At 66.8% G+C, this 55709-nt stretch carries 57 protein-coding genes and 1 pseudogene (1 of these 58 running past the window's edge); 10 read left to right on the top strand and 48 right to left on the bottom strand.

The genetic code is table 11. The features are described from left to right. The 7 genes in view from P2T65_RS03700 to pcaC are tightly spaced (at most 12 nt apart) and all read right to left on the bottom strand, a layout consistent with a single transcriptional unit that may run on beyond the window. A protein-coding gene (locus tag P2T65_RS03700) for a 3-carboxy-cis,cis-muconate cycloisomerase (protein WP_071924748.1) crosses the window boundary here: on the bottom strand, positions 1-107 show its start. Its footprint begins 964 nt before the window's first position; the window shows 107 of its 1071 coding nt (coding positions 1-107); it begins with the start codon at positions 105-107; its stop codon lies beyond the left edge, outside the window. 4 nt (positions 108-111) lie between these two features. Next, positions 112-1314 carry a 3-oxoadipyl-CoA thiolase gene (gene pcaF / locus P2T65_RS03695; RefSeq protein WP_071924747.1) on the bottom strand — a complete coding sequence of 401 codons (1203 nt, stop codon included), beginning with the start codon at positions 1312-1314 and terminating at the stop codon, positions 112-114. After that, positions 1314-2093: a CoA-transferase subunit beta gene (locus P2T65_RS03690; protein WP_063188635.1), complete on the bottom strand. Its 780-nt coding sequence runs from the start codon at positions 2091-2093 to the stop codon at positions 1314-1316. Before P2T65_RS03690 ends, pcaF begins: the two co-directional genes overlap by 1 nt. Then, on the bottom strand, positions 2090-2947 hold the full coding sequence (locus P2T65_RS03685) for a CoA-transferase (RefSeq protein WP_276199216.1): 858 nt from the start codon (positions 2945-2947) through the stop codon (positions 2090-2092). The genes P2T65_RS03690 and P2T65_RS03685 overlap by 4 nt, the downstream gene beginning before the upstream one ends. Before the next feature lie 12 nt (positions 2948-2959). Next, positions 2960-3568 (bottom strand): protocatechuate 3,4-dioxygenase subunit alpha, encoded by a 609-nt coding sequence (gene pcaG, locus P2T65_RS03680; protein ID WP_055458931.1) that lies wholly within the window; start codon positions 3566-3568, stop codon positions 2960-2962. Beyond that, positions 3568-4320 carry a protocatechuate 3,4-dioxygenase subunit beta gene (gene pcaH, locus P2T65_RS03675; RefSeq protein ID WP_055458932.1) on the bottom strand — a complete coding sequence of 251 codons (753 nt, stop codon included), beginning with the start codon at positions 4318-4320 and terminating at the stop codon, positions 3568-3570. Before pcaH ends, pcaG begins: the two co-directional genes overlap by 1 nt. Further along, the gene (gene pcaC / locus P2T65_RS03670; RefSeq protein WP_055458933.1) at positions 4301-4720 is read right to left on the bottom strand and encodes a 4-carboxymuconolactone decarboxylase; all 420 of its coding nucleotides are present in this window, start codon (positions 4718-4720) and stop codon (positions 4301-4303) included. The genes pcaH and pcaC overlap by 20 nt, the downstream gene beginning before the upstream one ends. Positions 4721-4875: 155 nt before the next feature. Between pcaC and pcaQ the strand changes: the two genes are divergently transcribed. Further along, positions 4876-5793: a pca operon transcription factor PcaQ gene (pcaQ, locus tag P2T65_RS03665; RefSeq protein WP_276199215.1), complete on the top strand. Its 918-nt coding sequence runs from the start codon at positions 4876-4878 to the stop codon at positions 5791-5793. On the opposite strand, the gene P2T65_RS03660 is transcribed toward pcaQ, so the two are convergent. Beyond that, positions 5783-6673 carry a helix-turn-helix domain-containing protein gene (locus P2T65_RS03660; protein WP_276199214.1) on the bottom strand — a complete coding sequence of 297 codons (891 nt, stop codon included), beginning with the start codon at positions 6671-6673 and terminating at the stop codon, positions 5783-5785. The two genes, pcaQ and P2T65_RS03660, sit on opposite strands and share 11 nt — an antisense overlap. Positions 6674-6780: 107 nt before the next feature. Between P2T65_RS03660 and pobA the strand changes: the two genes are divergently transcribed. Next, positions 6781-7950 carry a 4-hydroxybenzoate 3-monooxygenase gene (gene pobA, locus P2T65_RS03655; protein ID WP_276199213.1) on the top strand — a complete coding sequence of 390 codons (1170 nt, stop codon included), beginning with the start codon at positions 6781-6783 and terminating at the stop codon, positions 7948-7950. A 191-nt stretch (positions 7951-8141) separates the two neighbouring features. Further along, positions 8142-8912, top strand: coding sequence for a pseudouridine synthase (locus tag P2T65_RS03650; RefSeq protein WP_276199212.1), 771 nt, complete (start codon positions 8142-8144; stop codon positions 8910-8912). Positions 8913-9146: 234 nt separating this feature from the next. Here P2T65_RS03650 and P2T65_RS03645 read toward each other — a convergent pair whose 3' ends face one another. From P2T65_RS03645 to P2T65_RS03635, 3 genes are read right to left on the bottom strand one after another with little or no spacing between them, the layout of a single operon-like run. After that, positions 9147-9488 carry an antibiotic biosynthesis monooxygenase gene (locus tag P2T65_RS03645; protein WP_276199211.1) on the bottom strand — a complete coding sequence of 114 codons (342 nt, stop codon included), beginning with the start codon at positions 9486-9488 and terminating at the stop codon, positions 9147-9149. A 35-nt stretch (positions 9489-9523) separates the two neighbouring features. After that, on the bottom strand, positions 9524-9883 hold the full coding sequence (locus P2T65_RS03640; protein WP_276199210.1) for a VOC family protein: 360 nt from the start codon (positions 9881-9883) through the stop codon (positions 9524-9526). 43 nt (positions 9884-9926) lie between these two features. Continuing rightward, positions 9927-12002, bottom strand: a complete 2076-nt coding sequence (locus P2T65_RS03635) for a TonB-dependent hemoglobin/transferrin/lactoferrin family receptor (RefSeq protein WP_245282627.1) — start codon at positions 12000-12002, stop codon at positions 9927-9929. Positions 12003-12291: 289 nt separating this feature from the next. Between P2T65_RS03635 and P2T65_RS03630 the strand changes: the two genes are divergently transcribed. The 4 genes from P2T65_RS03630 to P2T65_RS03615 are packed head-to-tail and all read left to right on the top strand — an operon-like array spanning position 12292 to position 15270. Beyond that, positions 12292-12468: a hemin uptake protein HemP gene (locus P2T65_RS03630; protein ID WP_082831684.1), complete on the top strand. Its 177-nt coding sequence runs from the start codon at positions 12292-12294 to the stop codon at positions 12466-12468. 5 nt (positions 12469-12473) lie between these two features. Further along, the gene (locus P2T65_RS03625) at positions 12474-13391 is read left to right on the top strand and encodes a hemin ABC transporter substrate-binding protein (RefSeq protein ID WP_063188653.1); all 918 of its coding nucleotides are present in this window, start codon (positions 12474-12476) and stop codon (positions 13389-13391) included. 14 nt (positions 13392-13405) lie between these two features. After that, complete coding sequence (locus tag P2T65_RS03620; protein WP_276199392.1) at positions 13406-14482, top strand: iron chelate uptake ABC transporter family permease subunit; 1077 nt, start codon at positions 13406-13408, stop codon at positions 14480-14482. Beyond that, positions 14479-15270 carry a heme ABC transporter ATP-binding protein gene (locus P2T65_RS03615; protein WP_063188655.1) on the top strand — a complete coding sequence of 264 codons (792 nt, stop codon included), beginning with the start codon at positions 14479-14481 and terminating at the stop codon, positions 15268-15270. Before P2T65_RS03620 ends, P2T65_RS03615 begins: the two co-directional genes overlap by 4 nt. A gap of 53 nt (positions 15271-15323) precedes the next feature. Here P2T65_RS03615 and P2T65_RS03610 read toward each other — a convergent pair whose 3' ends face one another. The 8 genes from P2T65_RS03610 to P2T65_RS03575 all read right to left on the bottom strand — a co-directional run bounded on the left by P2T65_RS03610 (position 15324) and on the right by P2T65_RS03575 (position 23301). Further along, positions 15324-16175 carry a universal stress protein gene (locus tag P2T65_RS03610; RefSeq protein ID WP_276199209.1) on the bottom strand — a complete coding sequence of 284 codons (852 nt, stop codon included), beginning with the start codon at positions 16173-16175 and terminating at the stop codon, positions 15324-15326. Then, a complete protein-coding gene (locus P2T65_RS03605) occupies positions 16172-17869 on the bottom strand; it encodes a cation:proton antiporter family protein (RefSeq protein ID WP_071924739.1) in 1698 nt (565 codons plus the stop codon). The genes P2T65_RS03610 and P2T65_RS03605 overlap by 4 nt, the downstream gene beginning before the upstream one ends. An 83-nt stretch (positions 17870-17952) precedes the next feature. After that, positions 17953-20712, bottom strand: a complete 2760-nt coding sequence (locus P2T65_RS03600) for a cation-transporting P-type ATPase (protein ID WP_082464733.1) — start codon at positions 20710-20712, stop codon at positions 17953-17955. A gap of 261 nt (positions 20713-20973) precedes the next feature. Beyond that, positions 20974-21372, bottom strand: coding sequence for a periplasmic heavy metal sensor (locus P2T65_RS03595; RefSeq protein ID WP_276199208.1), 399 nt, complete (start codon positions 21370-21372; stop codon positions 20974-20976). Beyond that, on the bottom strand, positions 21369-21800 hold the full coding sequence (locus P2T65_RS03590; protein WP_055458520.1) for a hypothetical protein: 432 nt from the start codon (positions 21798-21800) through the stop codon (positions 21369-21371). Before P2T65_RS03590 ends, P2T65_RS03595 begins: the two co-directional genes overlap by 4 nt. Further along, the gene (locus P2T65_RS03585; protein ID WP_276199207.1) at positions 21797-22408 is read right to left on the bottom strand and encodes a sigma-70 family RNA polymerase sigma factor; all 612 of its coding nucleotides are present in this window, start codon (positions 22406-22408) and stop codon (positions 21797-21799) included. Before P2T65_RS03585 ends, P2T65_RS03590 begins: the two co-directional genes overlap by 4 nt. 15 nt (positions 22409-22423) lie before the next feature. Then, entirely contained in the window at positions 22424-22813 is a 390-nt protein-coding gene (locus P2T65_RS03580; protein WP_276199206.1) for a hypothetical protein, read from the bottom strand. A gap of 47 nt (positions 22814-22860) precedes the next feature. After that, positions 22861-23301, bottom strand: a complete 441-nt coding sequence (locus P2T65_RS03575) for an EF-hand domain-containing protein (RefSeq protein ID WP_245316385.1) — start codon at positions 23299-23301, stop codon at positions 22861-22863. A 179-nt stretch (positions 23302-23480) separates the two neighbouring features. On the opposite strand from P2T65_RS03575, the gene P2T65_RS03570 reads away from it, so the two are divergent. Together P2T65_RS03570 and P2T65_RS03565 are read left to right on the top strand one after the other, a co-directional pair. Beyond that, entirely contained in the window at positions 23481-23903 is a 423-nt protein-coding gene (locus P2T65_RS03570; protein ID WP_276199205.1) for an EF-hand domain-containing protein, read from the top strand. A gap of 40 nt (positions 23904-23943) precedes the next feature. Beyond that, positions 23944-24369, top strand: coding sequence for a BA14K family protein (locus P2T65_RS03565; protein ID WP_276199204.1), 426 nt, complete (start codon positions 23944-23946; stop codon positions 24367-24369). 55 nt (positions 24370-24424) lie between these two features. Here the strand turns inward: P2T65_RS03565 and cydX are convergent, their stop codons facing one another. The 14 genes from cydX to P2T65_RS03495 form a co-directional block, all read right to left on the bottom strand. Beyond that, positions 24425-24571, bottom strand: coding sequence for a cytochrome bd-I oxidase subunit CydX (gene cydX, locus P2T65_RS03560; protein ID WP_055458525.1), 147 nt, complete (start codon positions 24569-24571; stop codon positions 24425-24427). A 12-nt stretch (positions 24572-24583) separates the two neighbouring features. Continuing rightward, positions 24584-25741: a cytochrome d ubiquinol oxidase subunit II gene (gene cydB / locus P2T65_RS03555; RefSeq protein ID WP_063188672.1), complete on the bottom strand. Its 1158-nt coding sequence runs from the start codon at positions 25739-25741 to the stop codon at positions 24584-24586. A 5-nt stretch (positions 25742-25746) separates the two neighbouring features. Beyond that, a complete protein-coding gene (locus P2T65_RS03550) occupies positions 25747-27324 on the bottom strand; it encodes a cytochrome ubiquinol oxidase subunit I (RefSeq protein WP_055458526.1) in 1578 nt (525 codons plus the stop codon). 81 nt (positions 27325-27405) lie between these two features. Beyond that, the gene (gene cydC / locus P2T65_RS03545; protein ID WP_055458527.1) at positions 27406-29097 is read right to left on the bottom strand and encodes a thiol reductant ABC exporter subunit CydC; all 1692 of its coding nucleotides are present in this window, start codon (positions 29095-29097) and stop codon (positions 27406-27408) included. Then, positions 29094-30875, bottom strand: a complete 1782-nt coding sequence (gene cydD / locus P2T65_RS03540; protein WP_276199203.1) for a thiol reductant ABC exporter subunit CydD — start codon at positions 30873-30875, stop codon at positions 29094-29096. The genes cydC and cydD overlap by 4 nt, the downstream gene beginning before the upstream one ends. A 2-nt stretch (positions 30876-30877) precedes the next feature. Beyond that, positions 30878-31456, bottom strand: coding sequence for a GbsR/MarR family transcriptional regulator (locus P2T65_RS03535; protein WP_055458529.1), 579 nt, complete (start codon positions 31454-31456; stop codon positions 30878-30880). 240 nt (positions 31457-31696) lie between these two features. Next, complete coding sequence (sulP, locus tag P2T65_RS03530; protein WP_276199202.1) at positions 31697-33445, bottom strand: sulfate permease; 1749 nt, start codon at positions 33443-33445, stop codon at positions 31697-31699. 22 nt (positions 33446-33467) lie between these two features. Further along, the gene (locus P2T65_RS03525; RefSeq protein ID WP_055458531.1) at positions 33468-33911 is read right to left on the bottom strand and encodes a DUF6691 family protein; all 444 of its coding nucleotides are present in this window, start codon (positions 33909-33911) and stop codon (positions 33468-33470) included. Beyond that, complete coding sequence (locus P2T65_RS03520) at positions 33911-34342, bottom strand: YeeE/YedE thiosulfate transporter family protein (protein WP_055458532.1); 432 nt, start codon at positions 34340-34342, stop codon at positions 33911-33913. The genes P2T65_RS03525 and P2T65_RS03520 overlap by 1 nt, the downstream gene beginning before the upstream one ends. Beyond that, positions 34339-34665 carry a metalloregulator ArsR/SmtB family transcription factor gene (locus tag P2T65_RS03515; protein ID WP_186438088.1) on the bottom strand — a complete coding sequence of 109 codons (327 nt, stop codon included), beginning with the start codon at positions 34663-34665 and terminating at the stop codon, positions 34339-34341. The genes P2T65_RS03520 and P2T65_RS03515 overlap by 4 nt, the downstream gene beginning before the upstream one ends. A gap of 38 nt (positions 34666-34703) precedes the next feature. Continuing rightward, positions 34704-36053, bottom strand: coding sequence for a bifunctional sulfur transferase/dioxygenase Blh (gene blh, locus P2T65_RS03510; RefSeq protein ID WP_055458534.1), 1350 nt, complete (start codon positions 36051-36053; stop codon positions 34704-34706). Next, positions 36050-36256: a DUF2892 domain-containing protein gene (locus P2T65_RS03505; protein ID WP_055458944.1), complete on the bottom strand. Its 207-nt coding sequence runs from the start codon at positions 36254-36256 to the stop codon at positions 36050-36052. The genes blh and P2T65_RS03505 overlap by 4 nt, the downstream gene beginning before the upstream one ends. Before the next feature lie 179 nt (positions 36257-36435). Further along, the gene (locus P2T65_RS03500; RefSeq protein ID WP_055458535.1) at positions 36436-36768 is read right to left on the bottom strand and encodes a metalloregulator ArsR/SmtB family transcription factor; all 333 of its coding nucleotides are present in this window, start codon (positions 36766-36768) and stop codon (positions 36436-36438) included. Positions 36769-37247: 479 nt separating this feature from the next. After that, positions 37248-38207 carry a hypothetical protein gene (locus P2T65_RS03495; RefSeq protein WP_276199201.1) on the bottom strand — a complete coding sequence of 320 codons (960 nt, stop codon included), beginning with the start codon at positions 38205-38207 and terminating at the stop codon, positions 37248-37250. A gap of 269 nt (positions 38208-38476) precedes the next feature. On the opposite strand from P2T65_RS03495, the gene P2T65_RS03490 reads away from it, so the two are divergent. Next, entirely contained in the window at positions 38477-39193 is a 717-nt protein-coding gene (locus P2T65_RS03490; RefSeq protein ID WP_055458536.1) for a carbonic anhydrase, read from the top strand. A 119-nt stretch (positions 39194-39312) separates the two neighbouring features. Here P2T65_RS03490 and P2T65_RS03485 read toward each other — a convergent pair whose 3' ends face one another. The 15 genes and pseudogenes from P2T65_RS03485 to P2T65_RS03415 form a co-directional block, all read right to left on the bottom strand. Beyond that, on the bottom strand, positions 39313-40221 hold the full coding sequence (locus tag P2T65_RS03485; protein WP_276199200.1) for a glycosyltransferase family 2 protein: 909 nt from the start codon (positions 40219-40221) through the stop codon (positions 39313-39315). Between the two features lie 49 nt (positions 40222-40270). Beyond that, complete coding sequence (locus P2T65_RS03480; RefSeq protein WP_276199199.1) at positions 40271-41350, bottom strand: glycosyltransferase; 1080 nt, start codon at positions 41348-41350, stop codon at positions 40271-40273. Continuing rightward, on the bottom strand, positions 41347-42243 hold the full coding sequence (locus tag P2T65_RS03475) for an alpha-1,2-fucosyltransferase (protein ID WP_276199198.1): 897 nt from the start codon (positions 42241-42243) through the stop codon (positions 41347-41349). The genes P2T65_RS03480 and P2T65_RS03475 overlap by 4 nt, the downstream gene beginning before the upstream one ends. After that, the gene (locus tag P2T65_RS03470; RefSeq protein WP_276199197.1) at positions 42236-43213 is read right to left on the bottom strand and encodes a glycosyltransferase; all 978 of its coding nucleotides are present in this window, start codon (positions 43211-43213) and stop codon (positions 42236-42238) included. Before P2T65_RS03470 ends, P2T65_RS03475 begins: the two co-directional genes overlap by 8 nt. Beyond that, positions 43213-44892, bottom strand: coding sequence for an FkbM family methyltransferase (locus P2T65_RS03465; RefSeq protein WP_276199196.1), 1680 nt, complete (start codon positions 44890-44892; stop codon positions 43213-43215). The genes P2T65_RS03470 and P2T65_RS03465 overlap by 1 nt, the downstream gene beginning before the upstream one ends. Further along, positions 44889-46391: a hypothetical protein gene (locus P2T65_RS03460; RefSeq protein ID WP_276199195.1), complete on the bottom strand. Its 1503-nt coding sequence runs from the start codon at positions 46389-46391 to the stop codon at positions 44889-44891. Before P2T65_RS03460 ends, P2T65_RS03465 begins: the two co-directional genes overlap by 4 nt. Before the next feature lie 94 nt (positions 46392-46485). Beyond that, the gene (locus P2T65_RS03455; protein ID WP_276199194.1) at positions 46486-47778 is read right to left on the bottom strand and encodes an ABC transporter ATP-binding protein; all 1293 of its coding nucleotides are present in this window, start codon (positions 47776-47778) and stop codon (positions 46486-46488) included. A gap of 3 nt (positions 47779-47781) precedes the next feature. Next, on the bottom strand, positions 47782-48642 hold the full coding sequence (locus P2T65_RS03450; protein ID WP_276199193.1) for an ABC transporter permease: 861 nt from the start codon (positions 48640-48642) through the stop codon (positions 47782-47784). 24 nt (positions 48643-48666) lie between these two features. Further along, positions 48667-49860, bottom strand: a complete 1194-nt coding sequence (locus P2T65_RS03445) for a DegT/DnrJ/EryC1/StrS family aminotransferase (protein WP_276199192.1) — start codon at positions 49858-49860, stop codon at positions 48667-48669. After that, positions 49841-50785: a GDP-L-fucose synthase gene (locus P2T65_RS03440; RefSeq protein ID WP_276199191.1), complete on the bottom strand. Its 945-nt coding sequence runs from the start codon at positions 50783-50785 to the stop codon at positions 49841-49843. The genes P2T65_RS03445 and P2T65_RS03440 overlap by 20 nt, the downstream gene beginning before the upstream one ends. Continuing rightward, entirely contained in the window at positions 50782-51888 is a 1107-nt protein-coding gene (gmd, locus tag P2T65_RS03435; protein WP_276199190.1) for a GDP-mannose 4,6-dehydratase, read from the bottom strand. The genes P2T65_RS03440 and gmd overlap by 4 nt, the downstream gene beginning before the upstream one ends. Next, positions 51885-52592, bottom strand: coding sequence for a winged helix-turn-helix transcriptional regulator (locus P2T65_RS03430; protein WP_276199189.1), 708 nt, complete (start codon positions 52590-52592; stop codon positions 51885-51887). Before P2T65_RS03430 ends, gmd begins: the two co-directional genes overlap by 4 nt. Positions 52593-52690: 98 nt before the next feature. After that, positions 52691-54121, bottom strand: a complete 1431-nt coding sequence (locus P2T65_RS03425) for a mannose-1-phosphate guanylyltransferase/mannose-6-phosphate isomerase (RefSeq protein ID WP_055458546.1) — start codon at positions 54119-54121, stop codon at positions 52691-52693. A 349-nt stretch (positions 54122-54470) separates the two neighbouring features. Continuing rightward, complete coding sequence (locus tag P2T65_RS03420) at positions 54471-55445, bottom strand: glycosyltransferase (protein WP_276199188.1); 975 nt, start codon at positions 55443-55445, stop codon at positions 54471-54473. Between the two features lie 136 nt (positions 55446-55581). Next, positions 55582-55709: pseudogene (locus P2T65_RS03415) on the bottom strand (IS5/IS1182 family transposase); the annotation flags it as partial.

Genomic DNA, 55709 nt, shown 5'->3' with positions numbered 1-55709 from the left:
AAGCGCAGCATCGCCGCAAGTTCTGCCTCCAGCCCCACGAGCCCCCTCGTCTCCTCATCGCCGAGGAGGCCGGAGAGAAACGGATGGTCGAAAGGCGAAGCGCTCATGCCGTCACACACCCTCGAGCGCGATGGCAATGCCCTGGCCGACGCCGATGCACATGGTGGCGAGGGCGTGACGGGCTTTGCGGGCGGCAAGCTCCAGCGCCGCCGTGCCGGTGATGCGTGCCCCCGACATGCCGAGCGGATGACCAAGGGCGATGGCGCCACCGTTCGGATTGACGTGCGGCGCATCGTCGGGAATGCCGAGCCCGCGCAGTACCGCAAGCCCCTGCGAGGCGAAGGCCTCGTTGATCTCGACGACCTCGAAGTTTTCCGGCGCCATGCCGAGCCTGAGGCACAGCTTGCGCGTCGCCGGCACCGGGCCGTAGCCCATGATGCGCGGCGCGACCCCGGCCGCGGCGCCGCCAAGAATGCGCGCGATCGGCGTAAGCCCGTGCCGTTTCGCCCCCGTCTCGGAGGCGATGACGAGCGCGGCCGCGCCGTCGTTGACGCCGGAGGCGTTGCCCGCCGTTACCGTACCGCCCTGGCGGAAAGGGGTTGGCAAGCGGGCGAGCGCCTCGAGCGTCGTCTCGCGCGGATGTTCGTCGCGTTCGACAACGACATCCGGCCCCTTCCGCTGCGGGATGGCGACCGGCACGATCTCGCGGGCAAGGCGGCCGGAGGCGATGGCGGCGGCGGCGCGCTGCTGCGAACGCAGGGCGAAGGCGTCCTGGTCGGCGCGCGAGACGCCGAACTCGGCCGCCACGTTCTCACCCGTCTCGGGCATGGAATCGACGCCGTACTGCGCCTTCATCAGCGGATTGACGAAACGCCAGCCGATGGTCGTGTCGTGGATTTCCGCATGGCGCGAATAGGCGCTTTCCGCCTTCGGCATGACGAAGGGGGCGCGGCTCATGCTCTCGATGCCACCGGCGATCATGATCTCGGCCTCGCCCGCGCGGATGGCGCGCGCGGCGGCGAGCACCGCGTCCATGCCCGAGCCGCACAGGCGGTTGATGGTGGTGCCCGGTACGCTCTCCGGCAGGCCCGCCAGCAGCAGCGCCATGCGCGCGACGTTGCGGTTGTCCTCGCCCGCCTGGTTGGCGCAGCCGAAGACGACATCGTCGATCGCGGCCGCATCGAGCGCGGCGTTGCGGGCGAGGAGCGCCCGCAGTGGCACGGCGGCGAGATCGTCCGCGCGCACGCCGGCCAGCGCCCCGCCGAAGCGGCCGATGGGCGTGCGCACGTAGTCGCAGATGAAGGCTTCCGCCATCAGGCCACCTCCTGCCCGCCATGCGCGGCAGCCGTGCGGGCCCTCAGGGCGCGCAGGGTGTCGAGCTCCAGCGCCGTCGGGGCCGGCGTCTCGACAAGGCCCGGCGCAAAGCGCACCGGCCAGCCGCAGGTCTCCTGCACCGCCTCGCGCGTCACGCCCGGATGAAGCGCGGTGACGGTGAATTCCTTCGTCTCCGGATCCGGCTTCCAGATCGCAAGGTCGGTGATGAGCAGCGTCGGGCCCTTGGTCCTGAGGCCGAGCCGCTCGCGCGCATGGCCGCCCTCGCCATGGCCGAAGGAGGTGAAGAAGTCGATCTTGTCCACGAGCCCGCGCTTCGACTGCTTCATGGTGATGAAGATTTCGCCGCAGGAGGAGGCGATCTCGGGTGCGCCGCCGCCGCCGGGCAGGCGCACCTTTGGCCTGTGGTAATCGCCGATCACCGTGGTGTTGATGTTGCCGAAGCGGTCGAGCTGCGCGGCGCCGAGGAAGCCGACGCTGATGCGCCCGCCCTGCAGCCAGTAGCGGAACATCTCGGGCACGGACACGGTGGTCACCGCCGTCTCGCACAGCTCCCCGTCGCCGATGGACAAAGGCAGCACGTCCGGCGCCGTGCCGATCGTGCCGCTCTCGTAGATGAGGGTGATGTCCGGCGCATGGGTGAGCCGCGCCACGTTGCAAGCTGCGGAGGGGGCGCCGATGCCCACGAAGCACACGTCGTCGTTCTTCAGCGCCCGCGCCGCGGCGATGGTCATCATCTCGTCGGAGGTAAAGCCCGTCATCGTGCGGCCCTCAGCGCTGCGACGCGGCCAGCGAAGACGTCTGCGTCCTTGTCGAGGACGTTCTGCTTCATCCACGCCATGAAAGCCTCGCGGTCGGCGGCGATCGCATCCCATTCGAGATAGCTGCGGTTGTCGCGGGCGTAGTAGCCGTGGGCGTAAGAAGGATGGGCGCCGCCTGGCACGACGGCGATGGCCTTCACCGTCCAGTGCGGCAGCACGCAGGCGTTGGGGTGGACGCCCGCGAAATCCTCCACCACCTCCTCCACGGTCACGACGGCGCGCCTTGCCGCGAGCACCGCCTCCTTCTGGATGCCGATGATGCCCTCGACCAGCACGTCGCCGCGGCGGTTCGCCTTCTGGGCGTGGATGAAGGTCACGTCCGGGCGGATGGACGGCACCGCCGCCAGTTCCTCGCCCGTGAACGGGCAGATGATGGAACGGATGTTGGGATTGACCTTGGCGAGGCTCGCCCCCTTGTAGCCGCGGAAGACGGCGCACGGCAGGCCCGCCGCGCCCGCCTCGTAGGCATTGGCCATGGCGGCGTGGGAATGTTCCTCGATCTCGACCGGATGCGGCCAGCCGTTCTCCACCGCGTCGCGCAGTCGCCGCAGCAGGCCGACGCCCGGATTGCCGGCATAGGAGAAGATGAGCTTCTTCGCGAGGCCCATGCCGATCATCTGGTCGTAGACGATGTCGGGCGTCATGCGCACGAGCGTCAGGTCGCGCCGGCCCTGGCGGATGGCCTCGTGCGCCGCGGCGTGGGGGATGAGATGCGTGAAGCCCTCGAAGGCGGCGGTGTCGCCGTCGAAGAGATTGCCGCTGACAGCCTCGGCGAGGCTCATGAAAGTCGCCATCAGGCTTTGCCCTCACACGTCGAAGAAAACGGTCTCGCCGTCACCCTGCAGGTGAATGTCGAAGTGGACGGTGTCCCCCTCCCGCCGGCCGATCAGCGTCGGCACGCGGGCGGGCACGACGCGGCGCAGCACGGGATCGTCCCGGTTCGCCGCCTCCTCGTCGGAGAAATACATGCGCGTATGGAGGCCGATGTTGATGCCGCGCGCGACGATCCAGAAGCTGACGTGCGGCGCCATCGTCGTGCCGTTCGGCCCGGGGACGCGGCCGGGCTTGACGGTCTCGAAGACGAAAGCGCCCTCCTCGTCCGCGGCGCAGCGCCCCCAGCCGGCAAAGTTCGGGTCGGCACGGCCGCGATGCTCGGCCGGGCTGTTGTAGAGCCCGGCGGCATCGGCCTGCCAGATCTCGACGATGCAGTCGTTCACCGGCCGCCCCGCCCCGTCGAGCACGCGGCCGCGGATGGTGATGCGCTCGCCGCGGACCCCGTCGGCCACCATGCGGGCGCCGAGGTCCTCCGGCGTGACGCCGGTGATGCCGCAGACATTCGGCGTCAGGCCGATGTGCACATAGGGGCCCGCGGTCTGCGACGGCGTTTCCCTCAGGCGATCGAGATGCTGGACCATCAGTTCCCCTCCGGCCGGTTCTCGAAGAAGGTGGAGCGGCGCCCGCGCAGCACGATGTCGAACTTGTAGGCGCGGCAGTCCATCGGCACCGCATTGGCCATGTCGAGCGCCGCGACAAGCTGCGCGACGGCCGCCGGGTCGGCGATCGTGCGCACGATCGGGCACTGCGGGATCATCGGGTCGCCCTCGAAATACATCTGCGTGATGAGCCGCTGGGCGAAGCCGGAGCCGAAGACCGAGAAATGGATGTGAGCCGGGCGCCAGTCGTTGACGCCGTTCGGCCAGGGATAGGCACCGGGCCGGATGGTGCGGAACCAGTAGCGCCCTTCGCTGTCGGTCAGCGAGCGGCCGAAGCCGCCGAAATTGGGGTCGAGCGGAGCGAGATAGCCTTCCCGCTTGTGGCGATAGCGGCCGCCGGCATTGGCCTGCCAGTATTCCACCAACACGTCCGGCACCGGGCGGCCGTTCTCGTCGAGCACGCGGCCGTGCACGATGATACGCTCGCCGATGGCGGCTTCGCCCGGCTTGGCGAAATTGCGAATGAGGTCGTTGTCGAGCGCGCCGATGATGTTGTGGCCGAAGGCCGGCCCGGTCTTCTCGGACAGGGTGCTCTCAAAGGAGACGAGCGCCTCGCGCGGCGCGCGCAGGATGGTGGACTTGTAGCCTGGCGCATAGGCCGGCGGATGCCGGCCACGGTCGCGCGCCATGAAGGGCGCGGCCTCGGACGCCAGATTAGAGAGCCGCTTGTCCATCCTCCTCCTCCCCTTTCATGCCGACGAGCGCCTCGCGCGCCACCTTGATCGCCTGGTTGGCGGCCGGCACGCCGGCATAGATGGCAACATGCAGCAGGGCTTCGCGAATGTCGTCCATTGTCGCTCCGGTGCGGGCGGTGGCGCGCACGTGCATGGCCATCTCCTCGTAATGGCCGAGGGCGGCCAGAAGGGCGATAGTGACCATGGAGCGCTCGCGCTTCGTCCACGTCTCGCGCGACCACACGTGGCCCCAGGCGGCTTCGGTAATGAGGGACTGGAACGGACCGTCGAAACCGTTCGCGTTGGCGAGCGCCCGCTCGACATGCGCCTCGCCCAGAACGGTGCGCCGCGTGGCCAGGCCCTGACGATAGCGCTCGGACGGTTCGTCCCCGGTCGGCATCGAGCCCTCCTCCCTTGTCCGGCTTTTCGCACCACGCTCTCACGACAGGCGGCGCCGTCCTTCTTCGGAACCATAGTGCTGCGCGAAAATGTTTCTGTAAAATGATAATAATGCAGGTTATGATAACCCCTGTGTTATCTATCGTGGGGGCCTGCATGGCTGACGGGCGTGTGCGCTTGCGCCACCTCAGGACCTTTCTCGAAGTTTCCCGCCAGCATTCCATTGGCAAAGCGGCGGAGGTCCTCAACGTCAGCCAGCCGGCGGTGACGAAGACGATCCGGGAGCTCGAAGCAATCCTCGGCGCGCCGCTGTTCGACCGTGAGGGTCGCGGCATCCGCCTGTCGCATTACGGCGAAGTGTTCCTACGCCATGCGGGGGCGAGCATTGCCGCCGTGCAGCAGGGCATCGACAGCGTCGCCCGCGCCCGGGCGGGCGGCGGCCCGCCCATCCGTATCGGCGCCCTGCCGACGGTCTCGACGCGCATCATGCCGCGCGCGATGGCGCAGTTCCTGGCGGCACGGACCGGTAGCCAGACCAAGATCGTCACCGGCGAGAACTTCGTGCTGCTTGACCAATTGCGCCTCGGCCAGCTCGACATCGTCGTCGGTCGCCTTGCCGCGCCCGAGCAGATGGCGGGCCTCGCCTTCGAGCATCTCTATGCCGAGCAGGTCCGTTTCGTGGTGCGCACCGGCCATCCCCTCCTGTCGGGCCGGCTCGACTTCGCGCGCATCCGGGAGTTCCCCATCCTGATGCCGACCCGCGGCTCCGTCATCCGCCCCTTCGTCGAGCGCTTCCTGCTCGCGCACGGCATCGCCGAGCTGCCCGGCGAGATCGAGACGGTGTCGGACGCGTTCGGCCGCGCCTTCGTGCGCAGCTCGGACGCGGTGTGGATCATCTCCGAGGGCGTCGTCGCCGCCGACGTGGCCGACGGCCTGCTGCAGTTCCTGCCGATCGACACCTCCGAGACGCGCGGCGCGGTGGGCCTGACGACGCGGCAGGGCGAGGCGAGGCATGCCGCGATGGAGATCCTGTCGCGCGCCATCCGCGACACGGTGGAGGTGCTCAGGCTGTGAGCGCCGCCTCCTCACTCCGCGAGAGGGCACGGAAGCGGCTCGGCGTCACGCCCGCCGCCCGCGTGAAGAAGCGGGTGAAATAGGCCGGGTCCGCATAGCCGAGGATGATGCCGATCTCCTTGACGCTGAGGGCGCTGAACTTGAGGTAGCGCTTGGCCTCGACAAGGACACGGCCCTCGATGGCCGAGAGTGCCGTCGTGCCGAGTTCGCGCCGGCAGATGCGGTTGAGATGCGTCGTGCTGATGCCCAGCGCCCCGGCATAGAAGGACAATGCGCGGTTGTCCCGGTAATGCCGGTCGACCAGCGCCTGGAAGGCGCGCAGATGCCGGGCCGCAACGGCGGCCGCCCCATCAGCGGTGACCGGGCCGGCACGGCCGATGCGATGGATCGCGAGGAACAGCAGCACCAGGCGCGCCCTGACGGCGAGGGCCTGGCCGGGTGCCGCCCGGTCCGCCTCCTGCGCGAGGCGGGCGATGTCGGCCGCGAGCGGCGACAGCCCCTCCGTCTCGGGCCCGAGGATGCACGGCCGCGCGAAGCCGGCCAGGATGTCCGGCACATCGGCGAGGAGGCCGGCAAGGTCGCGCTCGAAGAGCGTCAGCACGAAGCCTTCCACGTCGGGCGAGAAGGCATAGCCGTGCACGGTGAGCGCCGGCACGGTGACGAGCGCCGGCGCCGCCAGCGCCGTTTCCAGCCCGTCGAGCGTCACCCGCGCCGCACCGCGGGCGAGGAACAGCACCTGGAAGAACTGCTCGTGCCGGTGCGGGGCGATGTGGAAGCCGTAGAGCCGGCTGCGCGAGGTGATCGTCTCCCAGTGCAGCCAGTTCTGTTCCTCGGAGTAGGTGTCCTCGCCGTAGAGGGCATAGACGGGGATGTCGGTCATGTTCGTATCGTCCAACGCTTTGTCGGCTCCGTCCATTGGCAATCATATCCGCCCTCCACAGACTTCTCGCCAATGACGAGCGGCCGCGAAGGCCGCGGGAGGACGACATGCGCACCCAGGTTGCGATCATCGGGGCGGGGCCCGCCGGGCTCATGCTCGGCCGGCTGCTGGAGCGGGCCGGCATCGAGGCCGTCATCATCGAGCGACGCAGCGCCGACTACGTCCTTGGCCGCATCCGGGCCGGCGTCCTCGAGCAGAGCACGGTCGAACTCCTCGCCCGCGCGGGCGTCGATGAGCGGCTGAAAACGGAAGGCCTCGTGCACGACGGCGTCGAGATCTCCTTCGACGGCGACATGCACCGCATCGACTTCTCGGGTCTCATCGGCCGCCACGTCACCGTCTACGGCCAGACCGAGGTGACCCGCGACCTCATGGAGGCGCGGACAAGCTCCGGCGCCTCGTCCATCTATGAGGCCGAGGACGTCTCGATTCACGATTTCGACGGCGCGCGCGCCCGCGTGCGCTACCGCAAGGACGGCGTCACGCACGAGATTGCCTGCGATTTCATCGCCGGCTGCGACGGTTTCCACGGTGTCACGCGCGCGAGCGTGCCGAAGAAGGCGCTCCAGCTCTTCGAGCGCGTCTACCACTTCGGCTGGCTCGGCGTGCTCGTCGACAAGCCGCCCGTGGCGGAGGAGCTGATCTACGCCCACCACGAGCGCGGCTTTGCGCTCTGCTCCATGCGCTCGCCGAGCCGCAGCCGCTATTACGTGCAGGTGGACGCCGACGAGAAGGTCGCGGCCTGGTCGGACGAGCGCTTCTGGGACGAGCTGCGCCGCCGCCTCAACCCGGAGGTGGCGGAGCGGCTCGAGACCGGGCCCAGCATCGAGAAGTCCATCGCGCCGCTGCGCAGCTTCGTCGCCGAGCCGGTGCGCTTCGGCCGCCTGTTCCTTGCGGGCGATGCCGCCCACATCGTGCCGCCGACCGGCGCCAAGGGTCTCAACATGGCGATGCACGACGTGCGTCTGCTAGCCGACGCCCTCATCCAGCACTATGGCGACAAGTCCGACGCCGGCATCGACAGCTATTCGGCCAAGGTCCTCGCCCGCACGTGGAAGACGGAGCGCTTCTCCTGGTGGATGACGTCGCTGCTTCACGTCTTCCCGACGACCGGCGCCTTCGGCCGCCGCATCCAGCGGGCGGAGTTCGACTATCTGAAATCATCGCGCGCCGCGGCGACGTGCCTCGCCGAGAACTACACCGGGCTGCCTGACTGAGCGGCCGGGTCGCGGCCGGCGGCGACGGCAGCGCTGCATTGCAGCAGCGATATTGCATCGCGGTATGAAAGATCCTAAAGCGCCTGCCGGCGACCCATCCGGCAGGAGCAGGATCCATTGCACGCAGGCCTGATACCCTGCCCACCCCGCGCGATCCGTCACGCAGCGGCCCGCGCCCCCGGCGGCCGGGCGTGAACCGGCCTCTTCCGAGGGGCCGGGGCGGACCCCGGCACACAGCAGGCGCCGTCGTCAGCCTGCCGCGCGCCCTGTCGAAGCTCGGCTTCTGCTCGCGCACTCAGGCCGAGGCCCTGATCGCCGAGGGACGCGTCAAGGTCGACGGACGCACGGTCCGCGATGCGACAGTCCGGGTCGATCCAGGCCGGGCGCGCATCACGGTCGACGGCAGGCCGGTCGTCGCCGAGCGCAAGGTCTACCTGATGCTCAACAAACCGCGGGGGTTCGTGACCACGCGCGACGATCCCGCGGAACGGGCAACGGTCTACGATTGCCTCGACGGCCTCACCCTGCCCTTCGTCGCTCCAGTCGGCCGCCTCGACAAGGCGAGCGAAGGTCTTCTCCTCATGACCAACGACACGCGCTGGGCCCAGCGCCTCCTTGATCCAGCCTCCGATGTCGAGAAGACCTATCACGTGCAGATCGACCGCATGCCGGACGAAGCATTGCTCGCCCGCCTCACCGCCGGTCTGACGGTCGACGGAGAGCACCTGTCCGCGAGATCCGCCGCCGTACTGCGGGCCGGACAGCGCAACGCCTGGCTCGCTATGGTGCTCAACGACGGCCGGAACCGCCACATCCGGCGGATGCTCGGCGCGCTCGGTATCGAGGTCCTGCGCCTCGTGCGCGTCGCGATTGGCGGCATCGCGCTCGGCGACCTGCCCAAGGGCGCCGTGCGGCACCTTACACCTGCTGAAAAGGCGCAGCTCGATCGGGCCCCGCGCTGAGAAGCATCCGTGACGGAAGGGCGCGCCGGTCCAGTCGGGACGGCTGACGCACAGTTTCGGCCGGCGGCGCCATCCTTGGGCGTTTTCCGGAGCGGTTCAGCCGGCCGGCCTGCCGCTCAGACCGCGTTGCCGGCCTCGAGCCGGCTGCGACCCCCTGAACAGGGCGGACAGGAAACGGGCGCGCCCGGCAGGAGCGCGCCGTTTTGCCTTCTCCAGAATGCGGAGGTCTCACCCTCAGGCGGCGGCGTTCACCCGTTCGCCATCCTTGGTGACGGTCTGGATGATCTCGAAGCCCTCGAACTGCGGATGGCCGAGGTAGAGCACCTTGTTTTGCCCGGCATCCTTGTGGGCGTTGCGGAAGGCTTCCGACTTGGTCCAGCCTTCGAAGGCCTCCTTGCTCGCCCAGACCGTGTGCGAGGAATAGAGCACGTGGTCGTCGTGCTGGGGCCCGCGCAGCAGGTGGAACTCGACGAACCCCGGCACCTCGTGCAGGTAGACGTCGCGCTCGCGCCAGACCCGCTCGAAGTCGGCGCAGGAATCGGGATGAACCTTGAAGCGGTTCATGGCGATGAACATGGTTTCTTCTCCTTGGATGGATCTGGGCAGGCGCCTCACGACGCCAGGGGCGCGCCGCACTTGACGAGGTTGTTATCCTCGTCGAGCACGGCGAATTCGCGCAATCCGTAGCTGGTGTCGGCCGCATCCGTGAGCCGCGGCCAACCTTCCCGCGGCAGGCCCGCGGCCTCGAAAGCCTCCCGCCAGGGCGCAAGATCGCTCACCCTGAGATAGCAGCCGGCGATATTCTTCGTCGGCTCCAGCTCGGGAAAGGCGAAGAAATGCAGCTCGATGCCGCCGCGGCGCAGGATCAGGTAGTCCTCGTAGCGATTGGCGAGGGCGAAGCCGCACCGCTCGCAGAAGGCGATCGTGCGCGCGAAATCGCGGCTGGGCAGAACCGGTATCGCGGTATCCATCGGAATCCTCGGCATCGGTCCCTCTCGGCTGCTGCGACCGCAACTACTTCGCCGCGAACTTGACGGTGAGCGCGAACTTCGCCGTGAGGCCCGGGCTCGGCTCGGAATTGAGGTACTGCGTGTACTGGCGATCGAACACGTTCTTGACGATGACGTCACCCCGGATCCGGTCGCTGTACTGATAGGAGGCGAACAGGTCGACGAGACCGTAGCCCTTGGTGGGGTTCGACACCGTCTCCTTCGAACCGTCGACGAAGGTGAGTCGCGTCCCGACCGTCAGCTTGTCGTCGAGGAAGCGCAGGCCGAGCGTCGTGCTGACCTGATCCGGCATGACGCTGTTGAGCGGCATGTTCGTCTGCTTGTTCTTGCCTGTGATATGCGTCGCCGCCAGCGAGATGAAGCCGCCGCCCCAGTCATAGGCGGCCTCCAGCTCGACGCCCGTGAGCCGCGCCCTGGCGACGTTCTGGTACTGCTGGTCGTGGAATTCGACGCAGGGCGTGCCGGGGAACCGGCAGAACGCCGCCGGGAAGCCCGGCGCCACCGGGATCCGGTAAGGCTCGCCGACCTCCACCATGTCGATGAAGTTGGTGACGTTGTTGAGGAAGACGTTGGCCTTGCCGCGGAACTTGTCGTTCTCGGTGAAGATGCCGTCGTACTTCACGTTGACGCCGGCTTCCCAGGTTTTGGCGACCTCCGGCTTGAGGCCGGGGTTGGGCAGGATGTTGAAGGCCGGGAACGGGTGCGTGCCGGCGATCAGCGTCTCCGTCACGGTCGGCGCGCGATAGCCCTCGGCATAGGTGCCGTAGAGCTCGATGCCCTCGATCGGCGTGACGCCGACGGTGATCTTCGGCGACAGGCGGCTGCCGCTCGATTCATTGCCCCCGCCCTCGAGCTTGTAGTCGTCGAAGCGCAGGGCGCCGATGACGCGCAGCCAGCCGCCGTAGCGCAGTTCGTCCTGGACGAAGGCACCGGCGAGGCGCCGCCGGCCTGACGGCGTCAGCGCCGAGGCGAAGCCGCCGGCCGTGTCGGTGGTGGTGACGTCGTCACGCAACGCATCGAAGCCGATGGTCAGCGCATGGTCGACGGCGGCCGTGCTGAAGCGCGCCGTGTTGTAGACGTCGAAGCCGAGGGTGCCGATATCGAAGCGCCGCGCCGCGCCGGCACGCGCGCCGAGGAAGCTGTAGGCCGAGGTCGGGTTGATGAGGCGCTGGTCGTCCGTCGTCGTGGCGTAATAGCCCTTGATCGACAGGTCGAGCCAGGGCACGTCCGGCCGCTGGAAGCGGTAGCCGAGCGTATAGGTGCCGGTCTGCACCTCGTGGCCGAAGCGCGCGCCGACGGCCTGGCCGGCATCGTTGTAGGCGCTGTTGGTGTAGCTGTATTCCTGGAACAGCGCAGTCGCCGAGATGGTGTGGCCGTCCGCCGGGCGCAGGTTGAACTTGACGTTGCCGGCCGAGATCTGGGTGCCGGTGTCGCGGATGGTCGTGCCGCTGCCGTCCTTGTAGGGCGTCTCGTTGCGCCAGACGAACTGGCCGAAGACGTCGGCCGCCGTGCCGAGCCGCGCACCGATCATGGTGCTGTTCACGAAATTGGCGCCGTTGGTTCCGGCCCCGAGACGCTGGACGACGCCGATCTGCTCGTCCGCATCAAGGACGTCGTCGATGGTGCGCGTGCGAAAGGCAACGACACCGCCGATGGCGCCCGAGCCATAGATCGTCGACACCGGACCGCGCGTGATGTCGATGCCGCCGACCAGTTCCGGATCGAGATAGAAGCTGCCATTGGCGCCATGCCCGCTCTTGCCGTAGTTCTGCCGGGCGCCGTCGACGAGCACGGCCACGCGGCCGAAATCCTGCATGCCGCGAATGTTGATGGCCTGGCCCGGATCGTTGACGTCCGTCGACGTCGTGACGCCCGGCACGCCGAGGAATACGTCCGAGATGCGCGAGGGCTGCAGGCGGGCGACGTCGCGCTCGCCCACCGTGCTGACACCCGCCAGCGCATCGATGACCCTATCCTCGGTCTTCGTTGCCGTGACCGTGATCTCATCGAGCGTCACCTCCCCGCCCGGAGCAGCCGGCTGGGTGGGCCCATCCTGCGCCAGTGCGGTCGACAGAGCCATGAAGGAAACCGTGGCGCAGAGCGCCGCGCGAGCCGTAACGCGCATGTGATCGAAGCCCCCCGAATGTCCGAATTTGACTGGTTCGGCTGGCTGGCTGCGGGCTTCGAGGCCCCGGCTGGCTGGCGCTGTCGCGCTCCTGCCGAGGAGCGCATTTGCGCTTCCTATACGCCTTGTGTATGCACGTCAATCGAAGCAAAACCGCAGTAGTTTTGTACTATTCAAAACTTCTGTAAAGTTGAGAATCGTTCGAAACAACTTTTCGAACAGTTAAAAGGAAACGGCTGTCGCCATGTCCACGTCATCCCTGCCTTCCGCGCCGAGTCCGGGTCCGCTCAAGGCCACCGAACCGCCCACTATCGATGTACGCTCGCTCTTCGCGGGCGGCCGCGAGGTGGTGCTTCTGCACAAGGGCGAGCGCTATCACCTGCGCATCACGGCCAATGACAAGCTCATCCTGACGAAGTGACGGCCATGACCGGCAGACTGCAACACCTCCTGTCACGGCGCGCCTTGAACGGGCTGCTGGCCGCCGCCCTCCTCCTCGCTCCCGCGCCGCTCGCACTGGCGCTGTCGGGCGAACCGCCGGGCGGCAACCGTATCGTCGCCGTCGGCGGCGCCGTCACGGAGATCCTCTACGCCCTCGGCCTCGAGGCGCGCATCGCCGCCGTCGACACGACCAGCACATTTCCCGAGCAGGCGCTGAAGGAGAAGCCGAACGTCGGCTATGTCCGCGCCCTGTCGGCCGAGGGCATCATCGCGCTCAACCCGTCGCACGTCATCGCCATTGGCAATGCCGGGCCGCCCGACGCGATCAGGCTGATCAAGGAGACGGGCGTGCCCTTCACGCAACTCCCGGATGAGCCGACGCCCGAGGGGATCGTGGGGAAGATCGAGACCGTCGGCCGGCTGACCGGAACGGAGGCGAAAGCCGATGTGCTTGCCGCCGAGGTGCGCCGCAGCTTCGCCGACCTCGCGGCGACGCGGGAGCGCATCGAGAAGCCAGTCAAGGCCCTCTTCGTCCTCGCCATGCAGAATGGCCGGCCGCTCGTCGGCGGACACGCCACCTCGGCCGACGCGATCCTGCGCCTCGCGGGTGCGGAGAACGCAGCCGGCGCCATCGAGGGCTTCAAGCCGATGACGGACGAGGCCATCATCGCCGCGGCGCCGGACGTCATCGTCATGATGGCCAACGGCGGCCATGCGGCCGGTCGCGCCGAGGAGGTCTTCGCCGCGCCCGCCTTCGCCGGCACGCCGGCGGCGAGCCGGCGGGCGCTCGTGACCATGGATGGGCAACTCGTCCTCGGCTTCGGCCCGCGGGCACCGCAGGCAGCCGGGGAACTGATGCGCGCCTTCTATCCGGCGCTGGCGACGGGTGAGAAAGCGCCGTGAGCACGGATGCCGCCATGGCCGGCGATGCGATCGACGCCGCACTGGCGCGGCGCCGGCTGCGCGTGCTCGTGCTCTTCCTCCTGCTCGGCGCCGGCGTCGTCATCGTCTCGGTGCTATCCATCGGCACCGGGGCGCTCGCCCTCGCTCCCTCCCGGGTGGTCGCGGTTCTGCGCGCCGTACTCACCGGAACGGTGCCGGAGGATATGGCGCGCGATGCGCTCGTCGTCGCCGGCATCCGCCTGCCACGGACCCTGCTCGGCGTGCTCGTTGGGGCATCGCTCGCCGTCTCAGGCGCTCTGATGCAGGGGCTGTTCCGCAACCCGCTCGCCGATCCGGGGCTTGCCGGCGTCTCCGCCGGGGCCGCCTTCTTCGCCGCCGGCATGATCGTGCTCGGCGAGCGCCTGGTCGCCCTGACCGGCCCCCTGCCCTTCATCACCTTGCCGATGGCGGCCTTCGGCGGGGCGCTTCTCACCACCTTCACACTCTATCGAATCGCGACCCGCGCCGGCCGCACCTCCGTCGCGACACTGCTCCTCGCCGGCGTTGCGCTCGGGGCTCTCGCCGGCGCGCTCACGGGTGTGCTCACCTTCCTCAGTGACGACCGGCAGCTGCGCGATCTCACCTTCTGGTCCCTCGGCAGCCTTGGCGGCGCCACCTGGGCGAAGACGGCGACGGTCGCTCCGGCCATCCTGCCCGTGCTCGTCGCCGTGCCGTTCCTCGCCCGCGGGCTCAACGCCCTCGCGCTGGGTGAAGCGGAAGCCTTTCACCTCGGCATCGCCGTCGAGCGGGTGAAGCAGGTGGCGATCTTCCTCGTCGCCGTCGCCGTCGGCGCCTCGGTCGCCGTCTCGGGCATCATCGGCTTCGTCGGCATCGTCGTGCCGCATCTGCTGCGCCTCGCCATCGGGCCGGATCACCGCGTGCTCCTGCCTGCGAGCGCCCTCCTCGGCGGCATCCTGCTCGTGCTGTCGGACATGCTGGCACGCACGCTCGTCCAGCCCGCGGAATTGCCCATCGGCATCGTCACCGCGGCTATCGGCGCGCCCTTCTTCCTCTGGCTGCTGCTCACCGGCCGCCGGAGCCTCGCCCTATGACCGCCGTCGTCACCGCCACCGGCATCGGCCTCGAGGCCGCCGGCCGGACGATCCTCGCGCCGATGGACCTCGCACTCGCTGCCGGTGAGCTCACCGTCGTCATCGGGCCGAACGGCGCCGGCAAGTCGACGCTGCTCAGGGTTCTTGCCGGAGAAGTCGCGCCGGCGAGCGGCGCGGTCGTCTATGGCGACACGCCCGTCGCCGCCATGCCGCCGTGGCGCCTCGCCGCGAAACGGGCCGTGCTGCCGCAGAGCACGCAGCTCGCCTTCCCGTTTACCGTCGCCGAGGTGGTGCGCCTGGGGCTCGACGGAGCTGGCAATGCGGCCGAGCGGCTGGACATGATGCGCCGAGCGCTCGCTGCGGCCGATGTCGGCCATCTCGCCGGTCGCAACTACCAGACCCTCTCCGGCGGTGAGCAGCAGCGGGTGCAGTTCGCCCGCGTGCTGGGCCAACTCATGGTCGGCGGCAGGCGGGAGAAGCACCGCGCGCTCTTCCTCGACGAGCCGGTCGCGAGTCTCGACCTGAGGCATCAGCTCGCCCTGCTCGAGCACGCCCGGCGCCTCGCCGGCGAGGGCGTCGCCGTGCTCGCCATCCTGCACGACCTCAACCTTGCCGCCGCCTATGGCGATCGGCTGGTTGTGATGAAGGCCGGCGCCGTCTTCGCCGACGGTTCCCCGGAGAAGGTCCTGACGGACGCACTCCTGCGCGACGTCTTCAAAGTGGGGCTGAGTGTCGGTGCCGTGCCGGCAACCCCCTTCGTGCTGCCCCGCGCGGCTGCGGGAGGCTGAACGGCTGGCAGGAACGCTGCCATCGCCCCGCGTCGGCCCGAGCGGCGTCGATGCTACAGCCCGCGCGATCGCGAGACGATCCGCGGCACGATGAGGACGTCCGTCGATCCGTGGCGGATCAGCTCAGAGCTGACGCTGCCGAGCAACCCGCGGGCGACGGCGCGACGCGCGTGCGAGGAGACGGCCACCAGGTCACAGCCGGCACTTTCGACGAGATCCGCAATCGCCAAGCGCGGCGGCGCATCGACAATCCTGATGTCGAGCGGCATGCGGTGTCCCTTCAGACCGGCCGTGATGCGGGCGCGCGCCTCCTGAGCGATTCGCGCGCGATAGTCGTCGCGGATCTCCCGTTCGACACCGGCATAGTGCAAGAGCCCTTCGGCCGGGGCGCTGACGGCATGCAGCAGCGTCGCCCGTCCCGGAGCGGCCGTGCCAAACCGGGCCAGCACGTGGAGGAGTTCCGGCCCTTCGTCGCTCTCGACGCCCACTAGTGCGTGGCGATAGGGCGCGCCGTCGATCCGGACGATGAGCACCGGCACGGCCGATACGCGGATCAGCCGCTCGACGGTGGTGTCGCGGAAAAGGTCGCGCAACGGGCTGCGCCGATGGTCGCCCGCTACGATCAGGTCGGCATGCGCCTGGGTGGCTGCGCGATGCAGCGCCCAGAAGACGTCACCAACCACCACCTCGCAGCTGACATTCACGCCGCCGACGGTGGCCGCCTCCTGGTCTATCGTCTGCTCGGCCTCGACGACCCGGTGATCGAGAATGTGCCTGGGCAGCCCGTCATCGACGGCATGGACAAGCAGCAGGCGGGCCCCGGCACCTGCCGCGATGGCCGCCGCCCGCCGAAGCGCGACGCCGCTGCGCTGCGAGAAGTCGGTAACGGCCACGATCGTCTTCATGTCGGCGTCGCCTCCTCCACCATGCTGGCCAATTCCTCGTCGAGATCGGCGATCTGCTTGGCCGCCGCCGTCGCAGCATCGTCGAAGGGATAGAGAACGAGGTCGATGCCCCCGCTCTCCTTGAGGCGACGCGCTTCCTCGTCATCGCGTGCGGTGATGGCGACCCGGCCTGCGAACCGATGCGAACGAATCGCCGTGATCAGCCCGCTGTGCGGATCCGTCTCGGTCAGAAGGATGGCGCCGTAAGGAACGGACAGGACGATCCAGCGTGCCTGAACCAGCGGCAACTCGGACCAGAACTCCTGTTCTGCAACGTCGCCGTAGCGCACCTGCCAGCCCTCGTGTGACAGACGCCGGACGGCCTGCGGATCGAGATCCACGCCGAGCACGCTGTAGCCGGCGTCGTCGAGGCGCCTCAGCAACTGGCTACCGAAGCGGCCGAGCCCGAAAACGATGACGTCGACGGCCGGCCGCTGTTCGTCGTTTTCCGCGGCCACCTCCCTCCCATCGCGGAGATCGAGCGGACGCAGCAGCGGCCGCGCCCATACATAGAGCTCATGGGAATAGGTGATCATGTAGACGGACAGCGCAATCGTCACGAGCCCTACCAGGGTGACGAGTCCCACGGCGGACTGATCGACATGGCCGAGGCTGAGCCCCATGGTTATGAAGATGAGCGAGAATTCCGAGATCTGCGCGACCGTGAGGCCCGCGAGGAACCCCGTGCGGGCGCGGTAACCCATCCAGGCCATGATCAGGATGACGATCAGTGGATTTCCGACGAGCACGAACAGCGAGAAGACGATGGCGCGTGTAAAGTCCTCCCCGAGCGTGGAAAGCTCCAGCGTTGCACCGATCGACAGAAAGAAGAACAGCAGCAGGAAGTCCCTCAAGGCTGCAAGCCGCGCCGAAACCATGTCGCGATAGGGCGTGGAGCCGATGGAGATGCCGGCGGCAAGGCCGCCGAGTTCCTTGCCGAGACCGATCGTGTCGCCGATGGTGGCCGCCGTCGCCGCCCATCCGATGGAGGCGATGACGAGCAGTTCCGGCGTGCGGGCAAGACGGCTCATCAGCGGATCGGCCAGATAGCGAACGAACAGGACGAGCAGCACCACGACCGCGAAGAGCGAACCGAGCACCATGGCGAGGTCGCCGAGCCCGCTACCACCCTGAGCGGCGCCGATCCCGATCGTGGACAGGACCACCATCGCGATGACCACCACGATGTCCTGAACGATCAGGAAACCCAGAGCGATCCGGCCATGAAGCGTCTCCAGCTCACGCTTGTCACTCAGCAGCTTCACCACGATGATCGTCGAGGAGAAGGTCAGCGCGACCGCCACATAAAGGCTGGTAAGCCAGTCGAGCCCAAGCGCAAGGCCGATGAGGAACCCGATGCCCGCGGTGAAGGCGACTTGACCGAGACCGGTGGCCAGGGCGACGGGCCCCAGGGTCTTGATCAGGCGCCAGTCGAGTTTGAGGCCGACGAGGAACAGCAGAAGCGCCACACCGAGTTCGGCCAGGAAACGGATCTGGCTCGCCGTCTCGGCACTGCTGTCGAAGAACGCGGCCGCCGCGATGCCGACGGCGATGAAGCTTACGATGACGGGCTGCCGCAGCACTGCGCCCAATAACCCGACGGCGGCGGCTGCCAGCAGCAGCCATGCGATCTCCTGGAAAACGACGTCAGCCATGTAGCTCGGATCCCTGCCTCGTGCCGTCGGACCGCTGACTGTTCTCCTTCGATCCTACGTCATTTCCCGCATCTTACTTCGGCTTATCGGGAGACGAGGCGCTTTTCGACCTCCACGATCACGAGGAGCACGATGCCGACGGCGATGATCGCCAGCCCGTCGGTGAAGGATACCGGACTGCTGCCGAAGACTGTCTGCATGACGGGCAGATAGGTGAAGGCCAGTTGCGCCACGACGACGGTCGCAAGACCCATGAGCACGGCGGGCGTGCCGAGGACGCCCTGGAGGGTCAGCGACGGGCCGTGTACGTAGCGGACGCTGAACAAATAGAAAATCTCCATCACGACGATGGTGTTGACGGCCATCGTGCGTGCCGCCTCGACGGAGAGGCCACGGGCGCTCGCCCACGCATAGATGCCGAAGGTGCCGGCAACCATCAGTGCCGAAACGAAGAGAATGCGCCAGAGGAGGCGCCCCGACAGCAGGGGTTGGCCGGCTGGGCGCGCCGGCCGCCGCATGGCGTCAGGCTCCGTCGGCTCGAAAGCGAGGGTGAGGCCGAGCGCGACCGCGGTGACCATGTTGATCCAGAGAATCTGGACCGGCGTGATGGGAAGGGTCAGGCCGAACAGGATGGCGAGAATGATGGTAAAGGCCTCGCCGCCGTTCGTCGGCAATGTCCAGGCGATCACCTTGGTCAGATTGTCGTAGACCGTGCGTCCCTCGCGCACGGCCGCGACGATGGAGGCAAAGTTGTCGTCGGCGAGGACCATCTCGCTCGCCTCCTTTGCCGCTTCCGTGCCCTTGCCGCCCATGGCGACGCCGACATCCGCCCGTTTCAGGGCCGGGGCGTCGTTCACGCCGTCGCCCGTCATGGCGATGATGGAGCCGTCCCGCTGCAGCGCCTCCACGAGGCGCAGCTTGTGCTCGGGGCTGGTTCGGGCGAAGACGGTGGCCTCGCGCGTGTACCTGTCGAAATCGTCCGCGCTGGCGGCGTCGAGATCCTGGCCAGTCACGGCCTTCGGGTCGTCCGCGAGACCGAGCTGGAGCGCGATGGCGCGCGCGGTCGCCGCGTGATCACCCGTGATCATCTTGACCTTGATGCCGGCCGCCCGGCATTCGGCGATGGCGGCCATCGCCTCCGGGCGCGGCGGATCGATCAGCCCGACGAGGCCGAGCAGCGTCAGGTCGTGCTCGACATCGTCCGACGCCAGTGCACGGGCGCCGGCGTCCATCGTCCGGCGTGCGAGTGCGATGACGCGCTGCCCGTCGGCCGCTAGGGCATCGATCCGGCTGTGCCAGGCCGCGCGATCGATCGGCTCTTCGCCCTCGAGGGTCGCCACGCGCGAGGCCATGGCGACGATGCGTTCGGGCGCACCCTTGACATAGGCGACGGGCGGGTGCCCGTTTCGGGCGTGCAAGGTTGCCATGTAGCGGTGGCGGGAATCGAACGGCACCTCGTCGAGGCGGGTGAAGCCGGCGCGCGCCGCGGCTGTGTCGTGCCCCGCCTTCATGGCGAGCGACACCAGCGCCCCTTCCATCGGATCGCCGTCGACGATCCAGTCCCCGTCACGCCGCCGCAGTTGCGCATCGTTGCACAGCAAGGCCGCAAGCGACAGTTCCTCCAGCACCGGATCGGCGGCCGGATCGAGCTCGCGCCCGTCCTTCGCCCGGAAGTTGCCCTCGGGCCGGTAGCCCGTGCCGTCGACTCTGATCTCATGGTCGGCAGTCACAACCGCGCTTACCATCATCTCGTTGCGGGTCAGGGTGCCCGTCTTGTCCGAACAGATCACGGAGACCGAGCCCAGCGTCTCTACGGCCGGGAGGCGGCGGATGATGGCGTTGCGGCGAGCCATGCGCTGCACGCCCACGGCGAGCGTGATCGTCATGACGGCCGGCAGACCCTCCGGAATGGCTGCAACGGCAAGGCCCACCACCGCCATGAAGGCATCGTCGAGATCATGGGACTGGACGAGCACGGCATAGCCGAAGACGAGGGCCGCGACGCCGAGCACCACGGCCGAAACCTGCCGTGCAAACTCATCCATCTGGCGCACGAGCGGCGTGGTGAGCTGCTCGACAGCACCGATCATCGTGCCGATGCGGCCAAGTTCCGTCGCTGCGCCCGTCGCAACGACGACGCCCGTGCCCTGGCCGGCAGTGACGAAGGTGCCGGAGAAGGCCATGGAGACGCGATCGCCGAGGGCTGCATCGAGGTCGACGGGGTCCAGGGCCTTGTCGACCGGAACGGATTCGCCCGTGAGAATTGCCTCGTCCACACGCAGGCTGCGCGCCTTGACGAGGCGCAGGTCCGCCGGCACCCGATCGCCCGCCTCGAGCAGGACGATGTCGCCCGGCACCGCCTCGTCCGCCGGGATCGTCAGACGCCGGCCATCGCGGATCACGGAGGCGTGCGGATCGATCATCGCGCGGATCGCCCCGAGCGCCTGCTCCGCGCGCCCCTCCTGGACGAAGCCGATGATCGCATTCACGACGACGACGGCGGCGATGACGAGAGCGTCGGTCTCGTGGCCGATCATCGCCGCAAGCACGGCCGCGCCAAGAAGCACGTAGATGAGCAGGTTGTGAAACTGCAGCAGGAAACGCATCAGAACGCTGCGCCGCTGCCCCTGGGGCAGGCGGTTGGGACCGAAGCGTTCGAGCCGCCGCGCCGCCTCCGCCTCGCTGAGGCCGTCCGGACACGATCCGGTCGCCTGCAGCGCCTCGGCCGGCGTGACGGCATGCCAGGTCCGGTCGAGATCCAGCACGGCCTGCTCCCCTGAGACGCCGCGCTCGGCAGGATGGGCCGACGACATGGCATGGGATGCAGAAGTCAGGCTGCGCATGCGTCGGGCTCCCCTGCAATGCCCGCCGCGGGATCAGGCGCGGTGGGCCGACGGCGATGACAGCCGCGCGGCAGCGCTGGCAGGCATCGGCACCGAAGACTAAAGGAACGCACGCGGCGCGCTCTTGACCGGGATCAATGGCCCCGGCAGATGCCGCGGGTGGGCGTGAGGCCGTCCGCATCGTGCGGACTGTTTTTCATGCACGACAGGCTGCGGCCGCTCCGCGGGACCATGGCGCGTGACGATCTGCAAATGCGCCCGTCAGGGCCTGCCCGCGTCCTGTCGGGCGCGCAGCGTCTGAAGAAGAAGATCCTGCATGAGCCGCTGCAGTGCGTCCGTCGCTGTGCGCACGTCCTCCATCGCCCGCTCCACCGCCTTTTCGTCGAGTGGCGTCGCATTGGCCGCCGCGGCAAGGGTGCGCCTCGCATCGCGCACGTCACGCAGGGCGGTCAGCACGCGTGGCCGGTTGTCTCGCAGCTGACGGCGGAAGCCGGCGCGTATCTCCTCAGGATAGGCCGCGGCAATGCTCTCGGCGAGGAAACCCGCGCCACGCGCCTGACGCTCGCCCCTGACGATGAAGCCGACGAGGAAGACATTCGCGATGAGCGAGATCGCAAGGCCAGCGACCAGAAGGAGCCGGATCGGGACCACTCGTTTCACAGTTCGTCTCCGACGGATCCAAGGCTCTCTACGATATCGTCGAGGCCAGACGGCTCGCCCGCCGCAAATGCGAGAAGTGTGTCGTTCGCCGCCTCCGGGCCCCGTCCGCCGAGCCGATAGCCTGCGGCGGCGGCCACCATGAGGACCAGTGCCAGGCAAGCGGCGACGGCGGAAGAGGGCATATGCCGCAAGGAGGCGGACAGGACATGAGCCGGCCGGCGCGATCCCTCGATCCGCGACAGGACCTTGCGCGCCAGCGCCCGCTCGTCGGCCGGGGCGTCAATAGCTGCGCGCAGCAGGCGGTCGAGGTCGTCGTCGGTGCCGTTGCCCTCCTGAAAGGACCTTGCCTCCTGCCGGTATGGCGGCGGCCATGCGGCCACATCCTCGCCGAAGCGGCGCCGAAGCTGCTCGAAATCATCCCTGTTCATCGCAATCTCCCTTCTTCTTGCTTGTTGTCTGCGCGCACGTCCGTCGTGTGTTCGCGCAGCGTGCGCCGCGCCCGCACGAGCAGTTGCTCGACCGCCCCGGTGCTCGATCCGATGACTTCGGCGATGGCCGGAACGTCGAGATCGGCCACGGCGCGCAGCAGCAGCGCCATGCGCTGGCGCTCGGGCAGACGCGCGAGGCCATGGCGCACTGCCGCGAGCTCCTGCCGCGCCGCGAGGCGCATGTCGGCGTCGACACCGGCCGCCGGCAGCGTCTCCGCCACCTCGTCGAGGCCGATGAAGACACGCAGGCTGCGCCACCGGCGCATGTCGATGCAGCGGTTGGCGGCGATCCGGTAGAGCCAGGTCGTCGCCCGCCCCCTTGCGGGATCGAACCGCCCAGCGCGTTTCCACACCGTGACGAACACGTCCTGCACCACGTCCTCGGCGTCGTCCGCGCTGCCGAGATAGCGCGTGGCGAAGAGGCGAAGGCCGCGCCCATGCCGATCGATGAGCCGGACGAGCGCCGCCTGCTCACCAGCCGCGATGCGGGCGAGTAGACGCTCATCCTCGCCCTGTCCCGGCGTCTCCACGGCATCGGGCGCCTGCACCCGCTCCACCCCACCTCACCTCCAACGGCGGTGGCCGCCGACGGCAACGCCGCCGTCGGGACCCGTGATGCGGCCGACCGAGCGCACCCGGAACGGCCCACGCGCGCTCGCCCGCTCGCCGGAATAGGTCCCGCCGGCCGGCCCGATCGCGGTGTAGCTCCGGCGGCAGCGGTCGACGACGCCGTTGAGGCACGTCGCGCTCGAGGTATAGGTACCGCCGTTCGGGCCGACGCGTGTCGTCTGGCCGCTGTAGACGAGGCCGTCGCCGGTGACATGGCGGCTAAGCTGACCCCCGTGGACGGTGCCGCGCGTCCATTCCGCTGCGGGCGCGACCCCGGCCGTCGCGACGAGGCCGAGAACGGCAAGACAGAGCCGGACCGGGACAGTCGTGGCTGAGTAACGCATGGAGGCTCTCCCTGAACGTGACAGTGGCCGTCGGAAAAGGTCCGTCGTCAACCGCGACGGCCGAGGATGAGGTCGCGCATGAAGGCGATTTCGGCGGACGACAGCCGGCCGTCGCCGTCGCGGTCGGCAACATCGAACAGGATCGTCCGGGCGCGGAATTCCTCTGCCGAGACCCGGCCGTCGCCGTTCGTATCCATCCGCCGCCACGCGCGGCCGAGACGCGCCTGCAGGGCGACCGCGCGATCCATGACGGCGTCGCGCAGGGCTTCGATCTCCCTGTCATCGATCGCACCATCGCCGTCGCGGTCGAAGCGCGCGAAGAGACGCTGCCGCGCCGTGGCGACCTCGTTCCGCGACAGGACGCCATCGCCATCGGCGTCGAGACGTTCGATGAACCGCATATCCGCCGGGCGGGTCTGTGATACCGCGAGGGTTGTCGTGCCCAGGGTTGCGAGGGCCATAAGGACCATCTTCATCAGCGTGTTCATGGCGAGGTTCCTTCCGTTCCTGCCGCGCATCCGCAACTGCGCCGGCCTCGACCAATACGGCCCGCGACGTCTCGTCCTACGCGCCCAAGCGAAACCATGCGCGCCGCGTAGGAGCGCCCGCCAGCCTGCGTAGAACCGTCGTCGGAGCGCTGCAGCGCTCCTCACGAACGGAGATCGGCATGAAGTGGAAAGCTCTCGCAGCGGCGATGCTGGTGCTCTTTCCGGGCAGCGCCTGCGCCTTCGATAGCCCCGGACCCCGTCAGATGTTCAGGCAGATGGACCGCAACGGCGACAGGGCACTGCAATTCTCGGAGATCGCGGAAGCGCGCGCACGGTTCTTCGACAGCATGGACCGCAACGGCAACGGCTTCCTCGACCCAGAGGAAAAGAAGGCGGCAGCCGCGCGCCTGAAGGATGCCGGCAGGTTCCAGGCGGCATCGCTGGAAGGGCTCGAGGCAAGGGCAGAGCGTATGGACGCGAACGGCGACGGCCGCATCTCGCGGGAGGAGTTCGCCCGCTTCGTTCCCGATCGCCTGCGGGGTGCCGACGCGGATGGCAACCGCTCGCTGTCGCTTTCCGAACTGCGGGCGCTCAGGCGTTAGCCCAGTCCCTGCCTCACAAGCCACAGCACCGAGAGATCCAATGAGACACAGGCTGCTCACAGCCGTCCGCGCCGCCGCGCTCGCGCTCGTTTCGGCGGTGACGCCGGCCGCCGCCATGCCGTCCGCGTTCGCCGCCGGCGCATCCACGCTCGTTTCGGTCGCGGAGCCCGATCTCGTCGAGCCGATCGTGCATCGCCGCGGCTTCTACGCCGTCGGCGGCATCTATTACTATAACGGCTACCGCGGCTTCGTGGTGGCCCGCCCCGGCTACCGGTACCACAACGGCTACTGGTTCCCGTCGGCCGCCTTCGCCGCAGGGGTTGCGGCCGGCCGGGCGCTCACGCCGCCCCTGCCGGCGGCGCACATCCGCTGGTGCTACGCCCACTATCGGTCCTACCGCGCGTACAACAACAGCTACCAGCCACATGACGGCCCGCGCCAGCCGTGCTGGTCGCCCTATAGCTGAGCTTCGGCCGGCCACCAACGGCAAGACGCCGCCCGAGGGCGGCGTCTCCTCGCGTTCAGCGGGACGGTCGCTCGCCGTCCGTGGCGCGGATGGGCTCCATCCGCGCCTTCGCCGCATCGTCCATGAGCTCGTACCACATGGCATTGAGCACGGCGAAGGCAGCTGCGAGCGGCAGGCCAAGAAGCCAGGCGAAGTACCACATTGCACTCTCCATTCAATAGGCGTGGCCGCTGCCGTCGCTGATCGCCTTGGCGTCCACCTTGCCCCAGAGGATGCGGTAGACCCACGTCGTATAGGCGACGACGAGCGGCACGAAGATCGCGGTGACCACGAGCATAATGAAGAGCGTCAGATGGCTCGAGGAGGCATCCCACACCGTCAGGCTCGACCGCGGATCGATCGACGAGGGCAGGATGAACGGAAACATCGACAGCCCGACCGTCGAAATGATGCCGAGGATCGCCACCGACGAGGCCAGCAGCGCCGAAACCTCGCGCCGCGCCTTGAAGAAGGCGAGGCTGCCGAGCGCGCCGGCGAAGCCGAGGACCGGCGCGAGCATCATCCAGGAATGGCGGCCGTAGTTCTCGAACCAGACACCGGGAGCCTGCTCGACGGTCTTGGCGAGCGGGTTCGAGGCACCGGTCGTGGCGATCTCGCTGGTGATCCGGTAGCCGTCAACGCCGAGCCACAGCCACAGTCCGCCGAGTGCGAAGAGGACGATCGTGACGAAGGCAGCGATGCTGCCACAGATGCGCGAGCGTTCGGCGACCGGACCCTCGCTTTTCAGCACGAGCCAAGCGCCGCCGTGCATGACGAGCATGGCGACAGAGAGGAGCCCGCACAGGAGGCCGAAGGGGTTGAGCAACTCGAAGAGCGTCGTTCCTTCGTAGAAGATGCGCAGGTCCGGATCGAACCGGAAGGGCACGCCCAGAAGGACGTTGCCGACAGCGACCCCCATGACGAGCGCGGGCACGAAGCCGCCGACGAAGAGGGCCCAGTCCCATCCGGCCCGCCAGACCGCGCTGTCGCGCTTCGAGCGGTACTTGAAGCCCACCGGGCGCAGAATGAGCGCGAAGAGGATCGCAAACATCGCGAGGTAGAAGCCCGAGAAAGACACGGCATAGAGCGGCGGCCAGGCAGCGAAGATGGCGCCGCCGCCGAGGATCAGCCAGACCTGGTTGCCTTCCCAGACGGGACCGACGGCATTGATGACGACGCGCCGCTCCACGTCCGTCTTCGCGACGAAGGGCAGCAGCGTGGCCGTGCCGAGGTCGAAGCCGTCCATCACGGCAAAGCCGATCAGCAAAACGCCGAGCAGCAGCCACCAGACGACACGCAGGGTTTCGTAGTCGATGAGTTGATGCAGAATCATGGCGCTCACTCTGCAGCGACGAGAGACTGGGGAACGAGTTCGGCCTCCGGTTCGTCGTCTGCCTCCGGGCCCTTGCGGATCGCGCGGACCATCAGGGCCATCTCGATGACGATGAGAACCGTGTAGATCAGAGCGAAGCCGATGATCGTCATCAGCACCGTCGAGGCGCCGAGGCTCGAGACAGCAGCGGCTGTCGGCAGCACACCCTCGATGATCCACGGCTGCCGGCCGAACTCCGCCACGATCCAGCCGAGCTCGGCCGCGATCCACGGCAGCGGTATGGCGAAGACCGCAAGGCGCAGCAGCCCGGGATAGCGGTCCAGCCGGCGCCGCGCCGACAGGTAGAAGAAAAGCGCCGTCAGGCCGATGAAGAAGAAGCCGAGCCCGACCATGATGCGGAAGGACCAGAACAGCGTCGGCACGTGCGGAACCATGTCCCAGGCCGCCTGCCTGATGTCGGCCTCGCTCGCCTCACGCGGATCGTCGACGTGGCGCTTGAGGAGCAGCGCATAGCCCAGGTCATGGCCGTTGTTCTCGAAGGCCTGACGGACCTCCGACGTGACCTTGTCCGCCCCGCCGGCGGCGCGGATCTGCTGCAGGGCGTCGAAGGCCGCGATGCCTTGCCGGATACGCGCCTCGGCCCGCGTGACGAGTTCGTCGATGCCCGGGATCTCCTGCGTGAGCGAGCGGGTGCCGATGAGCCCCATCACCCACGGGATCTTGATCGCATAATGGGTCTCGCGCGCCTTCTGGTCGGGAAAGCCGACGAGGGTGAAGGCAGCGGGCGCCGGCTCCGTCTCCCACATGCCCTCGATGGCGGCGAGCTTCATCTTCTGGTGCTCGGTGGAGAGATAGCCGCTCTCGTCCCCCAGCACGACGACCGACAGCGAGGCGGCGAGGCCGAAGGACGCGGCCACGGTCATCGAACGCTTGGCGAGCTCCGCATGCCGGCCCTTGAGGAGATACCAGGCCGAAACGCCGAGCACGAAGATGGCGGCGGTGACGTAGCCGGCCGAAACCGTATGCACGAACTTGGCCTGCGCGACGGGGTTGAACAGCACCGCGAAGAAGTCGGTCACTTCCATGCGCATCGTCTCGGGATTGAAGGCCGACCCGACCGGGTTCTGCATCCAGCCGTTGGCGATCAGGATCCACAGCGCCGAGAAGTTGGAGCCGAGCGCCACGGCCCAGGTCGTCATCAGGTGCCCGACCTTCGACAGCTTGTCCCAGCCGAAGAAGAACAGTCCGACGAAGGTCGCCTCGAGGAAGAAGGCCATCAGGCCCTCGATGGCGAGCGGCGCGCCGAAGATGTCACCGACGTAGTGGCTGTAATAGCTCCAGTTCATGCCGAACTGGAATTCCATGACGATGCCGGTGGCGACGCCGAGCACGAAGTTGATGCCGAACAGCGTGCCCCAGAATTTCGTCATCTGGCGCCAGATCGGACGGCCGGTCATGACATAGACCGTTTCCATGATGGCGAGCAGCACGGAAAGGCCGAGCGTCAAGGGCACGAAGAGGAAGTGGTAGAGCGCGGTCATCGCGAACTGCAGCCGCGATAGGGCGACGATGTCGAGTTCCATTTGACGTCAAGTCCGGCTTGCCCGGGCCCCCTGTGCTTGCGGCGTCACCGGCGGGCGGCGCCTTGCTGCGGTCGAATACCGTCAGTCGGGTCGCAGCGTGGCGAGCGCGGCCTGAAAGCCGGGCTCGCCACGGGCGATGATGGCGGCGATGGTCCCCCGATCCATGATGACGAGGCGCTCCGCAGCCTCCGCCTCGCGCCTGATATGCGTCGCGACGACGATCGTCCGGTCTCCGGCGCTTCCGCCAAGACGGGCGAGAACGTCGCGTGCCGTCATCCCGTCGAGCCCTTCGGTCGGCTCGTCGAGGAGCCAGAGCGGCGTCGGGCGCAACAGCAGCCGCGCGAGGGCGAGCCGCCGCGCCTGACCGCCCGACAGGCCGTGGCCGCCCTCGCCGAGACGGGTGTCAAGCCCGTTCGGCAGTGCCTCGGTGTCGTCCCGGAGGCCGGCGGCGTCGAGCGCCTCGATCAGGCGGGCATCGTCCGCCCGCGGGTCGGCGAGGCGCAAGTTGTCGCGCAATGTGTCCTGGAACAGCTCGGTGCGCTGGGTGAGCAGCGTCGCCGCGCGGCGCGCGACCTGGCCGGCCTGCGGAGCGACCTCGCCGGCCAGCAGGCCGAGCAAGGTCGACTTGCCGGCACCGCTCGCACCGATGAGCGCGATGCGCTCGCCCTCGCCGATGGTGAGCGTGATGGCGTCGAGGGCCGGCCTCGCGGCACCCGGATACCGCACCGTGACGTCCTCGAGGCGGGCGGCGACGCCGGCGGGCGGCGCGACGGGGCCTGCTGCTTCCAAGGGCGAAGCGAGCCGCGGCGCGATCCGTCCGGCCGCGATGAGCGTGCGGCCGAGTTCGACCGCGCCCCGCCGCAGCGCTGCGAAGGGCTCCATCGCCGCAAGAGTCACCAGGAGGCCGAGCGCCGCGACCGGCGCGCCGATGGTGCCGCTTTCGGCCAGCAGCGCGACCGCGACGAGGGTGCCAGCCAGAAGCAACGCCCCCGCGACGGCGAAACCGGCGCCGGTGCGCACCTCGATGCGGTTCAGCGCATCGTCGCTCTCGGACAGGTAGCGGTCGGCGGCGGCAAGGCCATCCTGCCGCGCGGCGAGCCGCCCGGCCATGATCCATTCGGTCTGACCGCTCACGAGGTCGATGGCGCGCGAGCGCAGCACCTCGAGCCCATGGGCGCGGCGCCGCGCGGGCCGCCGCGCCGCCACGGCCGCGGCGGCCGGCAGGCCGGCGCCGGCAAGGATGAGGAAGCCGGCGGCAGACAAGCCGAGGAGCGGCTGCATCAGCTCCAGCACGACGCCCGCCGCAAGGGCGACGGCACAAGCGCCGATGATGGGCACGATGACACGCAGATAGAGCGAATCGAGCGCGTCGATGTCGAGCGTCAGGCGGAACAGGAGGCGCGCCGGCCGCTTGACGAGGTCCCGCGCGGCACCGGGCTGCGCCCAGCCGCGGAACAGGCGCTCACGCAGCGCGGCGAGCACGGCGAGCGTAGCGTCATGTGTCGTCAGCCGCTCGCCGTAGCGGGACGCGGTCCGCGCGAGCGCAAGGAAGCGGATGCCGGCGGACGGTACGAAGACGTCGAAGGCGAGCGCCGTGGCGGCCGAGAGGCCCGCGATCCCGGTCGCGGTGATGAACCAGCCGGAGAGGCCGAGAAGCGCGATGCCGCAGAGGGCCGTGGCGACCGACAGCAAGACGCCTGCGATCAGCATGGCACGGCTGCCGGAGAGGAAGAGCCCGGCGACGGGACGGAGCTGGCGCACAAGCCCGGTCATGCGGCGTCCTCCAGGCGTGTCGCGGAGAGATGGATGATGCGGTCCATGCGGGCGGCGAGCACAGGATCGTGCGTCGCCACGATCAGCGTCCGTCCCGCGGAGAGCCGGATCAGCGCCTCGGTGATGCTCGCGGCAGTCACGCTGTCGAGATGGGCGGTCGGCTCGTCGGCAAGGATGAGGCCGGCCTCCGGCGTCACCGCGACGCGCGCGAGGGCAAGGCGTGAAGCCTCCCCGCCCGACAGGCCGACGCCGTTCTCGCCGACCGGCGCCGCGCCCCGCCGCTTCGCCACCTCGGCGAGGCCGGCGAGAGCAAGCGCGTCCTCGACCGCATCCCGGCCGATCCCGTCCCGGCCGAGCGTGACATTGGCGGCGAGCGATCCCGCGAAGACATGCGGGCGCTGGCCGATCCAGGCCATGCGGCGGCGCAGGCGCCCGGCACTCCGGGCCGTGAGGGCCTCGCCGGCAATGAGGATGCGGCCGCTCTCGGGCGCCACGAGCCCGGCCAGAAGGGCGATGAGCGTCGACTTGCCGCCGCCGCTCGGCGCCAGCAGAGCAACGCGCTCGCCCGGCGCCACCACGAGGTTGAAATTGTCGAAGACCGGCTCGCCGCGCCCGGTATGGCCGAAGCGCAGCTTCTCGATGCGGACCGATGGCGCAGCGCCGGCCTCCGGCCGAGAGGACAGGTGCACATGTTCGGCGTCGGGCAGGTCGCAGCCCTTCTGCGACAGGCGCGCAAGCGCATCGAGCGCCGCCTCGCCCGCGGCCCGGTCGTGCCAGACGGCGGACAGGTCGCGCAGCGGCTCGAAGAAGGCGGGCGCGAGCAGGAGGATGAAGAGCCCCTCCCCGAGCGTGAGCCGATCGCCCCAGGTGCCGAACGGCAACTGGCCGAGGAGGTGGAAGCCGACATAGACGGCGACCATGGCGACGCCGAGGGCGGCGAAAAGCTCGAGCACCGCGGAGGACAGGAAGGCGATACGCAGCACGGCCATGGTCCTGATGCGCAGGCTCTCGGCATCCGCCCTGAGCCGCTGCGCCGTGGCATCCACGGCATCGAGCGAGCGTATGGTGGCAAGACCACGCAGCCGGTCGAGCAGGAAGGCGTTCATGCCGCCGAGCTCGACGAGCTGCGCCTCGCTCGCGGCTTTCGCACGCCAGCCGACGAGCGCCATGAAGACGGGGATCAGCGGCGCGGCGACGAGGAGCACGAGCGCCGCGGCCCAGGACCAGGCAAGCACGACGAGAAGGATGGCGACCGGGACGATGCTCGCCCGCAGCCGCGCCGGCTGGAAGCGCGAAAGATAGGGCACGATGGCCTCGGCCTGTTCGGCAAGCGTGCTCGCGGCGAGGCCAGCCGCCGGGCGGCCGATATCGACCGGGGAGCGTGCAGCGAGCGCGGCCACGGCCTCGCGGCGCCGCTCCGCGAGCACGGCCCGCGCCTGGCGAAAGGCCATGCGGCCGCCGAGCGCATCGAGGAGCGCACGCAAGATGCCGATGAGCAGCACGCCGGCCGCATTGACGAGAATGGCGTCGACACCGCTGCCGCCGGCGATGTCCGCGACCGACCAAGCGAGCAACCCGGCCTGCGGGATCCACAGGAGAGAGGCCGCCGCCTGGAACATCGCGCCCGTGCGCGTCGCAGCACGTCGCTGCGCGCGACTGGCGGCATGGCTTGCACCGGCACCCGCCCCCTGCACGACGGCACGGTCGTCGCCCACCGGAAGAATGGCGCTGCGCCGGGCGGTCGCCGGAGCGGTGCTGATCGTGCCGGCCCGTGTCATCTCTATTCCCTGCGTTCGCGGGCCGCCGGTTTCCGGCGGGCGATGGACACGATCCTGTCCTTGGCTTCGAGGAACTTGGTCACACGGGAGCCGAGGCCGAGCAGCATGGCGAGCCGGTCGGTGTCGAGCTGCTTGACGTCGTCGTACCAGGTCGTCAGGCGCTCGATCAGCCCGTGCATCTCGGCCATGCGTTCCTGGGCGAAGCGCTCGTCGTCATTGCCCGGCTTCTGCATCAGGATCTCGCGCAAGACCGACAGGGTGGGGTCGATCTCGCGCTTCTTGCGCTCCTCGGCGAGCGTCCGCAGGATCTGCCAGACATCGTCTGGCGTCGTGAAGAAGTCGCGCCTGTCGTCAGGCCGGTGCTTGAGCAGGACGAGATTCCACGCCTGCAATTCGCGCAGGCTCATGGAGACGTTGGAGCGAGAGATGCCGAGCGCCTCGACGATCTGGTCGGCGCAGAGCGGCTGAGGCGAGACATAGAGCAGCGCATAGATCTGCCCGACCGTGCGATTGATGCCCCAGCGGCTGCCCATCTCGCCGAAATGCAGCACGAAGGACTGGACGAGGGGAGGAAGGTTCATGACCGCGCACCCAAGCATCAATTTCAGAAATTTCTGAAAATTATATACGCAACTCGTCGTATATGCGCAAGTGCGAATGTTCTTTGGAACCCGCCTGCGCGGCGGCAACGTCAGCCGGAGCATGCATGACCCCCACCCCGTCGCCCGTGAACAGGCTGATGCTGCGCCGGGGCACGCCCTGCGGCATTGACGGCGATCAAAGGCTCCCTGCCGTCAACGACGGGATCGGAAGCCGCCGCCCTAGACCACCGCGAGCGGCCGGTGCTCCGCGCCGCGCAAAGACCTGACGGCTGCGAACTGGCTGAGGAACACCTCCCCGGTCAGTTGGTCGAGGAAATCGGAGCGCCGCAGGCGGTCCATGACCGGACCTTTCACCTCGCTCAGATGAAAGGCGATGCCGGCATCGGCGAGGCGGCGGTTGATCGCCTCGAGACTGGCGAGCGCGCTGGCGTCGATCTCGTTGACCGCCGGGCACATGAGCACAACGTGCCGGACCTGCGGCCGTTCCGCCACCAGCTGCGCGATCCGGTCCTCCAGATAACGGCTGTTGGCGAAATAGAGGCTCTCGTCGACACGGATCGAGAGGATGTGCGGCTCCGTCAGCACCGCATGGCGCGCGACGTTGCGGAAATGCTCCGTGCCCGGAACCTGGCCGACAATGGCCATGTGGGGCCTGCTCGAGCGGTAGAGAAACAGGAAGAGGGACAGACCGACACCCGCCACGATGCCGGGCTCCACGCCCAAGGACAATGTGACCACGATGGTTGCCGCCATGGCAGCAAAATCGGCTCGTGAATAGGCGAACACATGGCGAATGGCCCGCAGGTCCACAAGCGAAAGCACGGCGACGATGATGGTCGCGGCAAGCGTGGCCTGCGGAAGAGCCGCGAGGAAAGGCGTCAGAAAGAGGGTCGCAACGGCGATGCCAGCCGCCGTGAACACGCCCGCAGCCGGCGTCTCGGCCCCAGCGTCGAAATTGACGACCGAGCGGGCGAAGCCCCCCGTCACGGGATAGCCTGCCGACAGGCCGGCCGCGATATTGGCGGCTCCGAGCCCGATCAGTTCCTGGTCAGGCTCGATGCGCTGGCGCCGCTTGGCGGCGAGAGTCTGCGCGACGGAGACGGATTCGACGAAGCCGATGATGCCGATCAGGAAGGCCGGCCCGGCGAGTTGCCCCAGAAGATGGGGCGAGATGTCCGGGACGGCGAACGCCGGCAGCCCCGGCGGGATGGCGCCCACCAGCGCAACACCGTGCGCGGCAAGGTCGAAGCCCTTCGCCAGGAGAATCGTCACGGCGACAGCGAGGATCGGCGCGGCCTTGGTCAGAAGATCGGCCGCGCGCCGCCCGAGGCCGAGCCCTATGAGAAGCGGCTTCAACCGCGTGCGGGCGAACAGGAGGAAGGACAGGACGCCGAGCCCGATGGCGGCGGTGTGGGGATTGACGCCGGAGACGGCGCCCGCGAGCGTCGCGACGATCGCCGGCAGCGTGTCGCCGCCGCCCGCGATGCCGAGGATGTGCTTGATCTGGCTCGCCGCGATCAGGATGCCGGATGCGGTGATGAAACCGGAGATCACAGGATGGCTCAGGAAATTGGCAAGGAAACCGAGCCGCAGGAGGCCCATCAGCATCAGCATCGCGCCGGAGAGCAGTGCCAGCGCGGCGGCGGCCGCCAGATAGCCGGCGGTCCCCTGCGCCACGATCTCCCCGACCGCTGCGGCGGTCATGAGCGAGACGACAGCCACGGGCCCGACGGCAAGCGTGCGGCTGGTGCCGAACAGCGCATAGGCGACGAGTGGCAGGATCGACGCATAGAGGCCGACTTCCGGCGGCAGGCCGGCGAGCATCGCATAGGCCAGCGACTGCGGGATGAGCATGATCGTGAGGATCAGCGCCGCCACGAGGTCGCTCACGAGGCTTGCGCGGTCATAGGCCCTGCCCCACGTCAAGATCGGCAGGTAGCGTTCAAGCCGAGCTACAGCGCTGCGCATGGTAGCCTCGCTCCACCAGTCGTCAGGCAGTACGCGACCGGGCCCGCCCGGCCAGGCCACCGCGGAGGAAGCGCGCCAGCGCGATACCGGCCAGCATCGAAGTGACGAAGATGAGCGCGCGCGGCTGTCCGAGCCCGAGCGCCGGCACGGCACCGCCCGGACAGAAGCCGGTGATACCCCAACCTATGCCGAACACGGCCGCGCCCGAAACGAGCGGCAAGTCGATCCGCCGTGCCGTCGGCAGATGGAAGGTCTCGTCGAGGAGGGGTTTTGGGCGCTGCAGCACGACGCGATAGCCGATCGCGGTGACGATGAGGGCGCCGCCCATCACGAAGGCGAGCGACGGATCCCACGATCCGGCAAGATCGAAGAAATTGAGCACCTTGGCCGGGTTGATCATGCCGGACACGGCGATGCCGGCGCCGAAGACGAGACCGGCGAGAAGGGCAAGGGCGATACGCGCCATCACAGGCCTCCCAGAACGTGGCGGACGAAGAAGACCGTGGCGGCGGTCGCGGCCATGAAGGTCACCGTCGCCGCCATCGATCGCGGCGAAAGCCGGGCAAGCCCGCAGACGCCGTGGCCGGAGGTGCAGCCCGAGGCAAAATGGACCCCGAAGCCCACGAGGAGCCCACCCGCGACGAGCCAGAGAGCGGGCATGCTGCTCTCGAAAGCGATGGCGGACCGGCCTGCCAGAGCGACGATCAGAGCCGGGGCGCCGATCGCTCCGACGATGAAGGCCGCGCGCCAGGCCCAGTCGGCCGCGAGCGGCGGCAGGAGGCCGGTGAGGATGCCCGTCATGCCCGCAATGCGGCCATGGACGGCCATGAGGAGAACGGCCGCAAGGCCGATCATCGTGCCCCCGAGGAAGGAGGCGACGGGTGTGAACTCTGTCATGGGTCGATCTCGTATGAGGCCGGCAAACGCCGGTGGGGCGCACCGGTCTCGCAGAACAGCCGGTGCATGGTCTCGATGAAGGCCTGGATGCGTGGATCCGCGAGCCGGTAGAAGACGTGCTTGCCCTCCTTGCGGCCGGCGATGAGGCCGGCCTCGCGCAGTTCCGCGATCTGCTGCGACAGACCCGGCTGGCGGATGCCGAGCGTCTCTTCGAGCTCGCGCACGGAGCGCTCGCCCTCGACGAGCGCGCAGCAGACCAGCAGGCGGTCCGGGTTCGACATCTTCTTCAGGAAGGCGGACGCATCGCCCACCTTCTCCTTCATGCCGGACAACTCGCCGAAGGACCTTTCCGTCACGGATGTCACTCCCATGCCGCGCCCTCAAGGAGGTCGAGCGGGATCTTGAGATAGCGCCGCCCGTTGCCTTCCGGCTCCGGCAGGCGCCCGCCATTGGTGTTGATCTGCAGCGACTGCAGGATCAGCTTGGGCATGGGCAGGGTCCTGTCGCGCGCTTCACGGGCGGCGACGAAGGCCTCCTCGGTCCTGAACTCCGAGATATGGATGTTCTTCGCCTTCTGCTCGGCGACGGTCGATTCCCAGCGCGGCTCGCGGCCACCCGGCTGGTAGTCGTGGCCGGTAAAGATGCGGGTCTCGTCCGGCAGCGCCAGGATGTCCTGGATCGAGCGCCACAGCACCCTGGCGCTGCCGCCGGGAAAATCCGCGCGCGCGGTTCCGCTGTCCGGCATGAACAGCGTGTCGTGCACGAAGGCCGCATCGCCGATGACATAGGTGACCGAGGCGAGCGTATGGCCGGGCGAGAACATCACCCGCGCGTCGATGTTGCCCACCTTGAAGGTGTCGCCGTCGGCGAAGAGCCGGTCCCACTGCGAGCCGTCGGCCGGAAAATCCGGCCAGTTGTAGAAGCCCTTCCAGAGCTTCTGGACCTCCGTGACCTTCTCGCCAATGGCTGTCGGGGCGCCCGTCTTCTCCTTCAGATAGGCCGCCGCCGAGAAATGGTCGGCATGGGGGTGTGTATCGAGAATCCACTCGACCTCGTAGCCCTTCGCCCTGATGAAGGCGAGGATGCGATCGGCGTTCTTCGAGGCCGTCTGCCCCGACTTCTCGTCAAAATCGAAGACGGGATCGACGATCGCGCATTTCCTCGTCTGCGGGTCGGCAACGACATACTGGACCGACCAGGTGCGAGGGTCGAAGAAGCCGGTCACTTCGGGTTTCTGCACCATGGCTGTTCCTTTCCTGATAAGCGTCTGAGGGCCGGTGTCCGGTGCGCCCCTTGTCGTCAGCCAAGCGACTGCGGCTGAGAGATCGAACCCATGCTCGGCCCCGAACGAGACAAGATCGCCCTTCGCCATCCGGCCATCGAGTACTTCGCCGATGGCCCATAGCGTGAGGGAGCGCGTCCCCGACCGGCAGAAGGCGAGGACAGGGCCCGGGCTGGCGGCCAAGGCCCGCTGAAAGGCCCTCACCGTTTCCTCGCCGATATTCATGCCGGCAACCGGCAGGTGAATGCTGGCGAGCCCGGCCTGCCGCGCCGCCGTCGCGATCGCTTCGGCCTCCGGCTGGCCGGGAGTCTCGCCGTCCGGTCTGTTGTTGACAATGGCCGCGAAACCGGCAGCGGCGAGCGTTTCGACGTCTCCGGGCCGGAGTTGCTCGCCGACGGCAAGGGCATCGGTGATCCAGACGAGCTTCACCTGCGTTCTCCCCTGATGGGACACGTGTTGACGCCAAGGAGCGTGTAGAGCGGACAGAGCGAGAAGAGACCCGTCAGTAGCGGCACAAGGCCGAGAAGCCCCCACCAGCGCGCATCGCCGTCGACGAAGGCGACGAGCGACAGAAGTGCGAGGCCGACGATGATCCGGACCGCCCGGTCAATGCCTCCGATATTCCTCGTCATGGTCATGCCCTTTCCCGAGAAGGCCATCGCCTTCAGTTGATACTTACATGATAACGATTGCAAATTTTTGCAACTGTTTGGTTACAAGAATCTGCAAACACCCGACGGGGTACGGGCTTGGGTTCCCTCGCGACGCTCTGGGCTGAACCCGCCGCGGTCCGTGTCACCCTCCCTTCCGGTCAGGCTTCGGCGCCTACGGCCTCCGGCAAGGCAGGCGTGCAGAAGGACTGGTAGAGAGCGACCAGGATCGCCCGTGCCGGTTCGCTCTCGATCCGATACCAGATCGTCTGCCCCTCCCGCCGGCCAGCGATCAGCCGATCACGGCGCAGGAGCGCCAGATGCTGCGACACGGTGGAGTCCCGGATGCCCAGGAACTCCGCGAGCTGCCCGACCGACTTCTCCCCGTCGACGAGCTGGCACAGGATCAACAGGCGATGACGGTTGGCCAGGGCCTTGAGAAGCTCGCTGGCCTCGTCCGCAGCCCGTTGCATGGTTTGGCTGTCGATATTCATTTGTGCGAACCTACGATAATTCGAATATACATGTCAAGACGGCATTTGCATCCTTCCCGGCCATGCAGAGGGTAGCATCAGGCCGGATAGGCCGAACGTTGTCCGCCCTCAACGTTCAGCCGCTTTCCTCCCCATGGTTCCGCGAAGGCCGCGCGCGCCGTCGCTCGTCGCCCGGGCCGCCGATCGTCCGCACCAAGAAACGGCAATGGCCGCGTTTGGTGCGGACATTGAAGCGCCCGGCGGAAGGAGCGCTCAGCATGCACTGACTGATCGAACAGTTAAGATGCCGAATGAGCGAGACACTCCGCCTGCGGCTTCGCCGGGGTCTTGATCGGTGATGAAATTGAATATTCACCCGATGGGCAGAAGCGACCGGCCGCCAACCGCTGCCGGGGGTGCCACGGAGCCGGTTCGGATCAGCTTGAAGCCCGGTCGGGGAATCCGACCGAACCATCGAGAAGGGGCCCGGCGGCCTTCCGCTAGCCGGCGTCGGCAGGAACGCCCGGCCCTCCCGCCTCAACTAGCGCCGAACCGGTCGCGGCGAGCGCCGCCTCGATGAGACCGGTGCAATGGACCATTTGCCATGAGGCCCATTGCGCGAACTCCTCGACGAAATCGGGCGCGACACCGGCAAGCCGCCCGCGCCCGTCGGTGTGGAACCAGCCTTCGCGCTGGGCCTCGTTCATCAGGCTGCCGATGTGGGCGGCCGAGACCTGGAAGCGCCGCGCGAGTTGCCGGTAGCTCAGCGAGCCCGCCGCGGGGGACGAGGCAAGGCCATCGAAACGGGCCGCGAACACTGCCGTCAGCAACAGATAGCCGCTGTCGCGCTCTGCGAAATGCAGCACGCGCGGGAAGGGATGGATGAGGGTACCGTGCGCCAGCACATAGGCGGCCGACCGGCGGATCACATCCCCGAGAAGATCGTGATTGTCCGCAAGCCGCGCAGCGCGCGCCCCGCCCCGGCCCGCAAGGGCGTCCGACGCAGCGATGAACAGCCGCGCCGAGCGGCCGATTTCCGCGATCATCGGCGGTGCTGGCCGCAGGTGCTTCACGCGGCGATCGTTCGGCGATGGCTCGGTGAGGATGAGGCGACCGGACTTGAGGGCGGCCACGAACCCGGCCGTCTGTCGCTCACTGGCGCCCGAAACCTTTTGCAGGGCCGTGAGTGTCGGTGCGGGCCCCGTGCCCCGGACCCATGCGTAGTAGTTGTGGATCAGCATGTAGCAGACCAGATAGCGGCCGATCTGGTCGAAGAGCTTGTAGACCGGCCAGTCGATCCGCGCCGGACTGCTCATCCCCCGGCAGTAGGCGGCGAGCGCCGCGCGAAAGCCAGGATGCCGGCGCAGGTGCGCCGCAGCGTCCTCCAGCGCCGCAAGCTCTGCAGCATTGGCGAGCGCCTCCCCCGATCCCCGTTCGTCCTGCAATGCAGCACTCGCCACCAACGCGCACCCCCGCCACCTACGGCAGCTATGCTTAAATTTTCCTGAAATATTTCATAAATATATCAACGATGAACCTAATATTAGTTGCGATCCTGCCACTACATGCAAAGTTTGGGCATTTCAAGCCCGCGCTCAATGTATAACAATCCGGCCATTGCCGGGTGCGATGCAGCGTCGATGCGGAGCCATGCGTGAGCGGGCCCGCAGGGCGGCGTGTCATGGCGGTCGCCCGGTACAGGATCTCGGATGAGAAAGGGGGGCAGAACATGTGCAATGATCCACGATGCGGGCACCGCTCGCACCTGTCGCGGCGGGGGCTTTTGGCCGCCGGCACCGCGGCCTGGCTTGGCATGCAACTCGGCCCGGCCGTGGCCCAGACGGGCGCGCCGCCCAATGCCATCGGGCCGGACGAGGCGCTGAAGCGGCTCGTCGATGGCAATGCCCGCTATGCGGCGAACACCGCCGCGAACAAGGACTTCTCCGCCGGCCGGGCGGCGCGCGCCGAGAGCCAGCACCCCTTCGCCGCCGTCGTGAGCTGCGCCGATTCCCGTGTCGCGCCCGAGCTTGCCTTCGACCAGGGACCGGGCGAGCTCTTCGTCGTCCGCGTCGCCGGCAATTTCGTCAACACCGACGGGCTCGCCAGCCTGGAATACGGGGTCAAGTTCCTCGGCATTCCGCTCATCATGGTTCTCGGCCACACCAATTGCGGCGCCGTCGACGCCACCATCAAGGTACTGAAGGACAATGCCGAGCTACCCGGCCACCTGCCGGAGCTCGTCAACTCCATCAAGCCGGCGGTGGAGGCGGCCAAGAAGGCAGGCTCCGACGACCTGCTGGACCGCGCCATCATCGAGAACGTGCGCCACAACGTGGCCGAGTTGACGAAGGCCGGGCCGATCGTGTCGCGCTTCGTCAGCGAGGGCAAGGCCAAGGTCGTCGGTGGCGTCTACAATCTGGCGACCGGCAAAGTCACGCTCGTCTGAGCCGTCCGCCTGCGGAGCCCACAGGAACAACCGTGGCGTTCGGCTCACCCGGGGTCGGCACCCGGCTGATCCATCCCCTCATGGTGGCGCCGGTATGCCGGCGCCGTCCGCACATCCCCTCAGCGCAGCATCGTGCCGAGGCATTTGCGCTTGAGGAACGGCCACAGGATGATGCGGAAAGCCTCGTTGCGCACGGGCGCAAGCGCGAAGCTCTCGACAAGATGCCAGACTGCCGGGAGGTAGCGGCCGCGCGAGGTCTCGTTCGACGAGCGCGCGAAGGCGATGGCTGCTCGAAACGACCGGCCGAGAGCACCCGGCCGCTGCGAAAGACGCTCGAGGTGGTCGTCCACCATCAGGTCGAGGCCCTTGTCGACGAGGGCGGCATTGGCCGCGGAGTCACGCCAGACATCGGCCAGATAGTCGTTGAGGAAGCCGAGCACGACGTCCGGATGATCGGCAAGGCGCAGGAACAGGTCCCAATCCTCGTAGCGCGGATAGCGCAGGTCGTAGCCGCCGATGGCCGCCATGAGGTCACGCCGCGCGATCAGCGTCGAGCCCGGGCAGGTGAAACATCCCCAGACATAATGGCCGATGCCCATGCGCGGCGGATAGGGCCGGTACGCGGGCTCCACCTGCCCGTCGGGCCAGATGAGATCGCAATTGGTGCAGCAGACGTTGATGCCGTGAACGGCCATGAACGCAAGCTGGCGCGCGAGCTTGTCCGGCCGCCAGGCATCGTCGCTGTCGAGAAACGCCACCCACGTGCCCTGCGCCGCGGCGATCCCCGTGTTGCGTGCCGCGGAGGCCCCGGCGTTCGTCTCGTGCCGGATGACGCGGATCCGCCCGGCATGAGGTGCGAGCACCGCCGCCGTATCATCGCGCGAGGCATCGTCCACCACGATGATCTCCCCCGGCGCGAGCGACTGCGCGAAGACGCTTTCGAGCGCCCGCATGATGCAATGCGCCCGGTTGTAGGTGGGGATGACGACGCTGATCTCGGAGGGATGCATCGGTTTGAAAGGTTCCATCGGCCTTGCGAGGCTACTAAGCCAGCCCTGTCCCGATGCCAAGGCAAGGCTAACGGCCGCCCCCGGAAATAGCGCTTGCCCCGGCGCGCCGCAATTTTCCATGCAGAAGCTGCAGGACGATGGTCGGATGCTGCACGAGCGCCCGCGCGAGCAGCCCGAGCGCACCCCCCCGCCGCCGCTGCGCCCACAAACCGCGCGCAGCACGCATCAGGAAATGCGCCAGACACGGATCCTGCCGTGCTTCGACAGGCAATTCGGCATAGTCGCGCAGAGCCTGCTCGATCGTCGGGAGGTCGGCAAGGGAGAGCATGTTGTGCTTGCGGACGAACATCTCGGCATCGACGTCGCCTCTGAGCGCGAGCGGAAACAGCCTGATGGTGGTCTCGTCGATCGCGGCGATGTCGTCGGTGGGATCCACCAGCCCGGCGGCACGCGCGCGATGCGCAAGGCGAGCGACCAATGCCGTCAACATTTGCTGCTGGCTGTGCCGGAATGACACTTTCTCGGCATGCTGCCGGTAATGCAGCACGGGGACGGCGACATTCTCGAGGGCGTAGCCGGCATCATGCACCCGCAGCCACAGGTCATAGTCTTCAGCGTGCTTGTACTGCGGGCGATAGCCGCCCAGGCTGCTTACGACATCGCGCCGCATGACGACCGCTGGATGGGCCAGAGGGGAATCGAACTCAAGAAGGCGTAAGAGTTCGGCGCCGCCCGTGGGATAATCCCCTCGGCGGATCGGCGTTCCGGCGTCGTCGATGAGAACGATGAAGCCGCCGACCACCGCAAGATCCGGCCGGTTTTCGAAGCGGGAAACCTGAAGTTCGAAACGCCGCGGCAGGGAAATGTCGTCGGCGTCCATGCGGGCGATCAGCGGCGCACGAGCCAAGGCAATCCCGCGGTTCAGCGTGTCGACCAATCCCCGATTGTCCTGATGGAAGACACGGATACGCGCATCGTGTGCTGCATACCCGTCGATGATCGCGCCGCTGCCGTCGCGCGAGCCATCGTTGACGATGATGAACTCGAAATCCGCGAAGGTCTGGGCGAGAATGCTCTCGATGGCTTTGGCCAGGTAACGCTCGCCGTTATAGACCGGCAGAAGGACACTGAGAGCCGGCGCGGTCATTTCAGGATGATCCAGCCTTCGGGGTAGAGATCCATCACATTGGTCGTCGCCAGCTTGTCGCGTGTGAACCACTGCGCCGGCGCAATGACGACCTTCTCCGGCGACGCATTGAGCCAGGCCCCCCACCAGGAATAGGAGCTGTTCGCGATGATGTGGTGACGGCAGCGGGCCATGAGGAACATGTCCTCCCAGCTGCGCTCCGGGTCCGTACGCACGACATGGGCGCGCGGCAGATCGGCGAAGGCCTGCTGCACGAAATCTGGCTCGTCGGAAAACAGGAAGAAATCGATATCCCCGTCAATGATGCGGCGAATGACGGCAACGGCACGGCCATAATAGCCCTCACCCAGCGCGGCGTGCACAGCCGCGGCATCGGGGTTCGTCACATAGTCTCCGCGCCGCACGTGCAGGGACACGCTGCAGCGCGACGCCGCGATGCGCTGCGACCACTCCCATGCGGCGGAGCCGAATGGCTCGATCGGCTGGAAGTGCCGGCGCAGCACATCCTGACAACCGGCAAAATAGAGGGGACTCTGGAAATAGCCTTCGAGCCTGATCTCGTCACCCGCGAGCGCGAAGAACGCCTCGTCGAAATGGAAATGGGGTTCGACATAAAGGCCATTCGCCTTCACGCCTCCACCCGTCAGGCGCCGGACGACCCTTGCCGGCAGGGACCGGCCGGCCGGTCGGCGCAACGGCTGCTCCGCAGAGATATCCTGCGGCACCTGCAACCTGTCGAGCTGATAGGGCCAGGTCGCGTAGGCAGAGAAAGCGGAGAGGTCGAGCGTAACCCGCGCCTCCCGCCGCACCGCGAGACCCAGCGCAGCCGCATATTGAAACATCTGGTTGCCGAGACCGCCGACAAGGCGGATCGTGATGATCGGACTACTCAAAAAAACGTCTCCGGTCGTTCAGCAGATGCCTGCGCAGGCGCCAGACCCCGTACCGCCCCAGCATCCCCCCAAGCGCAAGCCACAGATCGCCGCGGCTCTTGAACAGGGAGCGGGCGAGAGGACTATCATGGCTCTCAAGCGCCCGATAGAACGCATCGATCCGGTGGGGGGATGCTATCTGAGGCAGCAAGCCGAGAAGCGCTCTTTGCCGCATCAACGCTTCGAAATCTCGTCGGGAGGCCACCTGCTCGGGCCATTTTGCAAAGATCAGCAGATGCTGTTCAAAGAAAGCGAGAGCGTTATTGCCGGTCTCGCGCCGTTGCGCGCTATCTCCCCTGACCCTGATCGCGACAAGTTGATCCGGCGAATAATCGACATGGCTGATCGCGGCCAAACGCAGCCAAAGATCCCAGTCCTCGCCATGAAACAGCCGCTCGTCGAAATAGCCCGCTCTATTGAGAACCTCGCGCCGGACCAACACGCTCGACGCGGAACCTGAAAGAACATAATTTTCAAAGAGCAACGGTGTGAAAATATTGCCCCGGAGCGCCGGAGGCGCAATCGGTATTGACGATATTACGCGCCCGGCCTCGTCGATATAGATGTATGAAGAATGGACAAAACCAACTTCCTGACCGGCATTCTCGAAAACCGCCAGCTGCCTTTCGAGTTTCGTTGGCATCCAGACATCATCGGCGTCGAGAAAAGCTACGAATTCTGCGTTTGACGCGCTGATTGCCGCGTTACGGGCCGCCGACACCCCGCCATGGGGCAAAGCCAAGTATCTGACGTTTGGCCAGAGTTCCGTTAGGCCAACTGCCACGGCAGGCGTTTCGTCCGTTGAGCCATCATCCGCAATGATGATCCGAGCCGGCGCGACCGTTTGTTCGATCACCGACCGGACGGCAACTGCGAGATGACGTGCACCGTTGTAAACAGGAATTACAACATCGACATCTACGGGCCGCATTATATTGATGCCTTACGCCGCCAGCTTTCCCATACAAAAGGAAATCGCCATTCCAATTGATGTGTCCTGCGCAAGCTTCGCGCTAGCATACGATACCGCTTTTGCGCATTCGGCACGTTGAGATGAAACTGAATCTGCAAATTTTGGAATCGACCAATATTACCCGATGCAATGAGATACTCGAGCAGGGCATATTCTCCCCCCTCGATATTAAATTTCGCGAGATCAATCTGCTCGATATGGTGATCTTCAATAAACTGGGCCGCGTCTATCAGCTGCACATCAACCTTAGCACCGGCGGCATAAGCCCCCGACGCATCACCTTCGACCTGGAATTTGGCGGTCCCATTCGCATCTGCCAAAGCCGCCTCGACCAACGTTACACGCGGATCTCCATCGAAACGGTCGCGAATGGTCTTCGCAAAACTCGCAATGGGTTCAAATATAACAACTCTCGAACCATATTCGCTCACGATCTTAGCAGAATAATCCCCACGGAAGCCTCCAACGTCGAACACGAGACTGCTTTCGGTTAGCGGATAAACATAACGTCTACGTTCATCCGGCTCATTCCGAAGCCATGACTGATGCGACCGATAATGAATGTCCCGTAATAGACGAACGATGTGCTTCGAATGATCAACACAACTTTTGACACAAATCTTCGCCGATCGCGCCAGCCGATGAACACGAGGCATACGGCTCAAGCGAGCCGACAATTTCGTGCGGATCCGGATGATCAGCGGGCGAAACCGGTCTTCTGCATAAATCGTCTCCGCAATGCGATCAGCTTCCGGCCTTCCAACCACCTCTCTCGCCACCCGCGCCAGCAAAGCGAACAGATTGTGCTCGTAGAGGACGCGCCGGCGCGCCTCCTCGAGCAACGGCTGCGTCCGCTCAGCTTCGTCAGACTGGATGACACGCTTGATCGTTTCGATAGCCCTGGCTGGATCGTAGATGTCGATCGCCGTGAAGCTCCCATCGGGAAAATATTCCCCGACGTTCCGGCAGCCATGGTAGATCGGATAGGTCAGCGTCAGGAACGGATCGGCAAGCTTCTCCGTCCAGTAATCGTCGATGGCGCAATTCTCCAGAGCGATATGATAGCGGTACGGTGCGAGCACCTGCAGCTTGTCGCCAAAGTCGTTGATGCCCCTCCCGAATACGTCCACCTGATCGCCGAAATGCTCCTTCAGTTTGTCAACGAAGCGCAGGCGGGCGCGATGTTCCTCGGTGAAGGCCTTGTTCGATGAGACGACGGAAACGAGCTTGGTCTTATCCGGGCGGAACGTCTCGAAGTCCCGGAGCGTCAGCGGCTCGGCGAGCAATGATCCATCGGCGCTCCAAGCCCCGACATGCCAGGGCAGACCGACCTGGGTGAAGCGGCGGCCGCCATGGGCGGTGTCGCGATCCGTCGTCAGCACCGTGCCGAACTGGTCGAGGAAGGCGGCATTGTAGCGCTTCACGTTCTGCGGCTCGGAGGCCACAAAGATGAGGCGGCTGCGATCGAGCGGCACCGCGATGGCCTGCGGCAGTGCGTCGAAGACGAAACAGCAATCGCAGCCGACAAGATCGCCGCCGAAGACGAACTGCACGCCATCCCAAACGAGATCCTCCGCCGGGAACTGACGCCACCACGCCCATTCAGGAGCTGAGGAAACAAAACCAGCCTTGATCACATACGCCCCCTGACAGCCCGGATGGCGGAACGCCCGGTCCGGAAAACGTATCGTACGCCGCGGAACAATGGCGGAGGCAGTGTCTGGCGCAACGTTTCCGCCGTCTTCGCCGGCAGTTGCGGCAGCCAGGCGCGCAGTTCACCGTAAGACGCCCGTACCGACCTGCGCACGCGGTCCCTCACGGGTTCCCGCGGTCGCGCCTCCATGATCAAACGGCAATCACGCAGGTCTTTCTTGGCGCCGCGGAAGCTCTTGAACAGGAGCACGGTCTCAAGGGAGAGGTACTTAACGCCCTTATAACTGAAATGGTACGCAGGATTGAAGACGAGCTCATCGACCGGGATCTGGAATTCGCGATACTCATCGTTGTGGCAGGCAAGCTCGCCGCCGGTAAGAAGCGGAAAGCTCTGTTGAGGAACGATATAGTCGACATCATTGCAGTCCCGCAGCCCGAAAGCCGCCAATACTGCCCCGGAATCGATGCAGTAGGCCGCCGGATTGGCCGCAGCGCCCAGAGCGCCTTCGTATTCCGCCAGGAGCTTCCGGAATCGCTTCGGCTGGAATGTCGGCCGCAGGTTCAGGAACTTCACGCCGTTGGGATTGAGGACGAGGTCCCCGATCCAGCGCGTCTCCCGATGCGTATCGTTCATGTGTACGTAGTGCAGTCCGGGAAACGCCTGTCGCACATGTTCCTTCGTGGGGCGTGACCCTTCGCCCGGCGGCGTCTTGACGAAGACGACCTTGGCATCCCCCCCGTTGGGAAAGCGCAACCGCACGAACCGATCGAGCAAATCCACATTCCACCAGGGCTCGTGCCCGTACAGCAGTTCGATGAGGTTCCGGCGCCCCTGCTCGGTCAAGGAAACGTCCTTGGCATGGATAATGTGCGCCTTCTCCGCGAGCAGGCTCAGGGCCGCATTGACCTCCGCCCAGGGGGCGGGAAAGAAAACCGCCGCATAGCAATCCTCGTCGAGCGTCAGGTACTCAATGACGAGTTGCTCGACGACCGCCGCGCTCATGCCGATGCGCAACAGGGCTGCCGCATCCTGTTTCTGCAGCGGACCCTCGAGTCGGACCGCGTCGACAGGTTGCTTGAAATAGAGCGCCGTCGCCAGCCGGTGGGCGCCGTCGACAACCGTATTGCCCGTATAGGGCACAAGACCCCGCGCCTGGTCGTAGCCGTTCAGCGACACATCGTCGATGAGCGCCGTAAAATGCCGAAGATAGTCGGTAAAACTGCTCTTCCGGCCATCACCGTCCCGGAACTCGGCGTTCCAGCTCTCCAGCAGATGGCGATAGACACTCGTGCCCCAGCCGACGGCCCAGCCCTGTTCGCGCTGGCGCACGAAAACGTACCGGGCCATGAGATCCAGCCTATCCGGAGAAACCAGCGCGAGAGGATCGCAACGCTCGATGCGCGCCTCTGCCGGCACGCGGTAATAGTTGAAGACATTTGCGTCGATGCGTGTCCTGATCGGATCTCGCGCTGCGCGACTCATACTTTCCTCCCCGCCGCAGATACGCCGATCGGCGAAGGGGCCATCCGAAACCCCCGACAAATGGATGCACACTTTAGGAACATGATAAAGAACGTTAATCCGATTCCGGTATGGATCCTGCACGCCACGTGAGGACAGGCGCAACCGAGCCGGGCCGACGAGAACGCCAGTAGGGCGAAGGGCTTAATCCTCCCGCGATCTGCAGCTGAACGTGGACCGAAGTACTTCCAGGTTCCGAGAACCATCCCTGACCATGCAGGGACGCAAAGAAGTCGATCCGATACTTTCCTTCGTTGAGCAGATGGGGGGGGATTTGCGCGTAGAGCTTGTTTCGTCCCAGGCTCAGGCCGGGCCATTCAGGTTCCGCCCGGTCCGTCGTCACCGACCAAAAGACCTGCTGGCCCTGCTCGTCGATGACAGCGAAGCCGAAGTTCAGCACGGGGCTCAAACGGTGGATGTCCACCTCGATCTCGACCGTGGCGGGTCGATCGTTCGGCGTCGGCTGATTGAGGGTGCTGCCCTCCACGTCGACTACGCGGAAAGAGCGCAGGCTGAAATATTCGCTATCGAGAGCACCATCCTCCGCCGTGATATAGGCGCCTTTCAGGGCACCGCCGCTGCCGAGCAGATAGCGCCCGCAAACCTCGTGCACCGCGCGCGTGTCTTCGCGAATGCTGCCACGCTCCAGCCACAGGACGCGCGAGCACAACTGCATCACCGCATTCATGTTGTGCGACACGAAAAGCACGGTGCGGCCGGAATTCGCCACGTCCTTCATCTTGCCGAGGCACTTCTTCTGGAAATCGGCATCGCCGACCGCCAGCACCTCGTCGACGACCATGATCTCGGGTTCGAGATGCGCAGCCACGGAAAAGGCGAGGCGCATCTTCATCCCGCTCGAATAGCGCTTGATCGGGATATCGAGGAAATCGCCGACGCCCGAGAATTCCACGATCTCGTCGAAGCGGGCGCGAATCTCGTGCTTGCGCAGGCCGAGGATGGCGCCGTTGAAATAGATGTTCTCCCGCCCCGACAACTCGGGATGGAAGCCCGTGCCGACCTCGAGGAGCGAGCCCACCCGCCCGCGGATGCGGGCCATGCCTTCGCTCGGCGCCGTAATCCGCGACAGCACCTTCAGCAAGGTGCTTTTTCCCGCTCCGTTACGGCCGACGATGCCCACGACCTCGCCCTCGGCGACGTCGAAACTGACATTGCGCAGCGCCCAGAAGGACCGTGCGGCCTCCTTCTGCGCCGATGCCGGCGCCCGTGAGAACAGCCTGCGGGCGGCATCGGCCAGGCTTTCGCGCAACGTGGCATAGGCCGGCGCGCCGGTGCCGCTCAGCGCATATTGCTTGCCGAGGTTGTCGACGGTGATGATGGCGGACATTGCTCAGATCCTGTCGACGATGGCCGGCTCGAGCTTGCGGAACGTGCCGAGCCCGAGCGCCGTAAGGCCGATGACCCATGCGGCAAGGACCGCATAGCTGAGGAGACCGGGCCACGGCGCGGCAATGATGATGGCGCGCATCATGTCGATGAGCGTCGCCACCGGGTTGAGCGCATAGAGCCACTGATACTGCGGCGGCACGAAGGTGACCGGATAGATCACCGGCGTCAGATACATGGCGATCTGAACGAAGAACGGCAGCGCGATGCCGACATCGCGATAGATCGCGTTGAGCGGCGAGAGCACGAGCCCGATGCCATAGCCGAGGAGCCCCGCAGCAAGAAGGATGAGCGGCAAAAGGACAATCAGCGGCGACGGCACCATGCCATAGGCGAGCATCATCGCGACGAGCACGACGAGCGCGATGAGGAACTCGACCGCCGCCGACAGGGTCGGCACGAGCGGCAGGAGCAGGCGCGGGAAGAAGACCTTGGTGATGATGGCCTCGTTCTTCACCAGCGAGCCCGACGCCTCGACGACGACGCGGCTGAAGTACTGCCACATCAGGAGGCCGGAGAAGACGAAGATCGGATAGGGAATCCCGTCCGTCGGGATGCGGGCCAGATAGCTGAACACGAAGGTGAAGATCGCCGTCGTCAGCACGGGCTGCAGGAGGGCCCAGGCGATGCCGATCAGCGACTGCTTGTAGCGGATCTGGATCTCGCGCAGTGCCAGCGTCCAGGCGATATCACGGTTCGTCCACACGTCCGCGATATCGTGCATCAGGTGGTGATCAGCGCGTGCGCGGATCACCACTTCTGTCTGCTGCGGCGACGCGGGCGTATCCATGGAAGCAACTGTCATTCCAACCTTTCCATCCGCGCCGTTTCACGCGGAGACGGGCGCGCGAGACGAAACCGCATCCTCGATGGCGGCACGCAGGACCTTGAGCTCCTCCTCGAGCGGATAGTGGTGGTTGCCGATGAAGAAACCTGCCTCGTCAACGCGTTCGGCGTTCGGCAGGTTGTCGCTGATCGTATAGTCGAACCAGCGCAGCACCTCGTTCTTGGCGAAGTTGCCGGCGACGATCGGCCGTACGTCGATCCCGGCGCGCGTGAAGGCCGCGATAAGATCGGCCCGCGAAACCGGTGCATCCGGCTCCACGAGCATACTGAACCCGAACCAGCTGCTTTCGCCGATCTCCCGCTGAGGCCGCAGGAAGGGATAGTCCCGCACGAGTTCGAGGAAGCGTTCCGCATTCCTGCGGCGCTCGGCGACGAGATTGGGCAATTTGCGCAATTGCGCGAGGCCTATGGCGCCGCTCATCTCGAGGGGGCGCAGGTTGTAGCCCGGCAGGATGAAGCGGAACGATTCGGTAAAGGGATCGTCGCTCTTTGGCGTCGAGACATGGTTGAACTTGGGCAGGTTGCGCGTCCAGCCATGCGCCCTGAGGGCGAGAAGGATGTGATAGAGTTCCTCGTCGTCCGTCACCACCATTCCACCTTCCATCGTCGAGATGTGGTGACTGAAGAAGGCGCTGAAGCTGCCCATCACGCCGAAGGTGCCCGTCTGGCGCCCTTCGAATGTCGCGCCCATGGATTCGCAGTTGTCCTCGATGAAGACGATGTCGCGGTCGCCGACGATCCTTGCGATCTCGGCAAAATCGTTCGGATTGCCGAGCAGATTGACGATCATGATCGCCCGGGTCTGCGGCCCCACGGCGCGGGCGAGCTTTCCGAGGTCATAGTTCAGCGTGTCGCGGTCGATATCGACGAAACGCAGCTTCAAGCCATACTGATAAAGTGGATAATAGGTCGTGCTCCAGGAGACGGCGGGCACGATCACCTCGGCGCCCGGCTCCAGCGCGCCCTGCTTGCGATAGCGCAGAGCCGCGACCATGAGCAGGTTGGCCGAAGAGCCGGAATTAACCATCACACAATGGCGGCTGCCGGTGTAATCGGCAAAGGCACGCTCGAATTCGGCGACGCGCGGGCCCATCGTGAACATGCCGGAATCGACGACGGCCTGGATCGCCGCGATCTCCTCGTGGTCCCAGCTTGAATTAGCGAGCGGATAACGCATCAGCAGCTCCCGAGGAGAGATAGAAATCGTATGTGGCCTGCAGGCCTTGGCGCAGGGACGTCTGCGCCTGCCAGCCGAAAGCCTTCTGCCGTGAGATATCGAGCAGCTTGCGCATCATGCCGACGGGTTTCGTCGTGTCATACACGAAGCCGCCCGTGTAGCCGACGACCTCGGCGGCAACCGCGTAATATTCGTTGACGCTGTAGTCCTCGCCGAGGCCGACGTTCAGCACATCCGGCATTTCAGCAAAGCGGTCCACGGCGAACAGGATGGCGTCGGCGAGATCACCGGAATACATGAACTCGCGACGCGCCGTGCCGTCCCCCCAGATCTCGACCTCCGGAAGGCCGTCGCGCTTGGCCACGTGTAGCTTGTGGATCACCGCCGGCACCAGGTGTGACACAGCCGGATCGAACTTGTCGTACCGCCCGTAGAGGTTGCACGGGATCATCGTCTTGTAGAGCAACGAAGGCTCTTCCCGATGCACATAGCTGCACAGCCGGGCGACAGCACATTTGGCCAGCGCATAGCCTTCGTTGGTCGGCTCCAGCGTGCCGCTCAGAACATCCTCCTCCTTCAGCGGATCCGGACTGTTGCGCGGAAACATGCAGGAGCTGCCGAGGTTGAGAAGCCGTGTGACGCCCGCCTCGCGCGCGGCGAGCACGATGTTGCGGCCGATGTCCCAGTTCTCCGTCAGGAAGCGGACAGGCTCTCGGATGTTCGCCTGGATGCCGCCGACGCGCCCCGCCGCGTGCACGACGATGTCGGGACGCACCTCACGCAGGACGCGGAGCGTCGACGCATGATCCGTCAGGTCGAGCTCGGTGCGCCGGGGCGCAACAACCTCGATCCCGCGCTCGCGGCACAGGTCGATGATGTTGCGGCCGACCATGCCGCCTCCGCCCGTCAGGAGAATGGTCGTCATTCGCCGGCGGCTCCATTGCGCACGGCGGTGTTGCTGAGCGCGCGCATCTGTTCCTCGCGACAGGCCTCGGCGAGATCGCTCTCCACCATCTCCTTCACCAGCTCGCGAAAGCTGATACGGTGCTGCCAGCCGAGCTTTTCGCGGGCCTTGGAGGGGTCACCGAGGAGGAGGTCGACTTCGGTCGGGCGGAAATAGCGCGGGTCGATGCGCACGAGGGTCTTGCCGCTCGCTTCGTCGATGCCGACCTCGTCGACGCCCTCGCCGCGCCAGGCGATGGTGCGGCCCACCTCGGCGAAGGCAAGTTCCACGAATTCACGCACCGAGTGGGTCTCGCCGGTGGCAAGCACATAATCGTCGGGCGTGTCCTGCTGCACGATGCGCCACATCCCCTCCACATAGTCGCGGGCATGGCCCCAATCGCGCTTGGCGTCGAGATTGCCGAGGTAGAGCGCTTCCTGCAGGCCGCATTCGATGGCCGCGACGGCGCGGGTGATCTTGCGGGTGACGAAGGTCTCGCCGCGGATCGGGCTCTCGTGGTTGAAGAGAATGCCGTTCGAGGCGTGCATGCCGTAGGCCTCGCGGTAGTTCACCGTGATCCAGTAGGCATAGAGCTTGGCTGCGGCATAGGGGCTGCGCGGGTAGAAGGGCGTCGTCTCGCGCTGCGGCGTCTCCTGCACCTTGCCGTAGAGCTCGGAGGTCGAGGCCTGGTAGAAGCGTGTCTTGCCCTCGAGCTTCAGCAGGCGGATCGCCTCGAGCAGGCGCAAGGTGCCGATGGCGTCGGCATTGGCTGTGTATTCCGGCGTCTCGAAGCTCACCTGGACGTGGCTCTGGGCGGCGAGGTTGTAGATCTCGTCCGGCTGGATCTCCTGCACGATGCGGATGAGATTGGTCGCATCCGTCATGTCGCCGTAGATCATGCGGAAGCGGGGGTCACCCTCGTGCACGTCCTGATAGAGATGGTCGACGCGCGCCGTGTTGAAGGACGAGGAACGGCGCTTCACGCCCCAGACGCGGTAGCCCTTGGCGAGGAGCAGCTCCGCCAGATAGGCGCCGTCCTGGCCGGTCACGCCGGTGATGAGTGCACGTTTAGACAAGTTGCTCATCCTTCCATTGCTGGCGCGCGCTGCGCGCCGGTATCCGGTCCATCCCCGCCGCGGGCAAGGGTCTCGTCAGCCGGCGCCTCAGTGCCGGCTCCGGCGGAGGCGGCGGTCACGGAGACATGCAGCAGCGGCGGGGTCACGATGCGGTTGCTGTCGACCTGCCCGCCGAGACGATCATAGGTCGCCTGCGGCATGCGCGCATCCGTCACCACCACGGCGTCGAAGGCGGGCGCCTCTTTCAGCGCGCGCACCACCGGCACGCCCGCGACGCGGCTGCGGTTGGTCTCGGCATCGAGCACTGCGACGACCTCGATCGCGTTGTCGCGGGCGGCGAGAATGGCGATCTCGGCAAGCTCGCCGGCCCCCGCAAGAACGACGCGGCGCAGGCCGACGACATCGAGGCGGCGGAAGCCGTCCGCATATTGCTCGCGCGCATCGCGGAAAAAGCGCAGGGAAATGTCGAGATAATCCGCTACGAGCCGGCTCTTCTCGGAAAAGCCGCTCGGGGTCAGGTAATATGCATAGCGCTTGTAGGGAGCGGCCCTCGCCTTCACATAGCCCTTGCGGATGGCGCGCTTGAGGAGTGCATTGACGAGGCCGATGGAGACGCCGATGCGCTGCGACAGCGACATCTGCGTCACCACTTCCCCGCTTTCCAGCGAGGCGAGCAACTCGAGGTCGACCTCGGTCGGGAGCTTCTCTGCCATCGGCCCTGCGTCTCGCGCGTTCCGGCGGCACGAATAGTCATTCACGGCGTGAACGTCAAGGCGTGACGTTCACGCCGTGAACGAAGCGCGCACCCCTGTCAGACCCGCTTGTAGATGTCCTCGATGCGGACGATGTCGTCCTCGCCGAGATAGGGGCCGGATTGCACCTCGATGAGGTTGAGCGGCAGCTTGCCGGGGTTCTCGAGCCGATGCACGCAGCCGAGCGGCAGGAAGATCGATTCGTTCTCGCGCAGGAGGATCTGCTCCTCATCGCGGGTGACAAGGGCCGTGCCGTTGACGACGACCCAGTGCTCGGCGCGGTGGAAATGTTTCTGCAGCGACAGCTTGGCGCCGGGATTGACGGTGATGCGCTTGACCTGAAAGCGCTCGCCGTCGTGCACGGACTGGTAGAAACCCCATGGACGATAGACGCGCTGCGTCTGCGTGGCTGCGGCGTGGCCGTCCTTCTTCAGCGCCGCGACGAGTTGCGAAACCTTCTGGTCGCTGTCGCGCCGCGTCACGAGCACGACGTCGGGGGTCGCCACGACGACGAGATCCTCGATCCCGAGAGCCGCGACGAGTCGACCTTCGCCGCGCAGGTAGGAGCCGCGCGTCTCGAGCGCCACCACCTCGCCGACGCAGAGATTGTCGTCCGCATCCCGCGCGCCGATCTCCCACAGGGCCGACCAGCTACCAATATCGCTCCAGCCGAATTCGGACGGCACCACGGCGGCTTTGTCGGTCTTCTCCATCACGGCATAGTCGATGGAGATCGACGGTCCGGCGGCGAAGGGAGCTTCGGCGAGGCGCAGGAAGTCGAGGTCGCGCACGGCGCCCTTCAGTGCCTCCCGCGCCGCGGCGAGCACGGCGGGCGAATGGCGCTCGAGCTCGGCGACGAAGATAGCGGCGGGCAGGAGGAAGATGCCGCTGTTCCAGAAATAGTCGCCCGCGGCGACATAGCCCTCGGCCGTCGGCCGGTCGGGCTTCTCGACGAAGGTGGCGACGGCGTTGATGCCAGGGGTCCCCGGCAGCGGATCACCGCGGCGGATGTAACCGTAGCCGGTGGCGGGCTTGTCCGGGCGCATGCCGAAGAGAACAAGGCGACCGGCCACGGCTGCACCCGCACCCGTGGCCACCGCGGCGCGGAAGGCGGCCGCGTTCTGCACGACATGGTCGGCCGGCATGATGAGGATCAGCGCATCGGGATCGCTCTCGGCCGCCATCAGCGCTGCGACCGCCGCCGCCGGCGCCGTGTTGCGGCCGACCGGCTCGAGCACGATGGTAACGCCCCCGATGCCCGCCTGTCGCGCCTGTTCGGCGATGACAAAGCGATGCTCCGCATTGGCGATGACGACGGGTGGGGCAAAGCCCGGCTCGCCGGCAACGCGCGCCAGCGTCTGCTGCAGCAGGCTCTCCTCGCCGGCGAGCGCCAGCAGCTGCTTGGGAAAGGACTCGCGAGACAGCGGCCACAGGCGGGTGCCGGTGCCTCCGGACAGAACGACCGGGACAATCCGCGGATGCTTCGCCATGTGGGCCCTCCCGTCAGCCGACGAGAGGCGCCGGCGCCACGCGCCCTTCCCCGTCGAGTGTCGTCGTGCGAGTCGCGCTCGATGCCGCTTCCTACCGCAAAGCGACTATCATGGAAATGCCGGTCTGACCGCTCGGGACCGAGCTCGGGCGGCCTGCGCGTCGCAGTCTGTGCGCGGGGACAAAGGGATCTCTGCTGGCTCCTCACCGTTGGCGTGGCACCGCATCAGCAAGATCGCCGCCCATTCCACACGGGATCGTGGCCCGCCCTCATCGGCTCAGGCGCTCGCGCCTTGCCCCTGTGCGCAGCACCGCCGAGCCGAATGAGCGCCGCATCCATCGAAAGCGGCATCAAGGCTCGGCCGTGTTGCCGGGCGGCTCCGGCGCCGCTTGGTCACCGAACTGTGGCAATCCCGGCGGCTGCGCACTGGCCGACATCGTCCGCAACCCGTCCCACGCGCCGCGACCGATCGCCGTGAGCGCATAGCAGCGGCGCCGCCCCGTGAGGGCGTAGACGATGGCCTGGAAGCCGATGTACGGAACCATCTTGGCCTTCCAGCGCAACGGGACGTGGCGCATGGCGAGCATGCGAAACTGGTTGCGGACATAGGTGTAGAGCCGGTTGGGCGGCTGCACGGACAGCTTGAGCCCCAGCAACGGCAGCGATATGGAGCCCCGCCCCAGCCGATGCTCCATCCGCGCATCGCGCGCGACCCAGCACGAGAAACCGCGATGCCACGCGCGGAAGCACCATTCGATATCGACCGCATCAATGAAGAAATCGTCGCGGAATGGCCCGACCACGTGATACGCGGCGATCGAGACGAGCGAGCCCGACGAGATCACAAAATCCGCCGCCCTGAAGCGGGTGGTGCCCTCACGGCCCGGCCGGGGAAAGATGCGCACGTCCTTGAAGGCCGGCTTCGTGTGCCGCGCGCCGATGGGCTGAACGCCCACCGCAGCCACCCGCTGCCCGGCCGCGGCAAGCTCCACCATCAGATCGGCAAGAAGCCGGACAACCTGCGGGCGCAACGTCGAATCCTGGTCGACGAGCAGCACCGCATCGCCGCCATACCGGCCTGCGCGCCGCAGGATCTCGTTGTAGGCACTGCCGAGCCCGACATTGTCTCGCGACTGGATGATCTCGATGCGGGCGCCGCCGATGGCCAGCAATTCATCCCGTTGAACCGTCGACAACGGGGAGTTCGCGAAGATGAATACGCATTCGGTCGTCTCGGCCAATGCCGACACAAGATCCCGGAGCGATGCCCACTCCGGCCGAAACGTGACGACCCCCGCATAGATGCGCAATGATAAGGTTAACACAATACCCGTGCCAATAAGACAGGTAGAAAATATACGCGAAGTCTGGCATTCGGATTTCTAAAATTCAACTCTATTTTTATGCATTTTGCATCTTCAATCAGCCCCGAGCCCCTGTCAAGATACGTCCGCGCCTGGCCTAGGCCGTAGACTCATAACCGCGTAGCCAGATGCGGATGGACGCGAGCTTCACGGCGGCGAGGAAGTTTTCCGCCGTCTTGTCGAAGCGGGTGGCGATACGGCGGAAGTGTTTGATCTTGTTGAAGA

Source organism: Chelatococcus sp. XZ-Ab1, from assembly GCF_029309855.1.
Lineage (GTDB): Bacteria > Pseudomonadota > Alphaproteobacteria > Rhizobiales > Beijerinckiaceae > Chelatococcus_A > Chelatococcus_A sambhunathii.
The sequence above is the reverse complement of the archived record's forward strand: the minus strand, read 5'-3'. Positions and strand labels throughout refer to the sequence as shown.

Coding starts and splice junctions, on each gene's coding strand:
- P2T65_RS03455 (WP_276199194.1), bottom strand. CDS start 47,778: ATGTCCGCCATCATCACCGTCGACAACCTCGGCAAGCAATATGCGCTG.
- P2T65_RS03470 (WP_276199197.1), bottom strand. CDS start 43,213: ATGCGGCCCGTAGATGTCGATGTTGTAATTCCTGTTTACAACGGTGCA.
- P2T65_RS03620 (WP_276199392.1), top strand. CDS start 13,406: ATGGCCGGCGATGCGATCGACGCCGCACTGGCGCGGCGCCGGCTGCGC.
- P2T65_RS03640 (WP_276199210.1), bottom strand. CDS start 9,883: ATGGATACCGCGATACCGGTTCTGCCCAGCCGCGATTTCGCGCGCACG.
- pobA (WP_276199213.1), top strand. CDS start 6,781: ATGCGCACCCAGGTTGCGATCATCGGGGCGGGGCCCGCCGGGCTCATG.
- P2T65_RS03570 (WP_276199205.1), top strand. CDS start 23,481: ATGAAGTGGAAAGCTCTCGCAGCGGCGATGCTGGTGCTCTTTCCGGGC.
- cydB (WP_063188672.1), bottom strand. CDS start 25,741: ATGATTCTGCATCAACTCATCGACTACGAAACCCTGCGTGTCGTCTGG.
- pcaQ (WP_276199215.1), top strand. CDS start 4,876: ATGGCTGACGGGCGTGTGCGCTTGCGCCACCTCAGGACCTTTCTCGAA.
- P2T65_RS03575 (WP_245316385.1), bottom strand. CDS start 23,301: ATGAACACGCTGATGAAGATGGTCCTTATGGCCCTCGCAACCCTGGGC.
- P2T65_RS03625 (WP_063188653.1), top strand. CDS start 12,474: ATGACCGGCAGACTGCAACACCTCCTGTCACGGCGCGCCTTGAACGGG.
- P2T65_RS03580 (WP_276199206.1), bottom strand. CDS start 22,813: ATGCGTTACTCAGCCACGACTGTCCCGGTCCGGCTCTGTCTTGCCGTT.
- pcaF (WP_071924747.1), bottom strand. CDS start 1,314: ATGGCGGAAGCCTTCATCTGCGACTACGTGCGCACGCCCATCGGCCGC.
- P2T65_RS03425 (WP_055458546.1), bottom strand. CDS start 54,121: ATGGCGAAGCATCCGCGGATTGTCCCGGTCGTTCTGTCCGGAGGCACC.
- P2T65_RS03645 (WP_276199211.1), bottom strand. CDS start 9,488: ATGTTCATCGCCATGAACCGCTTCAAGGTTCATCCCGATTCCTGCGCC.
- P2T65_RS03610 (WP_276199209.1), bottom strand. CDS start 16,175: ATGAAGACGATCGTGGCCGTTACCGACTTCTCGCAGCGCAGCGGCGTC.
- P2T65_RS03685 (WP_276199216.1), bottom strand. CDS start 2,947: ATGGCGACTTTCATGAGCCTCGCCGAGGCTGTCAGCGGCAATCTCTTC.
- cydX (WP_055458525.1), bottom strand. CDS start 24,571: ATGTGGTACTTCGCCTGGCTTCTTGGCCTGCCGCTCGCAGCTGCCTTC.
- P2T65_RS03450 (WP_276199193.1), bottom strand. CDS start 48,642: ATGACAGTTGCTTCCATGGATACGCCCGCGTCGCCGCAGCAGACAGAA.
- P2T65_RS03590 (WP_055458520.1), bottom strand. CDS start 21,800: ATGAACAGGGATGATTTCGAGCAGCTTCGGCGCCGCTTCGGCGAGGAT.
- P2T65_RS03460 (WP_276199195.1), bottom strand. CDS start 46,391: ATGAGTCGCGCAGCGCGAGATCCGATCAGGACACGCATCGACGCAAAT.
- pcaH (WP_055458932.1), bottom strand. CDS start 4,320: ATGGACAAGCGGCTCTCTAATCTGGCGTCCGAGGCCGCGCCCTTCATG.
- P2T65_RS03500 (WP_055458535.1), bottom strand. CDS start 36,768: ATGAATATCGACAGCCAAACCATGCAACGGGCTGCGGACGAGGCCAGC.
- P2T65_RS03525 (WP_055458531.1), bottom strand. CDS start 33,911: ATGGCGCGTATCGCCCTTGCCCTTCTCGCCGGTCTCGTCTTCGGCGCC.
- pcaG (WP_055458931.1), bottom strand. CDS start 3,568: ATGGTCCAGCATCTCGATCGCCTGAGGGAAACGCCGTCGCAGACCGCG.
- P2T65_RS03615 (WP_063188655.1), top strand. CDS start 14,479: ATGACCGCCGTCGTCACCGCCACCGGCATCGGCCTCGAGGCCGCCGGC.
- cydD (WP_276199203.1), bottom strand. CDS start 30,875: ATGACACGGGCCGGCACGATCAGCACCGCTCCGGCGACCGCCCGGCGC.
- P2T65_RS03445 (WP_276199192.1), bottom strand. CDS start 49,860: ATGCGTTATCCGCTCGCTAATTCAAGCTGGGACCACGAGGAGATCGCG.
- P2T65_RS03520 (WP_055458532.1), bottom strand. CDS start 34,342: ATGACAGAGTTCACACCCGTCGCCTCCTTCCTCGGGGGCACGATGATC.
- P2T65_RS03605 (WP_071924739.1), bottom strand. CDS start 17,869: ATGGCTGACGTCGTTTTCCAGGAGATCGCATGGCTGCTGCTGGCAGCC.
- P2T65_RS03515 (WP_186438088.1), bottom strand. CDS start 34,665: ATGAAGGAGAAGGTGGGCGATGCGTCCGCCTTCCTGAAGAAGATGTCG.
- P2T65_RS03660 (WP_276199214.1), bottom strand. CDS start 6,673: ATGACCGACATCCCCGTCTATGCCCTCTACGGCGAGGACACCTACTCC.
- P2T65_RS03600 (WP_082464733.1), bottom strand. CDS start 20,712: ATGCGCAGCCTGACTTCTGCATCCCATGCCATGTCGTCGGCCCATCCT.
- gmd (WP_276199190.1), bottom strand. CDS start 51,888: ATGAGCAACTTGTCTAAACGTGCACTCATCACCGGCGTGACCGGCCAG.
- P2T65_RS03535 (WP_055458529.1), bottom strand. CDS start 31,456: ATGAACCTTCCTCCCCTCGTCCAGTCCTTCGTGCTGCATTTCGGCGAG.
- cydC (WP_055458527.1), bottom strand. CDS start 29,097: ATGACCGGGCTTGTGCGCCAGCTCCGTCCCGTCGCCGGGCTCTTCCTC.
- P2T65_RS03550 (WP_055458526.1), bottom strand. CDS start 27,324: ATGGAACTCGACATCGTCGCCCTATCGCGGCTGCAGTTCGCGATGACC.
- pcaC (WP_055458933.1), bottom strand. CDS start 4,720: ATGCCGACCGGGGACGAACCGTCCGAGCGCTATCGTCAGGGCCTGGCC.
- sulP (WP_276199202.1), bottom strand. CDS start 33,445: ATGCGCAGCGCTGTAGCTCGGCTTGAACGCTACCTGCCGATCTTGACG.
- P2T65_RS03630 (WP_082831684.1), top strand. CDS start 12,292: ATGTCCACGTCATCCCTGCCTTCCGCGCCGAGTCCGGGTCCGCTCAAG.
- P2T65_RS03635 (WP_245282627.1), bottom strand. CDS start 12,002: ATGGCTCTGTCGACCGCACTGGCGCAGGATGGGCCCACCCAGCCGGCT.
- P2T65_RS03565 (WP_276199204.1), top strand. CDS start 23,944: ATGAGACACAGGCTGCTCACAGCCGTCCGCGCCGCCGCGCTCGCGCTC.
- P2T65_RS03490 (WP_055458536.1), top strand. CDS start 38,477: ATGTGCAATGATCCACGATGCGGGCACCGCTCGCACCTGTCGCGGCGG.
- P2T65_RS03690 (WP_063188635.1), bottom strand. CDS start 2,093: ATGACGGGCTTTACCTCCGACGAGATGATGACCATCGCCGCGGCGCGG.
- P2T65_RS03430 (WP_276199189.1), bottom strand. CDS start 52,592: ATGGCAGAGAAGCTCCCGACCGAGGTCGACCTCGAGTTGCTCGCCTCG.
- P2T65_RS03485 (WP_276199200.1), bottom strand. CDS start 40,221: ATGGAACCTTTCAAACCGATGCATCCCTCCGAGATCAGCGTCGTCATC.
- P2T65_RS03480 (WP_276199199.1), bottom strand. CDS start 41,350: ATGACCGCGCCGGCTCTCAGTGTCCTTCTGCCGGTCTATAACGGCGAG.
- P2T65_RS03505 (WP_055458944.1), bottom strand. CDS start 36,256: ATGACGAGGAATATCGGAGGCATTGACCGGGCGGTCCGGATCATCGTC.
- P2T65_RS03440 (WP_276199191.1), bottom strand. CDS start 50,785: ATGACGACCATTCTCCTGACGGGCGGAGGCGGCATGGTCGGCCGCAAC.